Source organism: Candidatus Dactylopiibacterium carminicum (genome assembly GCF_014736495.1).
Classification (GTDB): domain Bacteria; phylum Pseudomonadota; class Gammaproteobacteria; order Burkholderiales; family Rhodocyclaceae; genus Uliginosibacterium; species Uliginosibacterium carminicum.
Genome location: NZ_MDUX01000023.1, coordinates 1 through 50,206, shown reverse-complemented (window position 1 = coordinate 50,206; position 50,206 = coordinate 1). Strand labels below are relative to the sequence as shown.

At 64.0% G+C, this 50,206-nt stretch carries 40 protein-coding genes; 27 read left to right on the top strand and 13 right to left on the bottom strand.

Annotation, left to right across the window (positions count from 1 at the left end; all coding sequences use genetic code 11):
- Nucleotides 1–108: 108 nt before the first annotated feature.
- Complete coding sequence (locus BGI27_RS08750; protein WP_095524490.1) at nt 109–381, bottom strand: oxidative damage protection protein; 273 nt, start codon at nt 379–381, stop codon at nt 109–111.
- 100 nt (nt 382–481) lie between these two features.
- Here BGI27_RS08750 and BGI27_RS18030 point away from each other — a divergent pair, with 100 nt between their 5' ends.
- The 6 genes from BGI27_RS18030 to BGI27_RS08725 all read left to right on the top strand — a co-directional run bounded on the left by BGI27_RS18030 (nt 482) and on the right by BGI27_RS08725 (nt 4,868).
- The gene (locus tag BGI27_RS18030; protein ID WP_223871706.1) at nt 482–802 is read left to right on the top strand and encodes an oligogalacturonate lyase family protein; all 321 of its coding nucleotides are present in this window, start codon (nt 482–484) and stop codon (nt 800–802) included.
- The gene (locus tag BGI27_RS08745; RefSeq protein WP_223871705.1) at nt 702–1,463 is read left to right on the top strand and encodes an oligogalacturonate lyase family protein; all 762 of its coding nucleotides are present in this window, start codon (nt 702–704) and stop codon (nt 1,461–1,463) included. The genes BGI27_RS18030 and BGI27_RS08745 overlap by 101 nt, the downstream gene beginning before the upstream one ends.
- A gap of 177 nt (nt 1,464–1,640) precedes the next feature.
- Nucleotides 1,641–2,177, top strand: coding sequence for an SGNH/GDSL hydrolase family protein (locus BGI27_RS08740; RefSeq protein ID WP_186815401.1), 537 nt, complete (start codon nt 1,641–1,643; stop codon nt 2,175–2,177).
- A complete protein-coding gene (locus BGI27_RS08735; protein WP_095524489.1) occupies nt 2,174–2,404 on the top strand; it encodes a hypothetical protein in 231 nt (76 codons plus the stop codon). Before BGI27_RS08740 ends, BGI27_RS08735 begins: the two co-directional genes overlap by 4 nt.
- Nucleotides 2,405–2,513: 109 nt before the next feature.
- Entirely contained in the window at nt 2,514–3,947 is a 1,434-nt protein-coding gene (sbcB, locus tag BGI27_RS08730) for an exodeoxyribonuclease I (protein ID WP_095524488.1), read from the top strand.
- Between the two features lie 123 nt (nt 3,948–4,070).
- Nucleotides 4,071–4,868, top strand: coding sequence for a DUF481 domain-containing protein (locus BGI27_RS08725; protein ID WP_095524487.1), 798 nt, complete (start codon nt 4,071–4,073; stop codon nt 4,866–4,868).
- On the opposite strand, the gene BGI27_RS08720 is transcribed toward BGI27_RS08725, so the two are convergent.
- Nucleotides 4,843–5,274 carry a reverse transcriptase-like protein gene (locus BGI27_RS08720; RefSeq protein WP_095524486.1) on the bottom strand — a complete coding sequence of 144 codons (432 nt, stop codon included), beginning with the start codon at nt 5,272–5,274 and terminating at the stop codon, nt 4,843–4,845. The two genes, BGI27_RS08725 and BGI27_RS08720, sit on opposite strands and share 26 nt — an antisense overlap.
- A 73-nt stretch (nt 5,275–5,347) precedes the next feature.
- On the opposite strand from BGI27_RS08720, the gene BGI27_RS08715 reads away from it, so the two are divergent.
- A complete protein-coding gene (locus tag BGI27_RS08715; RefSeq protein ID WP_095524485.1) occupies nt 5,348–5,836 on the top strand; it encodes a putative toxin-antitoxin system toxin component, PIN family in 489 nt (162 codons plus the stop codon).
- Nucleotides 5,837–6,111: 275 nt separating this feature from the next.
- On the opposite strand, the gene BGI27_RS08710 is transcribed toward BGI27_RS08715, so the two are convergent.
- A complete protein-coding gene (locus tag BGI27_RS08710) occupies nt 6,112–6,606 on the bottom strand; it encodes a flavin reductase family protein (RefSeq protein WP_095524484.1) in 495 nt (164 codons plus the stop codon).
- Between the two features lie 80 nt (nt 6,607–6,686).
- On the opposite strand from BGI27_RS08710, the gene mutY reads away from it, so the two are divergent.
- Entirely contained in the window at nt 6,687–7,739 is a 1,053-nt protein-coding gene (mutY, locus tag BGI27_RS08705; RefSeq protein ID WP_095524483.1) for an A/G-specific adenine glycosylase, read from the top strand.
- Nucleotides 7,740–7,748: 9 nt separating this feature from the next.
- On the opposite strand, the gene BGI27_RS08700 is transcribed toward mutY, so the two are convergent.
- Entirely contained in the window at nt 7,749–8,345 is a 597-nt protein-coding gene (locus BGI27_RS08700) for an LON peptidase substrate-binding domain-containing protein (protein WP_095524482.1), read from the bottom strand.
- Between the two features lie 100 nt (nt 8,346–8,445).
- Here BGI27_RS08700 and BGI27_RS08695 point away from each other — a divergent pair, with 100 nt between their 5' ends.
- Nucleotides 8,446–9,234: a class I SAM-dependent methyltransferase gene (locus tag BGI27_RS08695; RefSeq protein ID WP_170942990.1), complete on the top strand. Its 789-nt coding sequence runs from the start codon at nt 8,446–8,448 to the stop codon at nt 9,232–9,234.
- Between the two features lie 13 nt (nt 9,235–9,247).
- Complete coding sequence (locus BGI27_RS08690) at nt 9,248–9,850, top strand: P-loop NTPase family protein (RefSeq protein ID WP_095524481.1); 603 nt, start codon at nt 9,248–9,250, stop codon at nt 9,848–9,850.
- Between the two features lie 157 nt (nt 9,851–10,007).
- Here BGI27_RS08690 and BGI27_RS08685 read toward each other — a convergent pair whose 3' ends face one another.
- Nucleotides 10,008–10,661 carry a response regulator transcription factor gene (locus tag BGI27_RS08685; protein ID WP_095524480.1) on the bottom strand — a complete coding sequence of 218 codons (654 nt, stop codon included), beginning with the start codon at nt 10,659–10,661 and terminating at the stop codon, nt 10,008–10,010.
- A 222-nt stretch (nt 10,662–10,883) separates the two neighbouring features.
- On the opposite strand from BGI27_RS08685, the gene BGI27_RS08680 reads away from it, so the two are divergent.
- From BGI27_RS08680 to BGI27_RS08665, 4 genes are all read left to right on the top strand, one after another.
- The gene (locus BGI27_RS08680; protein WP_170942989.1) at nt 10,884–11,909 is read left to right on the top strand and encodes an ABC transporter substrate-binding protein; all 1,026 of its coding nucleotides are present in this window, start codon (nt 10,884–10,886) and stop codon (nt 11,907–11,909) included.
- Complete coding sequence (locus BGI27_RS08675; RefSeq protein WP_223871704.1) at nt 11,906–13,825, top strand: hybrid sensor histidine kinase/response regulator; 1,920 nt, start codon at nt 11,906–11,908, stop codon at nt 13,823–13,825. Before BGI27_RS08680 ends, BGI27_RS08675 begins: the two co-directional genes overlap by 4 nt.
- A gap of 93 nt (nt 13,826–13,918) precedes the next feature.
- Nucleotides 13,919–14,341 (top strand): PhaM family polyhydroxyalkanoate granule multifunctional regulatory protein, encoded by a 423-nt coding sequence (locus BGI27_RS08670; protein ID WP_095524478.1) that lies wholly within the window; start codon nt 13,919–13,921, stop codon nt 14,339–14,341.
- Between the two features lie 53 nt (nt 14,342–14,394).
- Nucleotides 14,395–15,426: an FIST signal transduction protein gene (locus BGI27_RS08665; protein WP_317984288.1), complete on the top strand. Its 1,032-nt coding sequence runs from the start codon at nt 14,395–14,397 to the stop codon at nt 15,424–15,426.
- Between the two features lie 45 nt (nt 15,427–15,471).
- On the opposite strand, the gene BGI27_RS08660 is transcribed toward BGI27_RS08665, so the two are convergent.
- The 4 genes from BGI27_RS08660 to BGI27_RS08645 all read right to left on the bottom strand — a co-directional run bounded on the left by BGI27_RS08660 (nt 15,472) and on the right by BGI27_RS08645 (nt 21,335).
- Nucleotides 15,472–16,569, bottom strand: a complete 1,098-nt coding sequence (locus tag BGI27_RS08660) for an NAD(P)H-binding protein (protein ID WP_095524476.1) — start codon at nt 16,567–16,569, stop codon at nt 15,472–15,474.
- Between the two features lie 117 nt (nt 16,570–16,686).
- Nucleotides 16,687–17,634 (bottom strand): xanthine dehydrogenase accessory protein XdhC, encoded by a 948-nt coding sequence (xdhC, locus tag BGI27_RS08655; RefSeq protein ID WP_095524475.1) that lies wholly within the window; start codon nt 17,632–17,634, stop codon nt 16,687–16,689.
- A gap of 210 nt (nt 17,635–17,844) precedes the next feature.
- A complete protein-coding gene (xdhB, locus tag BGI27_RS08650; RefSeq protein WP_095524474.1) occupies nt 17,845–20,127 on the bottom strand; it encodes a xanthine dehydrogenase molybdopterin binding subunit in 2,283 nt (760 codons plus the stop codon).
- On the bottom strand, nt 20,124–21,335 hold the full coding sequence (locus tag BGI27_RS08645) for a xanthine dehydrogenase small subunit (RefSeq protein ID WP_095524473.1): 1,212 nt from the start codon (nt 21,333–21,335) through the stop codon (nt 20,124–20,126). The genes xdhB and BGI27_RS08645 overlap by 4 nt, the downstream gene beginning before the upstream one ends.
- A 177-nt stretch (nt 21,336–21,512) precedes the next feature.
- Here BGI27_RS08645 and BGI27_RS08640 point away from each other — a divergent pair, with 177 nt between their 5' ends.
- Nucleotides 21,513–22,592, top strand: coding sequence for a BMP family ABC transporter substrate-binding protein (locus tag BGI27_RS08640; protein WP_095524472.1), 1,080 nt, complete (start codon nt 21,513–21,515; stop codon nt 22,590–22,592).
- Nucleotides 22,593–22,682: 90 nt separating this feature from the next.
- Nucleotides 22,683–23,696: an adenosine deaminase gene (locus BGI27_RS08635; protein ID WP_095524471.1), complete on the top strand. Its 1,014-nt coding sequence runs from the start codon at nt 22,683–22,685 to the stop codon at nt 23,694–23,696.
- Between the two features lie 120 nt (nt 23,697–23,816).
- Here the strand turns inward: BGI27_RS08635 and BGI27_RS08630 are convergent, their stop codons facing one another.
- Nucleotides 23,817–26,048, bottom strand: a complete 2,232-nt coding sequence (locus BGI27_RS08630) for a right-handed parallel beta-helix repeat-containing protein (protein WP_095524470.1) — start codon at nt 26,046–26,048, stop codon at nt 23,817–23,819.
- A 225-nt stretch (nt 26,049–26,273) separates the two neighbouring features.
- On the opposite strand from BGI27_RS08630, the gene BGI27_RS08625 reads away from it, so the two are divergent.
- The 4 genes from BGI27_RS08625 (at nt 26,274) to BGI27_RS08610 (ending at nt 32,131) form a co-directional block, all read left to right on the top strand.
- Nucleotides 26,274–26,936, top strand: coding sequence for a response regulator transcription factor (locus tag BGI27_RS08625; RefSeq protein ID WP_223871703.1), 663 nt, complete (start codon nt 26,274–26,276; stop codon nt 26,934–26,936).
- The gene (locus tag BGI27_RS08620) at nt 26,921–28,084 is read left to right on the top strand and encodes a sensor histidine kinase (protein WP_095524468.1); all 1,164 of its coding nucleotides are present in this window, start codon (nt 26,921–26,923) and stop codon (nt 28,082–28,084) included. Before BGI27_RS08625 ends, BGI27_RS08620 begins: the two co-directional genes overlap by 16 nt.
- A 296-nt stretch (nt 28,085–28,380) precedes the next feature.
- The gene (locus BGI27_RS08615; protein ID WP_170942988.1) at nt 28,381–30,960 is read left to right on the top strand and encodes an ATP-binding protein; all 2,580 of its coding nucleotides are present in this window, start codon (nt 28,381–28,383) and stop codon (nt 30,958–30,960) included.
- The gene (locus tag BGI27_RS08610; protein WP_170942987.1) at nt 30,935–32,131 is read left to right on the top strand and encodes an EAL domain-containing response regulator; all 1,197 of its coding nucleotides are present in this window, start codon (nt 30,935–30,937) and stop codon (nt 32,129–32,131) included. Before BGI27_RS08615 ends, BGI27_RS08610 begins: the two co-directional genes overlap by 26 nt.
- A gap of 13 nt (nt 32,132–32,144) precedes the next feature.
- Here the strand turns inward: BGI27_RS08610 and glmU are convergent, their stop codons facing one another.
- Complete coding sequence (glmU, locus tag BGI27_RS08605) at nt 32,145–33,509, bottom strand: bifunctional UDP-N-acetylglucosamine diphosphorylase/glucosamine-1-phosphate N-acetyltransferase GlmU (RefSeq protein ID WP_095524465.1); 1,365 nt, start codon at nt 33,507–33,509, stop codon at nt 32,145–32,147.
- A gap of 158 nt (nt 33,510–33,667) precedes the next feature.
- Between glmU and BGI27_RS08600 the strand changes: the two genes are divergently transcribed.
- The 5 genes from BGI27_RS08600 (at nt 33,668) to BGI27_RS18025 (ending at nt 38,790) form a co-directional block, all read left to right on the top strand.
- Complete coding sequence (locus tag BGI27_RS08600) at nt 33,668–35,086, top strand: bifunctional enoyl-CoA hydratase/phosphate acetyltransferase (protein WP_095524491.1); 1,419 nt, start codon at nt 33,668–33,670, stop codon at nt 35,084–35,086.
- 18 nt (nt 35,087–35,104) lie between these two features.
- Nucleotides 35,105–36,301 carry an acetate/propionate family kinase gene (locus tag BGI27_RS08595; RefSeq protein WP_095524464.1) on the top strand — a complete coding sequence of 399 codons (1,197 nt, stop codon included), beginning with the start codon at nt 35,105–35,107 and terminating at the stop codon, nt 36,299–36,301.
- Nucleotides 36,302–36,473: 172 nt separating this feature from the next.
- Nucleotides 36,474–36,770, top strand: coding sequence for a hypothetical protein (locus BGI27_RS08590; protein ID WP_095524463.1), 297 nt, complete (start codon nt 36,474–36,476; stop codon nt 36,768–36,770).
- 81 nt (nt 36,771–36,851) lie between these two features.
- Nucleotides 36,852–37,664, top strand: a complete 813-nt coding sequence (locus tag BGI27_RS08585) for a response regulator transcription factor (RefSeq protein ID WP_223871702.1) — start codon at nt 36,852–36,854, stop codon at nt 37,662–37,664.
- Nucleotides 37,570–38,790, top strand: coding sequence for an ATP-binding protein (locus tag BGI27_RS18025; protein ID WP_317984287.1), 1,221 nt, complete (start codon nt 37,570–37,572; stop codon nt 38,788–38,790). The genes BGI27_RS08585 and BGI27_RS18025 overlap by 95 nt, the downstream gene beginning before the upstream one ends.
- Nucleotides 38,791–38,826: 36 nt before the next feature.
- On the opposite strand, the gene BGI27_RS08575 is transcribed toward BGI27_RS18025, so the two are convergent.
- Nucleotides 38,827–41,376, bottom strand: a complete 2,550-nt coding sequence (locus BGI27_RS08575; protein WP_170942986.1) for a carbohydrate binding domain-containing protein — start codon at nt 41,374–41,376, stop codon at nt 38,827–38,829.
- A 170-nt stretch (nt 41,377–41,546) separates the two neighbouring features.
- Here BGI27_RS08575 and BGI27_RS08570 point away from each other — a divergent pair, with 170 nt between their 5' ends.
- A complete protein-coding gene (locus BGI27_RS08570) occupies nt 41,547–42,620 on the top strand; it encodes an efflux RND transporter periplasmic adaptor subunit (protein WP_095524460.1) in 1,074 nt (357 codons plus the stop codon).
- Between the two features lie 11 nt (nt 42,621–42,631).
- Complete coding sequence (locus BGI27_RS08565) at nt 42,632–45,724, top strand: efflux RND transporter permease subunit (RefSeq protein ID WP_095524459.1); 3,093 nt, start codon at nt 42,632–42,634, stop codon at nt 45,722–45,724.
- A gap of 2 nt (nt 45,725–45,726) precedes the next feature.
- Here BGI27_RS08565 and BGI27_RS08560 read toward each other — a convergent pair whose 3' ends face one another.
- Entirely contained in the window at nt 45,727–50,115 is a 4,389-nt protein-coding gene (locus BGI27_RS08560) for a C39 family peptidase (RefSeq protein WP_095524458.1), read from the bottom strand.
- Between the last annotated feature and the right edge of the window lie 91 nt (nt 50,116–50,206).

Below are 50,206 nucleotides of genomic sequence, written 5' to 3'. Positions count from 1 at the left end.
CATCCCAGAGGCCGCTTGGGCTACCCGAGCCGGTCCGAGGCTTAAAGATACAAGGACTGGGATGTGGCGCATTCGGAGGACTTGGCAATTCCCCACCCAGTTCTCGCTTTATGCTTGCGGCGGCACGTAGCCGGCGGCGGCATCCGCGCCACCACCGAAGAAATGGCGCTCCATCTGCTCGGCGAGATACTTGCGCGCGGCCGGGTCCATGAGATTCAGGCGGTTCTCGTTGATCAGCATGGTCTGATGCCTGATCCATTGCTGCCAGGCTTCCTTGGAGACGTTCTCCCAGATCTTGCGGCCGAGCTCGCCGGGCACCGGCGGCCGCTCCAGGCCTTCTGCCTCGACACCAAGCTTGATGCACTTGACCATTCGCGTCATGGGGAAATCCTCTGCGTTGCGGAGGGTCAATTGTAGAGGCAGGCGCCGGAAAGGGACAGCCGCGCTAGAATCCCGCCATCCATTCCGCAGGCAGCATCACATGGCCAAAGGCAGCCTCCGTCAGTTCGAGTATCGCGTCTTCCGGGATCCGGACACAGGCAGCCGCGTCACCCGCCTGACGCCGCCCGAGGTGGCCTGCCCGCGCAATTACTTCTATCAGAAGTGCTTCACCGCAGACGGCAGCCACCTGATGTTCGGTGCCGAGTTCGATGGCGATTTCAATCTCTGGCTGCTGGAGCTGGCGTGGCTCGGGTACCTGGGTGCCGAACTCCGCCTGTACCAAGCTCGCTGCCATCGAGACCTGGGCGACCGACGTGGTGGAGACCGCCAGCGGCTGGGAGCGCTTTCGCCTGCAATATGAGCGTCGGCCCCGTCAGCGCCTGCTCTCCATCGATATCGCCAGCGGCAAGGCGGCGGTGATCCATGAAGAACAGCGCTACATCGGTCACGCCATGTACCGGCCTTTCGACGATCACACCATGGGTTTCTGCCATGAAGGGCCGCATGATCTGGTCGACGCGCGTATCTGGCTGATCGACGAGGACGGACGCAACCTGCGGCGCGTGCGCGAACACGCACCGGGCGAAGCCTGCATGCATGAGTTCTGGGTGCCGGATGGCTCACGCCTGATGTGGGTGAGCTACGTGAAGGGTTCGCAGCAGCGCTTCATCTGGGCGGCGGATCCTGCCGGCGGGCGCAACGAGGTAATCATGCCGATGCCGCCCTGCGCCCATCTGATGAGCAATTTCAATGGCAGCCTGCTCGTCGGCGATGGCGCAGGCCAGCTCGGCGATGTGATCGACAAGGATGGTCACGCCTTCGAGCCTGATCCTTACATCCACCTCTTCGATCTGAAAACGCGCAGCCACCGCCCCGTTTGCCGGCACGACACCTCCTGGGCCGAATATCGCGGCAGCACCCAGACTACCCATCCTCACCCTTCCTTCACGCCAGACGAACGCCAAGTGCTGTTCTCCAGCGATCGGGACGGGAAGGTCGCACTCTATCTGGCCGACCTGTAACGCTGCACCGCAGCAAGACACCAAACCCTGCTGCGGACGGCATCGTCGCCAGCACAAGGCTGCAGCGCACAAGCAAAACCGCAATCCCTGTCAGGCAGGGCAGGTGGTACTCCCTCATGATACCGGTAACGTGTCGGAATAATACCGACAACGCGCTTACTCTGGAGGAGACAAACAATGAAAAAATGGTCAAGACTGCTCAGTGCGCTGGTGCTGGGTCTTTCCCTGAGCGCCTGTGGCGGCGGTAGCAGCGATGGTGATAGCGGTAGCTCATCGAGCAGCCCGTCATCCAGTTCCGCCAGCAGCTCGACAAGCAGCTCATCCAGCACCGGCTCGCAAACAAGCCTCACCCTGCACATGCTGGGTGACTCGACGATGACGACCTATACCGAGGACCGTCGCCCCCAGATGGGTTGGGGTGAGGCAACGCAACAGTTTTTCGACAGCAGTGTGAAAGTCCAGAACTGGGCCCTGGGCGGCCGCAGCTCGCGCAGCTTTTACAAGGAAGCTTCGCGCTGGCCAACCATCCTGCCGCAAATCGCCTCCGGCGATTACGTCATCATCCAATTCGGTCACAACGACCAGAAATACGGCAGTGACTACGCGGAGTACGGCACCTATGCCTATTGCTCCGACGGCAGCGGTGATGGAGAGGCCTGTACCGGCGCAACCGACACCGTTGATACCACGGTCGACAAGTCCGAACACTCGTGAAGGCGGATATCGAATATTCACTTGATGGTCAGACCTGGACCAAACTGAATACCACCTCGGATCTGTCGCGTGACACCTCACCGGTTCAATCCGAATACAACGTCACGATCTCGGTTGCCGCCGGCAGCACGCTCAAACTGCGGGTATATCCGTGGATGAACAACGCCGACAATGGCGGCAGGTATCTTGCGATATATGGTGTGAAGATCGCAGGCAAGGTCGAATAGGCTCTTCCTGATATCTGCACCGCATCTCAGGCCGGGCCAGCCCCGGCCTTTTTCATCTGCGAAGCGCAATCCCCGTCCCGTAGAATGGCGCCTCCCACAGGAGCCCGCCATGCCCGAGCAGACTTTCTACTGGCACGATTACGAGACCTTCGGTCGCGTGCCCCGGCGCGATCGCCCGGCGCAGTTCGCCGGTATCCGTACCGATGCCGATCTCAACGAAATCGGTGCGCCGCTGATGACCTACTGCCAGCCCTCACCGGATTACCTGCCCGATCCCGAGGCCTGCCTGCTCACCGGCATCCTGCCGCAGACCTGCCTTGAACAAGGTCTGCCCGAACACGCCTTCGCGGCGGCCATCGAGCATGAGCTGGCCGAGCCCGGCACCATCGGCGTCGGCTACAACAGCATCCGCTTCGACGATGAAGTCACCCGCCACCTCTTCTGGCGCAACCTGATCGATCCCTATGCGCGTGAATGGCAGAACGACTGCGGTCGTTGGGATCTGCTCGACGTGGTGCGCACCACCTGGGCGCTACGCCCGGAAGGCATCGAATGGCCCCGGCATGAGGATGGCCGCCCCTCCTTCAAGCTGGAACACCTCACCAGAGCCAATGGCCTCGCCCACGAAGCCGCGCACGATGCGCTCTCGGACGTACGCGCCACCATCGCACTGGCCCGCCTGATCCGCGAACACCAACCCCGACTGTGGGAGTTCTGCCTCAGGCTGCGCAAGAAAGACGCCGTATTGGCCGAGATCGACCCGCTCAACCCACGCCCCTGCCTGCATATCTCCGGCATGTATCCGGTCGAGCGCGGCTGCATGGGTATCGTCTGGCCGCTTGCACAACATCCGCACAACAAGAACGAAATCATCGTCTGGGATCTCGCCGCCGACCCGCAGGAACTCGCCGGGCTGGACGCCGACACCATCCGCCTGCGCCTCTTCACCCGTACCGAAGATCTGCCCGAAGGCATCACCCGCCTGCCTCTGAAGACCATACACATCAACAAATCCCCCATCGTGGTAAGCAAGCTCGGCATCCTCACACCCGAAGTGATCACACGCTGGCAGCTGGATATGACACAAATGGAGATCAATGCCGCGCGCGCCCAGGCACTGAATCTCAGCCCCCGGCTGTGGCAACAGGTCTATCGGCGCGAAGAGGCCGCTGCGCTCGTGGATGTGGACGAGGATCTCTATGGCGGCTTCGTCGGCAATGCCGACCGCCGTACGCTGAACCATCTGCGCAGTCTGGAGCCTGCTGCTTTGGCACAAAGCCGCGTGAGCTTCGAGGATTCGCGTCTGGAAGAATTGCTGTTCCGCTATCGCGCGCGCAACTTCCCCGAAAGCCTGAATGACCAGGAGCAGCTACGCTGGCACACGCACTGCGTGGCTTGCCAGCATGAGGATGGCGGCACGCGCAACCTGAACGCATTCTTTGAGTTGATCGACCGTCTGGGCGAAGAAGCCGATGAACGCGGCGAAGCCATCCTCGGCGCACTCTACGACTACGCCGAACAGATCGCGCTGCCGCCCGCCTGAGAGCCTGTTCAAAGTCTGTCGCGAGAGGCCGTCAGCGAAGGCGGAGACAACCGAACAACACATGAACCCGATCACGGCCTCGCAGTAAGATCATGCACAGCTTCCAAGCACTGACCATCTGCCATGACTCCGCCAAAGATCGCCCGCATACACGTGCTCGTACTTGCCGCCACGCTCTTCCCGCTCTGCAGCAATGCCGACGACCTGCCCGATCCTATCCGCGACGCCTCCTTCAACTCACTGGCCACGGCCCCCGAAACCGGTGAAGCAAGCGGCAAGTGGGGCGGCAATTTCGGTGCCGGGGTCACCATGCGTCGGGGCAGTTCCGCGAACACCCAGGGCAGCCTGAGCCTCGACGCGCTACGCGTCATGCGTGACAGCCGCCTGCTGGCCAATGCGCTGATGGTACGCAGCGCCAGCCGCGGCGAAGACCACGAAGACAACGCCAATGCCAGTCTGCGCGGCGAGCGCAACATCGATGCGAAGTGGTTCGGCTTTGCCGAACAGGGCTTCGAGCGTGACACTGCGCAGGCGCTGGACGCACGCTACACCACCAGTCTGGGGCTGGGTTGGCGCTTCCTCCACGGAGAGGAAACCGATCTGAACCTCTACTCAGGTCTGGCCTACAGCCAGGAACACAATCGCGAGGGCGGCAATGCGCGGGGGGTTGAAGCTTTGCTCGGATTGGAAGCCCGACACCAGTTCTCCGAAGGCGCCAGTTTCTCGCTACGCGCCGTCGCGGTACCAAACGCAGTCGGTCCGCGTGGTGCCCGTGTGGCCCTGCAGGGAGCGCTGAATACGCGCATCACCTCACGCCTGGGCCTACAGATCGCAGCGCTGCACAAGTATCGCGAAAACCCGCCGGACGACGCACAACAGAACGAACTGGTGCTGTTTACCGGCGTGACCGCCCGTTTCTAGGTTTCGCCGGCGCACGTGGCGGCAAACCCAATGCCGCGCGCGCCAATCCGTCCGCCTGCTGGTTACGATGCTGCGGCAGCCACTTGAGCTCCAGGCTGACGAACGCCCGCATCGCCTCGCGCAACTCGGCGAACAGCGGCGCCAGACGCACCACCACATCGCTATCGCTATGCACCACCAGTGCCCGGGCGCCGAGTGCCTTTGCATGTCGCAGCAGACTCAGCAAGGCGCGCGCCTCGGCTTCGTTGTTACAACCACTGCGGCCAGCAGCCTCGCTGAACTCGTGCCGGCGCTGATCCGGCGCCAGCAGCACGCCTCCCAGACCGATACGCCCCGGATTGGGCAGCGCACAGCCGTCACACCAGGCGAACCAGACTTCGCCCCCCGGAAAAGACTCGACAGACATCGACAACACGCACGGCAAAGCCGGCAGTATCCGCGCTCTGCCAGTCCACCTCAATGGCAAGTAAGATTCGCCCATGCAAATACCGCCCCTGCCCTTCGACCCCAAGCAGCCCCATCGCCTGGTTCTGGACACCAACGTGATCATGGCACTGTGGCATTTCACCGACCCTGCCCTGGCAGCTCTGCGCACGCATGTGGAAAACGCCCCCGCGGAACTACTCACGCGCGAGGACTGTCTGGGCGAGCTGCTGCGCGTGCTGGCCTACCCGCAGTTCGGCATCACGGAAGCGCGTCAGCAGCAACTGTTCGACGAATACCAGGCACGCAGCCTGTGTCTGCCCGATGCAGCGCCGGAGCTAATCGCCACCCTGCCACGCTGCCGCGATCGCGACGACCAGAAATTCCTCGCACTGGCCTGGCAAGGGGAAGCGCAAGCGCTGGTCACCCGCGACAAACAGGTGCTGGCCCTGGCGCGCAAACCCCCTTTTCGTGACTGCCTGCTGATCATCACGCCGGAACGGCTGCAAGCGGCGCTGGCAGCGCCGGACGCTATAGGCCAGTGATCTTCATCGCCGATGGCCCCAAGACGAACAGATCCCCTCGAAGCAATATTGCTCACTACAAACAATGTCGTCATTCCGGCGAACGTCGGAATCCAGTGTCTTCGGGCAGCCCGGTCTTCGCGGGGATGACGTCGGCTCAAAAGGATCGGCGCTTCACGCCTCAGGATAACGCCGTCACGCCAGTGACAAGCATGGGGACTTTTGCTGCCGGGCCGCCCCAAGGCAAAAGCGCCCCGGGGGGCAGCGCCGGAGCGTAGCGACAAGCGTGGGGGCCCTCATCCCCCTGCCAGCGTGCGATAAGCCCCGTTGAAATACAGCAAGGGCTCGCGTTCGCTGCGCTCGCAGCGCTCCACCTCACCGATGAAGATCTGGTGATCCCCGCCCGCAATGCGTTGCCGGTTGCGCACTTCGAACACCGCACAGCAGCCCGCCAGCAGCGGTGCGCCACCCAAGCCTGGCTCCCAGAGTACATCGGCAAAGCGGTCCGCCACCTTGCTCGCGAAGAGATTCGACAGCGCCTGCTGGTCTACCGCTAGCACGTTCACCGCGTAATACTCGCATTGTTCCAGCGCGGCACGCGCACCGCTGGAATTGCCCAGGCTCCACACGATCAACGGCGGGTCAAGCGATACCGAATTGAAGGAATTCACGGTCAACCCGATCAGGCTGCCATCGGATGCGCGTGCTGTGATCACGGTGATGCCGGTGGCGAACATGCCCAGGGTGCGGCGGAAGGTGGTGCTATCGAAAGCGAGGGCGGGGGTACTCATGCGACGGAACGGATTGCGCGAAGAGGGCGGATTATGGGTGACTTGGCGAAGACCGTCGACCATGGCAGGCTTGGGGGCATATGAGTGACTTCGCCTACCGCCTGATTGCCTGGCAACGCCGCCATGGCCGCCACGACCTGCCCTGGCAGGGCAGCCACGACCCCTATCGCGTCTGGCTCTCCGAGATCATGTTGCAGCAGACGCAGGTGGATACCGTGATCCCCTACTACCTGCGTTTTCTCGACCGTTTCCCCGACGTGACCAGCCTGGCTGGCGCGCAATCCGAAGCCGTCATGGCACTGTGGAGCGGCCTGGGTTACTACGCCCGTGCACGCAACCTGCATCGCGCTGCACAAGCCGTGGTGCAATTGCATGGTGGCGAGTTTCCGCGTAACGCCGCTGTGCTCGCGGAGCTGCCCGGCATCGGCCGCTCCACGGCGGCAGCCATCGCGGCATTCTGTTTCGGCGAACGCGCCGCGATTCTCGATGGCAACGTCAAACGCGTGTTGTGCCGGCATTTCGGCATCGAAGGCCATCCAGACCAGCCGGCCATCAATCGCCAGCTGTGGGCACTGGCCGAATCCCTGCTGCCAGCACACGATTGTGACGTCTATCCACAGGCGCAGATGGATCTCGGCGCTACGGTATGCACTCGTACGCGCCCGGCCTGTCTGCACTGCCCGGTAGCCGAGACCTGCCTCGCCCGACGCGAGGGACGCCAGGCTGAACTGCCCACGCCACGCGCCAGACGCAGCCTGCCACAACGCGAGTGGCAGGTGTTGCTGGTGCGTACGCCACAGGCCGTGCTGCTGGCGCAACGCCCGCCCATCGGCATCTGGGGCGGCTTGCTGTCATTACCGGAGATCGCACCGGGCGAAAGCGCCAGTGCAGCTGCTTTGCGCTATCTCGGGCTGGCAGGTGCGCAATGCAACGAGTTGCCTCCCTTGCGCCATACCTTCACACACTTCCAGCTCAATCTGCGCCCCTGGTTGCTGGAGCTGGCGGCACTGCCGAAGCAACTGGCCGACGCCGCAGGGCTGCGCTGGGTTGCGCTGGATACACTCGCTGACTGTGGCTTGCCCGCGCCAGTGCGCGTGCTGCTGGATGGTCTGGCACCGTTCCGGTTGCGCTGATCCGCGCGGTCAGCTTGGCTTGAGCAGCCCGCGCTCCTTGAGGAAGCTCTGTACGATCGACAGGCGCAACAGCGGGTCTTCCAGCTCCAGCAAACGCTGACGCGCCAGCGGCGGAATCGGCAGGATTTCCGCGTAACGGAAGCCGACCCAGTCGGCATCATCGAATGCGTGTGGCGGCGGAATCTTCTCGCCGGCATCAGCCACCACCATTTGCAGCAACGGCAGCAGCGGCTCGTATTCCACAGGCAACGCGGTGACTGCCGGTTCGTCGAACCAACGCACGATGCCCGTCACCAGCCCCTGCTTGTCGGCCATCTGTTCCAGCACATGGAAACGGCGCTGGCCACGCACGGTCAGGCCAAGCAGGTTGGGTACGCTCATGTCCCAATCGACAATGCGCGCCTCCACCCCCACCCCATGCACCAAGGCGGGTGCCCCCACCTCCTGACCGTCCGCGATCAGACAGATTCCAAACGTGGATTCGGCCTGCATGCAGCGCGCGATCATGTCGAGATAACGGGCCTCAAAAACATGCAATCCCATCCGACTCCGGGGAAACAACACGGCAGACAAGGGAAACAGGGGCAGACGCTGAAGCTCGGACATGAGAGACGGCGGAAAGGAATAACACCGGGACGGACAGGTCGGTGGATTGTACCCCGCACGATGCAGGTAAGATGGCGCATTCCAGCCCTCCCAAGCTTCCATGCGTCATCCACTGATCCTGGCGTTCCTGGCCCAGACCGGCGCAGCGCTCATGGCCTACAGCATCGCCCTGCTCGGAGTGCTTGGCCGTCCACCGACGCTATGGACACTGGCCATCGCCCAGGCAGTGCTCGCGGCGATCCTCTCGCGCTTGTTCAGCATGCCGCGCTGGTGGCAGTTCATCCATCTGGAATTCGTACCCGCCATCGTGCTTGCGCTGCAACTCGCGTTGCCACCGTGGCTGTATGCCGCCGGATTTCTGCTGCTGGCGCTGGTCTACTGGAGCAGCTTTCGCACCCGCGTGCCACTGTTCCTCTCTAACCGCATCACCGTGCACCGGCTCGCCGCCTGGCTGCCCGACACACCTAATCTGCGCGTACTGGATCTGGGCAGTGGCACCGGCAGTTTCGTGCGCAGGCTCGCACGTTTGCGCCCGGACTGGCAGATCGACGGCGCCGAGACAGCCCCTGCCCCCTGGCTGCTGTCCCGCTGGCTGGCGCACCGGCAACCGAATGCGCAGCTTGTCCGGCAGGATTTCTGGCAGCTGGACCTCGGCGATTACGACCTGATATACGCGTTCCTGTCACCCGCACCGATGACTGCACTGTGGCAAAAGGCTTCACGTGAGATGAAGCCGGGCGCACTGCTGATCAGCAACAGTTTTCCAGTACCGGGCCGTCAACCTGATGAGCTCGTCAGCGTGGGAGACCGGCGCGGCACGTGCCTGTTCTGCTACCGGGCACCCGCTGGAAACAGACGCAACCGGAAGAAAGACATCCATCGGAACTGAACGGGGAGAACACATGGCGGAAATCATCTGCGTGATCGGCACCAAGGGTGGCTCGGGCAAAACCACGGTCACCCATCTGCTGTGCCACGGCCTGAGCTTGCTGGGACACCGGGCCGCCTGCGTGATGACTGACGAATATCGCGAACCGCTACGCCCCGAGAACCGCCGCTATGTGATGGCCGATGCCCGCTCACCCGAGGTACGCGAAAAGGTCGTCGGCAAGCTGCGCGACCTACCAGGCTGGATCGGCGTGCTCGATGGCGGAGCCAACCGCACGGAAACGGATGTCGCGCTTTACGAACTGGCCGACCTCGTGCTGCTGCCCTTTCGAGACTCTGCCGAAGATATACGTGTGCTGACACACGACCTCGAACTCTTCCCGCGCGCCCTCGCCCTGCCCTCGCAGTGGCCGCAGAACCGCTGGCAGCGGGAAGCTGCGCAGAAATTGCTGGATGAACTGCCCGACAGCTTCCGTGAACGCATCCTCACCCCTGTGCCCGCCCTGTCGGCCTCGAAGCTGCTGCTGCAAACCAGGCCACCGGAAACGCTGCCCTCCGCGCTCAACAGCGCAGCGCGCGCCCTGGCAAAGGCAGCGCTGGAAATCCTGGAGGATTGAGGAAACGGACCGCACGGTACGCACCGCCCGCGGTCCCGCTCAGAGGATGGGAACAACAGCGAAGCCATCGAGACTCGTCAACGACAGGCTGTAGCTTCCGCTGTTTTCTTACCGCCGATCCGCAGTCCGGCGCCAGGCCGGAAGACCCGGCAAGGGATCAGGCACGCAGACCCTGGCGCCCCAGCACCACCAGCGCCTGGGCACGATTGGGTACCCCCAGCGCGCGCAGGATCGCCGAGCAATGCACCTTCACCGTGCCTTCGGCCAGTCCCAGCAGATCGGCAATCTCGCGATTGGTACGCCCTTCGACCATCAACTCCATCACGCGTGTCTGCGCCGTGGTGAGGCCATACTGCTCGGCCAGCGGCTCGACGCCACGTTTGCGGATCGGACGGGGAGCCACCGGCGCCGGCTGATGCAGGTCGGGTGTCACCACGTCGCCACGCAACACCGCCCGCAGCGCGGCAATCAGCTGCTCGGAAGACAGGGCCTTGGAGATGAAGCCGGCCGCCCCCGCTTTCAGCGCACGTTTGACCGACGCTTCATCGGACAGCGCCGAAATCACCACCACCGGAATGGTCGGAAAACGGTGTGCCAGTACGGAAAGCAGCGAGAAGCCACTCATGTCGGGCAGCATCAGATCGGTAAGCACCAGATCGAACTCTTGCCCGGCCTCCACCAGGGCCAGCGCTTCCGCCGCACTGGCTGCCTGGGCATGGAAACACGGCTGATCCAGCTGATCCAGCGCCCGCACCAATGCCTCGCGCACCAAGGCGTGGTCTTCAATGACCAGAACGCGGCAGGGATTCATGACAAAGAACTACCTTGAAAAGGGAAGAAAGAGTTCTTCGGAAATTGGTTCGACTTGGAATCTTACGCCTGCGAATTCGTGACATATTAATCATGTACTCACGTCTGCCCGATAGGGCAGGCCAGCCAGATAAATGTCCGGCACGGTGCTGCAAGCATGTCAGCATTATCTCCTTGGAATACTTCAGGGGTGTTCTGCGCGCCATATCGCAGCCCCTTTCTCATGACATCGACAGCCTGCTTCGGTAGCATCTCCTGGCTACCGCTCTCATCCACCACGCAGATGCGCTTCCCGCTCCTGTCGCCCGCATGCCTGACGCACGCCCTGCGGCCCAGCGGGTGGGGACGGCTTGCATGCCTGCTTGCATTCGGCCTGCTCTACACCGCGCCCTTTTTGGCCTTCGCCGAAACACGCGCACTGCTGATCCTCAGCGACACTTCGCCAGCCTACCAGGCTTTCGCCGAGGCTCTGGGCAGAAGCCTCGGGCGCGCCTCACCCGCTATCCGGCTGCAGATCCTGCCATTGAGCCAATACCGGGAACTGCCCCCACGCATAGAGGAGAGCGAATCCCTGATCATCACCGCCGGCACGCCAGCCGCCGAAGCCCTGGTCGAGCGCGGTACACGCGTGCCACGCCTGATGAGCCTGATCACACGTGCCAGCCATGCACGACTCGCTGGCAACCGCACGGGCGGCGTATATATCGACCAGCCACCGAGCCGCTATGTTGCGCTGGTCCGCGCGGCCCTGCCGCACTACGAACGCATCGGATTACTCGTGGGGCGAGACAGCGAGCAGACCGCAAACGCCATAGCCAGTACGGCACGTACACGGGGGTTGCAAGTACTGACTGCCGGAGTCCATCAGGAAAGCGACATCCACCCCGGACTGCGCGGTTTCTTTGAAGCGCCCACGGTATTGCTGGCCCTGCCGGATGACACGGTGTTCAACGCCCGTACCCTGCCCGGCATTCTGCTCGCCAGCTTCCGCTGGCACGCACCGACGGTCGGTTATTCCCCGGCCTACGTCAGCGCGGGTGCCGTGGTCGCGCTTTACTCCCCCGAACAGATCGCCGTGCAGACGGCCAGTCAGGTTCTTGCGATGCTGAGCGGCACACCGCCGGCCGCGCAGTATCCGCAGCAATACACGATTGGCGTCAACGCGCGCGTGGCGAGCTCGCTGGGGCTGCAGCTTGACGATGAAGCCAGCATCCGTGCACGTCTGGAGAAACTGGAGCGACAGCAGTGAAGATCGACCTCGACATCCGCGCCCGCGTACTCATCGCCGCCATCGTTCCGACACTGGTGCTGGGCATCTTGCTCACCGCCTTGCTGACCTTTTCCCGTCTGGGGGATCTGGAAGAGGCTCTCAACCAGCGGGGCCACGCTATCGCGCGCCAGCTCGCAGCCTCTGCCGAATATGGCCTGTTCTCTGGCAATCGCGAGGTATTGCAGCGCCTGACGGAGTCCGCGCTGGGCACCAGCGATCTGTACGGCGTGGCGATCCATGATCGCGACGGCAGCCTGATGGCGTCGGCGGGCCTGCAACAACACGCCGGCCAGCCGCTTCCCCAGGGCGATCAATCGATAGAAGGTGGCGGACAGCTGCTGCGCATCGCCGAGCCGGTGAAACTGTCGCAGAGCCTGGAGCAGGATCCTTACACGCTGACCGGCAATGTCAGTGTCCGGGAGCGCCCCCTGGGCGAAGTCGTGGTGCTGATCTCGCGCGAAACACTGGATAGCCGCAAGCTCAACCAGATCGGCACGGCAAGCATCACCCTGCTGCTGGTGCTGGGCGGCAGCATCGGCCTGGCCTTCGTGATGAGCAGTTCTGTAAGCCGACCTATCCAGCGCATTGCCGAAGCGATGGCTGCGATCGGACGCGGCGAACTAGCCTCGCGCGTGCCCGTGGAAGGGCGCGGCCTGCTGCGGCAGCTTGCCGAAGGCATCAATGACATGGCCGCCCGACTGACCGTGGCGCACAGCAGCCAAGAACAACGCATCTCCGCCGCCACCGTGCAACTGCGCGAGCGGACCGAGGAAGCCGAACGCGCCAATCACGCAAAATCCCGATTCCTCGCAGCAGCCAGCCATGACTTACGCCAGCCCATGCATGCGCTGGGGCTTTTCATTGCCGACCTCTCGCGCAAGGAACACAGCCCGGACACCCGCCAGCTCATCGAACGCATCGCCGCCTCGGCCGAGGCGATGGAAAACCTGCTCGACAGCCTGCTGGACATCTCCAAGCTCGATGCCGGCGTGGTCAGCTCCACACCGCGCCCCTTCGCGCTCGGCCCCATCCTTGAGCGCATCGGCAACGATTATGACCATGCCGCGCGCGAACGCGGCCTGCGCCTGCGCGTGCGTCCCACCCTGCTGTGGGTGCATAGCGACCCGCTGTTGCTCGAGCGCATCCTCATCAATCTCGTCAGCAACGCCCTGCGCTACACCCGACGCGGCGCCATCATGGTCACCGCCCGCAAACGCGGCGAGAACGTGCTGATCGAGGTTCGCGACAGCGGCGTCGGCATCGCGCCCGAGGAGCAATCGAACATCTTCCTGGAGTTCGTGCAGCTGGAAAATCCGGCACGCGACCGAAGTCGCGGCCTGGGTCTTGGCCTGGCCATCGTGCGCCGGCTGGCGGATCTGCTCTACCACCCGCTGACGCTGCGCTCCCAGCCCGGACGTGGCTCGGTGTTCGGCATCATGACGCCCATCGCGCCCGCCGAAACCGGTCCTGCGCTCAAACCGCTCACAGAGCAGGATTTCCTCGGCCGTGTCGTCACAGTGATCGACGACGACGTGCTGGCGCAGGAAAGTCTGGTCGGCCTGCTGCGCGCCTGGGGTTGCTTCGTGGTCGCCAGCGACAGCCTGCCCGGCCTCCTGGAAGCGCTCGAAGAACTGGAAGTGGAGCCTGAGGTGATCATCAGCGACTACCGTTTGCCCGGCGAATACACCGGGCTGGAGATCATCGCCAACCTGCGCCAACGCTTCGGTGCCGAGCTGCCAGCGCTGCTGCTCTCCGGCGATACCGGTCCCGACACCCTGCGCGAAGCCACCGCCCGGCACGTACCGCTGCTTCACAAACCGGTGCGGCCCGCCAAACTGCGCGCCGCCATGACCCACCTGCTGCAAAGCCAGATCAAGGTGAGCACCGACGCCTGATACGGCATCGGCAGATCATGGTCCGGCAACGGGACTCCGGGCGGCTCCCAGGGTTATGATCCCCCTGCCAGCCATACAGGGAGGGACATCACCATGAGCACAGATCAAGGCAGCACCGACGACGGCTTCGAATTCGTGCGCAAGATGTGGGGCAACATGGGCTTCGGCCTGCCCGGCATGGTCAGCCCGACCCTGGATGTCGACGAACTGGAGCGCCGCATCAAAGATCTCAAGGCCGTCGAAGGCTGGCTGAAGATGAATCTGGGCATGCTGCAGATGAGCATTCAGGGGCTGGAAGTCCAACGCTCCACGCTGGCCGCGATGCAGGCCATGAGCCGCTCGGGCGCGCAGGAGGGTGAGGCTGCAGCCAATCCCTTTGCCAATCCGGCCCTGTGGTCCTGGCCCTTCCCCTCTTCTGAAACACCTGGCGCGGAAGCGGCAGCCGCCGCACCCTCCGAGTCCGCCCAGGAATCACCTGCCAACACGAAACCTCCCCGAAAACCATCACGCAAATGACATCCCCCGGCTTCGCCAGCGCCTGAGCAACGGCCGGCAACTGGGAAGACGCCCTGCGTGGCGTACTTGCCGAACTGCCCCGCCTGCCTCGCGCCAACATTGGCTTTCTTTACGTTTCCGACCACTTCAGCGATGCGCTCGACCAGTTGCTGAGCCGCCTGCGCCAGCACACGGGGGTACTCGAATGGGTCGGCGCCAGCGGTGTAGGTGTGCTCGGCACGCGCGGTGCGGCGCTCGATGCTCCCGGCATTTCAGTGCTGCTCGGCGCTTTCCCCCTCGACAGCTTCCGCGTCTTCTCGGGTCGCAAACCGCTGCCGCGGGATTTCCCCGCCTACGCCGCGCTGGTGCACGCCGATCCGCTTACGCCGGACATGGCCGAGCTGGTGCGTGACATGGCACACAAAGTCCGCGGCGGCCGCCTGGCTGGTGGCGTCGCCTGTGCACGCACGCAAGCCTGGCAGATTGCGGACGGCACACTCATCGGCGGCCTCTCCGGTGTTGCCTTCGATGACCGCATCCAGACCCTGACAGGCATCAGCCAGGGCTGCCAGCCGCTGCCCGGTAGCTGGCGGGTTACCCGCGCGCAGGACAACCTGATCGAGCAGATCGACAGCCGCCCGGCCGTGGAAGTATTTCGCGAAGCTGCCGGCCCCGCGCTCGGCGCCGACCTGCGCCGCGCCGTCAGCACGCTGCTGGTAGGGCTTTCGGAGGACGATGCCGACCGCCGCCAGTTCACCGCCCGCCGCATCGTCGCGCTGGACGTACGCACCGGCCGCCTGGCCATCAACGACAGCGCCCAGTCCGGCCAGAGTCTGGTCTTCCTGCGCCGCGACGAAGCTGCAGCCCGCGCGGATCTCCTGCGCATGCTCACCGAACTGCGCAACGCCTGTCCGCGCCCGCCGCGCGGCGCGCTCTACGTCAGCTGTGCCAGCCGTGGCGGCATCATGTTCGAGCGCGATGACAGTGAGGTCGAGATGATCCGCGAGACCTTTGGCGATATTCCCCTGGCCGGTTTCTTTGCCGCCGGTGAAATCGCGGGTGACCGCCTCTACGGTCAGACCGGCTGCCTCACGGTATTCGTCTGAGCAGGATCACGCCGGGTTCATCGGCAGGTCGGGATAACACCCATCTCAAGGGCCGGTTTTCACTTCTGCCAGATGGACGCCGGCCTGCTTCAGATCTGCCATGAATCGCCCGGGAGCCACGAACAACGCCTGGCGGTGCAGCCCGGGCTTTCTGGGCTGTTCTACGTACTGCCTGAGACATGCGATGACAGGAAACGCCGTGAGCTCATAGGCGCTCGGGCAGGTCAGGCGGATCCTGATGCCTTCATGCTGACTGTGCCGAGCCAATTGGAGACATGCCCAGTCCTGGCGACCGCCAAAGGTTCTCACTCCCCAGACAAAGAAACGGGCAACCCTCGTGATGGCACGGGGAAACAGTTTCAGCATAAGCAGTGAGACCGGCATGACGATCCAGTCCATCACACGCCCGAAGCCGGCAATGAAGAAGCCAGCATTCCTGAGGGTCGGCACGATGTACGGCAGCTCGCGCATCTCGTCCATTCCCATCGGCACGCAGGCCCGGGCCCCCCGGCCGTCTCCGAAATCGAAGCTGCGCATGCCGCGCCAGTCGGAAACCCAGTTCCCGCCCTGAAGCCGGCCCATATCCATGACACCCAGTTCGCGAACGAAATCACAGCTCGCTTCAAGCGACATGATCCGCTCGCGCCAGTTCACACCAAAGGCACCATACACTTCAGCCGTATGCAGCCCGGGGCAACGCATTTCCGCATAGCGGACCAATGCCGCAGGCACTCCGGGGTGATAACCTCCATCGGTGATGTAGATCAGCCCAAGCGCTTCAATGCGGCCGCGACAAGCTTCGAGCAGACGTCTTTTCTCTGCCGAACATAGAAGGATGTCGAGACAATCCGTCCGGCTATCCAGCGCGGCATCGATGATCGACGGCAGATGATCGGCAGAGCCGACAGCAATCACGACCATATCCAGATTGCCGAACGCGGCAATCAGCGCCTGCCGGTCGCCCGCATCGGCGATGGCGATCTCTGGAGCCTGCGATGCAGGCTCGGCCAACTGACTTTGCAGCCTGCCCAACTTGGTCGCGTCGCGCCCGATGAGCACCACATCGGCAAATCCAGCCTTCAGGAGCGCTCCGGAAATTTCCCGCCCTGCCTGACCAGTAGCCCCTAGGATGCCAATCCGCATCACGACTCCTTTCCGCTCAGGTTGCTGAAATATCGGAAAGCGCCTGGAATCGGCAGATGCCCGGCTTCCCTTTCGCGATCAGCATAGCCCGATGGGAAGGGCAGCGGACCCGGTCGGCTATGCCGGAATGCTGATCTCGCGCAATTGCAGCACCTGTGTAGCCACTGCGATCGCGATGGCCTGCGGAGCCTTGTCGCGGATGCCGGTCACGCCGATCGGGCAGATCATGCGTTCGATCTGCCCGGGCGCGATGCCGCGCGCGGCGAGCTGCTGGCGGAAACGCGTACGCTTGCTCTGTGAGCCGATGAGGCCGAACCAGCGAAAATCATCACGGCGCAGGATGGCTTCGGCCAGGCGCAGATCCAGCGCATGTTCATGTGTGAGCACCACGTGCGCACTGTGGGCACTCGCCTGGGCCACCACTTCTTCCGGAGTCTCCATCACACAGCATTCGACACTGGCCGGTGCGCGCACCATCAACTCGGCACGCGGATCACACCAGCGCAGGCGCATCTCCAGCGGCGCCAGCAGATTCACCAGCGCGGCGCCGACATGGCCAGCGCCATAGACGCTGAGGCAGAAACGGGGGGGCTGCAAGGGCTGCCACAGACACCAGTCCGGCCCGTCCTCGGTCGCTGGAAGGTCCAGCCGACCTTCGCCCCGGCTTTCGGGCCAGCTCGACGCAGGTGCCCGCCCATCCAGCTGGCGCACCTGCGGCAGCCCCTCCCGATGACGCTGAGAGACCGCCTGCCAGACCGGCAACTGCCCGGCATGCAAGACTTCGAAGGCTAGCCAGACCACGCCGCCGCAGCACTGGCCAAGGCTGGCCGCCAGCGGATAGCGGCGTAGCAGCGGCTGGCAGGCCTCGGCTTGCAGCAGGAGGCGCGCTTCGGCAATGGCCTGCCATTCGAGATGGCCGCCACCGATGGTGTCCGCCGTGAAATCCTGTCCCACCAACATGGAAGCCCCGGGTTCGCGCGGCGCCGAACCGCGCACGCCGGCCACACTGACCAGCACCAGTGGACCGTTGGCGAGAAGCTCGGGGATTCGGGAGAGCCAGATCATCTAGTCGGGAGCGGTGAATTGGGAGTCAGAGTAGACAGTCTTTCCGGAAAACGTTTGTGATTCCTCACAGGCCACTGACTCCAGAATGCCAGAAGCACCTGAATTCCGGCTCGGGCAAAGCCCCGCCTGTCCTGAGCCTGCCGAAGGAGCGGAATGACGGCAGGTTCTCATGACGCCAACGTTTAGGGCGCAATCAACCACACCCAACTCTCATCCCAAACCTCCGATCGCCCGCAGAATTTCTTCCGGCGTCGCCGGCGCCTGCAGCGGCGCGTGCTCACCCCGCGCCGCCGTGCAGGCTTCGCGCAACGCGAAGAAGACAGCCAGCCCATGATTGAACGGCGGCTCGCCGACAGCCTTGCTGCGATGGATGGCATCCTCGGCATTGAGGTTGTCGTAGAGACGCACGTTAAACTCCGGCGGGCAGTCAGACGCGGCCGGGATCTTGTAGATGGAAGGCGCGTGCGTCATCAGGCGGCCGTCCTGGCGGAACACCAGTTCCTCACGTGTCACCCAACCCATGCCCTGGAGGAAGGCACCTTCGATCTGGCCGATGTCCAGCGCCGGATTCAACGAGCGGCCGGCATCGTGCAGGATGTCCGCGCGCAGTACACGATGCTCGCCAGTGAGCGTATCGATCACCACCTCGGCGCAGCAGGCGCCATAGGCGAAGTAGTAGAACGGACGCCCCTGCAGGGTCGTGGGGTCGTAATGGATCTTCGGTGTGGCGTAGAAGCCGGAATCCCATAGCTGGATGCGCGCGCGATAGGCGGCAGCCACCAGCGTGGTGAAATCCTCGCGCATGCCACCGGCCGCCACGCCTGCTTCCGTGAAATCCACGTCGCAGGGCTGCAGCGTGTGCCGCAACAGGAAGAAAGCCGCCAGCCGCTCGCGGATCTTGCGCGCCGCATCCTGCGCCGCCTTGCCATTGAGGTCAGTACCACTGGAGGCTGCCGTCGCCGAGGTGTTGGGCACGCGGCTGGTATCGGTAGCCGACAGACGCACCTTCGCCAACGGCACACCCAGTTCGAAGGCCACCACCTGCGCCACCTTGGTGTACAGGCCCTGGCCCATCTCGGTGCCGCCGTGCGTAACCAGCACCGAGCCATCGGCATACACGCAGACCTGCGCACCCGCCTGATTGAAATGCGTGGCGGTGAAGGAGATGCCGAACTTCACCGGCGTCAGCGCGATGCCACGCTTAAGCACCGGGCTTTCGGCGTTTAACCTGGCGATCGCGGCGCGGCGTGCGGCGTAGTCGCAATCGCGGGCCAGCTCGGTGACCAGCGCCGGGGCCACGTTGTCCTGCACCGGCATGGCGTAGTGCGTGGTGGTACGCACTTCCTCGCCGGGCAGACCGTAGAAATTGACCTGGCGTACCGTCAGCGGATCGAGCCCCAGATGATGGGCGATGTCATCGAGAATGTATTCGATGGCGAAGATGCCCTGCGGGCCACCGAAGCCCCGGAAGGCGGTGTTGGAGACGGTGTTGGTGCGGCAGCGCAGACTGCGGATAGCCACCGTGTCGAGGTAGTAGCAGTTGTTTAGGTGGAAGATGGCACGGTCATTCACCGGGCCGGAAAGATCGCAGGAAAAGCCGCAGCGCGAGGCCATGGTGATGGCCAGCCCCTGCAGGCGGCCGGCGTCATCGAAGCCGACTTTCCATTCGTAGCTGAAATCGTGACGCTTGCCGGTGATCATCATGTCATCGTCGCGATCCAGGCGCAGCTTCACGGCGCGGCCGGTCTTCCATGCTGCCAGCGCGGCCGCGCAGGCCACCTGCGCCGACTGCGACTCCTTGCCGCCGAAAGCGCCCCCCATGCGCCGGCATTCCACGCTGACCTGATGCGCGGCCCAGCCCAGCATCTGCGCCACGGCATGCTGCATCTCGGTGGGATGCTGGGTGGAACAATGCACATGGAGGCTGGCATCGTCACGTGGCGTGGCCAGCGCGATCTGACCTTCGAGATAGAAATGCTCCTGCCCGCCCAGCCGCGCTTGGCCGGACAGGCGATGCGGCGCCAACGCCAGGGCGAGTTCGGCTTCGCCACGGGCCACCTTCACCGGTGGCAACACCCAGGATTCGGCAACGATCGCCGCGTCGATGTCGAGGATCGCCGGCAGCGCTTCGTACTCGATGCGCGCCAGGCGCGCGGCACGGCGCGCCTCTTCATGGCTGTGCGCCAGCACCAGAAACACCGGCTGGCCCATGAAATGCACCAGTCCATCGGCCAGAATGGGATCGTCATGCGCGGGCGAAGGACTGCAATCGTTCAGGTGCGGCACATCCTGTGCGGTCAGCACGGCAGCCACGCCGGGCGCGGCCAGCACCGGCGCCAGATCCATCGAAAGGATGCGGCCATGGGCGACGGTGGCCAGCCCGAAGGCGGCGTGCAGGCAACCGGCCGGCACCGGCAAATCATCCACATAGCTGGCACGACCGGCCACATGCAGATGACCGCTTTCGTGGCGGTGAGACTGCCCCACGCTCATGCCGAAACCTCCTCGATACGCAGCCGGGGCTTGAGATTGGCCGGCTGGCTCACTTCCAGCCACAACCGGCGCAGCAGGTTGCGCGCCACTTGCAGACGATAGGCGGCGGAAGCGCGCATGTCGTCGATGGGCTGGTAATCCTCGTTCAATGCGGCCATCGCCGCCTCCATGGCGCGCAATTCCAGCGGCTGGCCCTGCAGGGCAGCCTCGGCCGCGAACGCACGGCGCGGCGTGGCCGCCATGCCGCCGAAGGCGAGGCGGACACTGGCGATGCGGCCGGCGTCATCAAGCTGCAGGCAGAAGCCGGCGCAGACGGCGGAAATATCCTGATCCTGCCGTTTGCTGACTTTCCAGGCGCGGAACACCCGGCCTGGCCGAAGCCTGGGCACCTTGATGGCGCATACGAACTCACCGGCTTCCTGTGCCGTCTTTTGGTACGCAAGGTAGAAGTCTTCCAGCGGCATCTCGCGCACGCGTTCGCCCTGCTGCAGCACGATGCGGCTGCCCAGTGCGATCAACGCCGGCATCGAATCCCCGATGGGCGAGCCATTGGCAACGTTGCCGCCCAGCGTGCCGGCATTGCGCACCGGCTGCGAGGCGAAGCGCCCGGCCAGCTCCTGCCACTGGGGCTCATCGGCGCACAAGGCCTGAAAGGCATCGGTGAGGGTCAATCCCGCCCCAAGCGTGATCCATTCATGATCCACTTTGGTGCATTGCAGCTCCCGCACGGCGCCCAGATAGATCACATCGCCAAGGTCGCGCAACTGCTTGGTGACCCACAGACCAATGTCGGTACCGCCCGCGAGCAGGCGTGCCTGCTCTTCGTAATCGGCCCACAGGCTCATGGCAAAACCCGGCGTGCAGAAGCCGCATTGCGAGCCATGCAGATCGACCAGCGCCTGCTGTACCGGATGCAGGCCGTGCTGGCCTGCCAGATCCTCGACGGTGAACAGCGCCTTGCCATCCAGCGTGGGCAGCAAGGCGATGCAGGCATTGATGGCGCGCAGGCGCAGCCCCTGAGCATGTGCTTCGTCCAGCGTGGCAACCACCACGGTGCAGGCGCCGCAATCGCCTTCGCCACAGCCTTCCTTGGTGCCGGTGCTGCCCTGCTGCTCGCGCAGCCATTGCAACACTGTGCGCGTGGCGGGCTGATCCTTCACGCGGATCACTTCGCCGCGGAACCAGAACCGGATCTCGTCTCTTGTCATGTGTTCTCTCCAGGGTATCCATGCATTGTTAGCACTTCACATGCCGGGAGCCATGTGTATCGTGCGATAGCCGGAATCACCCCTGCGGGGTCGACAGCGGTATTTCCGCTGTGCATGCTGGAACTGGCTTGAAGCCTGCTTGTATCCTTACGCACCTTTTTCCGTTGGAGAGTCCAGATGACCCTGTTTTCCCGCTTCCTGCGCTGTCTGCCAGCGCTCCTGCTGACCCTCGCCGGGGCAGCCCACGCCCAGGGCGAGCCTCTCAAGGCCGGCTTCATCTACATCGGTCCGACCGGTGACCATGGCTGGACCTACGCCCACGACCAGGGTCGCAAGGCCATGGAAGCGAAGTTCGCCGGCAAGGTTTCCACCACCTTTGTCGAGAACGTGCCCGAAACGGCCGACGCCGAGCGCGTGATCCGCGATCTGGCCACCAAGGGCCACAAGATCATCTTCGCCACCTCCTTCGGCTACATGAACGCCATGGAGAAGGTTTCCCGCCAGTTCCCGAAGACGGTGTTCATGCACGCCACCGGCTACAAGACGGGCAAGAACTTCGGCATCTACGACGTGCGCACCTATGAAGGCGCCTACATGCTCGGCGTGGTCGCCGGCAAGATGAGCAAGAGCGGCAAGCTCGGCGTAGTCGGCTCCATCGCCATCCCCGAAGTCGTACGCAACATCAACGCCTTCACCCTCGGCGCACGCAGCGTGAATCCGAACGCCACCACCCGCGTGATCTGGGTGAACAACTGGTTCGATCCGGGCAAGGAGCGCGAAGCTGCACTGGCGCTGATCTCGCAGGGCGCCGACGTGTTGATGCAGAACACCGACTCGCCGGCCGTGGTGCAAACCGCGCAGGAAAAAGGCGTGTACGCCTTCGGCTGGGACTCCGACATGAGCAAGTTCGGCGGCAAGGCACAGCTGGCTGCCTCGATGCTGCACTGGGAAACCATCTACGGCCCCGAGATCCAGAAGGTGATCGATGGCACCTGGAAGACCGTCGACCTCTGGTACGGCGTCAAGGAAGGTGCCGTGGACATCGACAACTTCGGCCCGGATACCCCGGCTGACGTGAAGAAGCTGGCGCTGGAACGCCGCGATGCCATCAAGGCGGGCAAGCTGCATCCCTTCACCGGTCCGCTGAAGGACAACAGCGGCAAGGAAATGCTGGCTGCCGGCAAGGTGATGGCTGACGTCGACCTGCGCAAGATGAACGTCTACGTTGAAGGCGTCGAAGGCTCCGTGCCGAAGTAAGCCCTCATCCCCGGCACCCGTACGGGTGCCGGAATCGATTCGCGGGGCGCTCGGCGCCCCGTTTTCATTTCAATCGACAACCAGAACATCATGCCGACCCCGCTCGAACTCGCCCTCACCGCCCCCAAGGCCGAACTGCACCTGCACATCGAAGGCACGCTGGAACCTGAACTCGCCTTCGCACTCGCGCAGCGCAACAACATCCGCCTGCCCTACGACGGCATCGCAGCCCTGCGCGAGGCCTACGATTTTTCCGATCTGCAGAGTTTTCTCGACCTCTACTATGCCTGCGCCGACGTGCTGCGTACCGAGGCTGATTTCCGCGACCTGATGTTGGCCTACCTGCGCCGCGCACGCGAAGACAACGTGGTCCATGCCGAGGTCTTCTTCGATCCGCAGACACACACCGCGCGCGGCATCCCGTTCGCAACCGTGCTGCGCGGCCTGAAGGCCGGTGCGGAGACGGCGCATGCCGAATGGGGCATGAGCACGCAGCTGATCCTGTGCTTCCTGCGCCACCTGCCGGAAGAAGATGCGCTCGCCACGCTGGCGCAAGCCCTGCCCTTCATCGACGAGATCGATGGCTTCGGCCTGGACTCTTCGGAGCTGGGCCACCCGCCGGCCAAGTTCGAACGCGTGTTCGCCAGGTGCCGCGCACTGGGCAAGCCGGTGGTGGCCCATGCCGGTGAAGAGGGGCCACCGGCCTACATCATCGAGGCACTGGATCTGCTCAAGGTGGATCGCATCGACCACGGTGTACGTGCCACCGAAGATGCCGCGCTGATGCAGCGCCTGGCGCGCGATCAGATCCCGCTGACGGTGTGCCCGCTCTCCAATGTGCGCCTGCGCGTGTTCGAGGATATGCGCCAGCACACCCTGCCGCAGTTGCTGGCCCAGAATCTGTGTGCCACCCTCAACAGCGACGACCCGGCCTACTTCGATGGCTACATGGGCGACAACATCCGCGCCGTGCAGGCCGCCTTCGATTTCAACACCACCACCTGGCACACACTGCTGGCCAACGCCTTCCGCGCGAGCTTCGTGCCGGCCGGGCGCAAGGCCACCTGGATCGCCGCGCTGGACACGCATTTCGCGAAGGCCTGAGCAGCAGCCCCTGGAGGCGCTGTTCAAAAAAAGGGCCGCGAAAGCGGCCCGAAATTTCTCAGAGGAAGTTACTACACCAACCGGATGCCACCGCGCAGCGGCATCCGGAAAGGCTCTTGCTCAACGGCGCTGCAGGAACCCGGCGGGATCGGGAGAACCGTCCGCCTTGCGACCGATCATGGCCGGCACCTGCACGGAAACGAAATCCTGCGCCATGACGGCGGACGCGCGTCCGTCGATGAAGGCATTGCCCTTGCCGATCACACCGACCACCTCATCGTCGTAGGTGTCCTTGTAATCGCTGCGCAACGACAGGTTGCCACTGAAGCTGCCCTGGGTTTCCGGGCCGCCATAGGGGCTGGGGCGGAAAATGTAGTTGAAGCGCGTGTTGTTGAAGGAAACGTTGTTGCTCACAGTCAGCGCGCCCGGATTGAAGTTGTCGGTAAAGCCATCCAGGCTGTTGTTGAAGGCCACGCTGTTGCGGATCGTATGCGCCACCGGCTGCCCTTCGCCACCGAGCTTGAAGCCGTTGGCGCCGTTGTTCCAGGCGTAGCTGTTCTCGATGGTGACCACGCCGTTGGCGCCATCCTCGATCTTGTTGAAGAGATCCCAGCCATCATCAGCGTTGTCATACGAGAGGCAGCCGCGGAACACGTTGCCATCTCCCACGCCCAGCTTGGCGGCGAAGCCATCGGCGTTGATCGCCGAGCGGTCACGGTTGCTGTGCGAAGTGCTGTTGAGCACCAGATTGTGCGAAGGCCACAACGCGCGCTCCTTGGGCAGGGCCGAGATTTGCAGGCCGGTATCTTCGTTGCCATAGGTAAGCGCGTTCTCGATCACGTTATGGCTGCCGGAGATGCGAAACTGCGCGCCCGAAACCTCGATACCCTTGATGTTCCAATAGTTCGCATCCAGCGCGACCTTGCCGGCGAACACCGCGCCAGGTCGCACCAACAGCGTCTTGCGTGCCTTCTCACTGCCGCTGACGGCGATGCTCAGGGTGGTGGCCGGATATTTACCGGGCAGTACGGTAAGCGTACCGCCGGGCGCCAGCAGCTCCAGCGCGGTATTGATGTCCAACGGGCTGCGCTCGGTGCCGTTGGCGGTGGCCACCCCCTCGGGCGCGACAAACAGCTTCGTGGCATCGGCCACGGTTGCGCGCGCCACCTGCTGCGTGGCCGTGCTCGATCCGCCATCCGCGCTCGCGAACACCAGCTCGAAACGGGTGTTGTCGGCAGTCAGGCGCGTGGGCTGGCTGATGATGTCACCGGCCTTCACCGCCAGATCGGTTGCAATCGGCTTGCCGTCCTGACGGATCGCCAGCTTGCCGTCCCGGCTGGCACGCGCCTGGACCAGATAGTCAGCGCCGACGTTGCGGGCCGGCGAGGCAACTTCGAGGCGCAGCGATTCGGCCTTCGGCACGAAACGCGGTGCATCCACGGTCTTGGCCTCGCTGAGGCTCAGCCGGATGTTGCGTGCGCTGATGCGCGCATTGCGCGCGGCGTAGAGGCCTACGTACTGATAGCGAGAATCGATGACCTGGACGATGTTCGCATTGGCGCCAGCCACTTTCATGGTGCGCGCGTTCTTGCCATCGACATCGGCGTAACCGACGACGAAACCGTCGTCGGTACGTTCCAGCGACATGCGGAAAGTCGCAGGGGCCTTCAGGCCGGCATCGGCACCGATGAAATCAGCCTTCGGCACGATGGCACCGGTGTTGCCCCAAGGGTATTCCACCCCATCGCGATACACGGTGCGCAACGCAAAGCGCTCTTCGTTGTTCTTCACCGTCTGCAACACTGCATTGGCCACAATGTTGGACGCAGCGGGAAACTCTTCATACCCGGGCTCCAACGGCTCGCGGCGCGGTTGACCGATCACGTCGCGCACCATCAGGCCGGCACTTTCCTGGCCATTGGTGGCCGCCTTGGCGCCCTTGACGATCACTTCCGGCCCGAACTGCTCGACGGTGATATCCGCCTCCAGACGGAAATTGCGATCCGTCGGTATCCGCGTGTAGTAGAAGGTCAGCCCGTCATGCGTGTTGGCGAGCTTGCCACCACGGCTCTCGAGGGTCACCGCAGAGGCAATGCTGGCAGCCTCGCCCGGCCGCAGCGGCGTCTGCCGCCCCTCGAGCCAGACGTTGTTGACCCCAACCTTCTCCGGCAGGATCGTCGAGGGGAAATTCAGATCGGTGGATTGGCCGAAGGCAAGGGCGCACCAAGTGCTGCCATCCATGACGGAATCCTGCTCGCAGGCGCTGGCCGAGCGGCTGGCCTTCAGATCGCCAAAGCCGCTGCAGGCGGAAAGCGCGCCGGCCATCAGGATGACGGGAAGCCGATAAGACATGCGATGAATCCTCCAAGTTGTTATGCGCGGGATGACCAGAATGCTGTCTGGCGCGCCCGGATTCGCCAAGCGAATCCAGAGATGGTAGGAACCCAATGTGGAGATTGCATGGAGAGTCGCCTTGCATCAGGCATACGCCGGGCCGGCCGTATAATCCGCCCATCTGCATCCTCAACCGGCTGACCATCCGTGCCCAGCGAGAGCTCCTTTCCCGCAGCGCCGCTCGTGCTCGTCGTCGAGGACGAAACCGGGCTCGCCGACATCCTCTGCGCCTATCTCGAACGCGACGGCCTGCGCGCGTTGCGGGCCGCCGACGGTGCGGGCGCGCGCAAACATCTCGCTGCCACGCCGCCGGACATCGTGCTGCTCGACATTCGCCTGCCCGGCGAGGATGGTATCGAGCTGCTGCGTGCAATCCGCCAGGCAGGGGATACACCTGTGATCATGACCACCGCGCTGGCCGACGACATGGACAAGATGCACAGCCTGCATCTCGGCGCGGATGACTACGTGGTGAAGCCTTACAACCCGGCCGAAGTGGTTGCCCGGGTGCGCGCTGTGCTGCGTCGCACCTACCGCCCGGGTATGCCGGAGGCGCAGGCACCGCTGCGGGTCGGCCGGCTGGAGATCGACACCACGGCATGGCGCGCCGGCATTCTGGACGAACGCGGCGAGTCCCAGCCGCTGACCCTGACGCTGACCGAATTCCGCCTGCTCGCCTGCCTGGCACGCAATCCACGCCAGTGCTTTTCGCGCGACCGGCTGTTCGAGGACCGCGTGATCGATTCGCATCTCAGCAAACTGCGCCGCAAGCTGCAGGACGCCGGCTGCGGCGAGCTGATAGAAACCGTACGTGGCGTCGGATACCGCCTGTGGCCAGACGCTTAGACCGCATCTGGGTCCGCTTCGGACTGGGCATCGCCTGCACGGTGCTGGTCACCGTGGCCGTGCTTGGCGGCACCATATTTACCTATGGCCATCTGCAGTTCGCACGCTTCTACAAGGCGCTGCCTGCCGAGGCCCGGGGCGAACTGGAAATCCTGCGCGCACAGGGTCAGGTCTGGACGCCGCGCATCGCAGCGATCTATACCCAGTACCGCCCGGAAGACACCCCCTGGGACGTCGATGCGCTGACCATCCTCGTCGGCCTACTGGCCTGCCTGCCGGTGGGGCTGATCTCCGGCTTTTGGATCTCGCGCATGGTCACCCGGCCGATCAGTGCCATCGCCGGGACCGCCGGCCGCGTCGCACTGGGAGACTTCACCGCGCGAGCCCAGGTGCCGCGCAGTTCGGGCGAGCTGACCGAACTCGCGCAGGACTTCAACAAGATGGTGCAGGCACTGGAATCGCTGGAGCGCGAGCGCAAATCCACCCTGGCTGCGCTTTCACACGAACTGCGCACGCCACTGGCGGTACAACAGGCTCGCCTGCACGCCCTGTGCGACGGCGTCATCGTGGCGGACGAAACCGAATTCCGTCGCTTGCTAGACCAGTCGCAGCACCTCAGCCGGCTGGTCAACGATCTGCACATGCTTTCTGTTGCTGACGCCGGCCGGCTCTCACTGCAACGCGTGCCGCTGAACCTCGCGGCGCTGGCGCAGGACTGCCTGCACGACCATGCCAGCCGGCTTGCAGAACAGGGCATGCACGCCGAGCTGGTGACCCAAGGTACGGTGCCGCATATCCTGGCCGATGCCGACCGCATGCGTCAGGTACTCAATAACCTCGTTGAAAATGCCATCCGCTATGCCCATGACGGCGGCTGGCTACAGATCACCCTTGCCGCCACGCAGGAAGAAGTGCGGCTGACTGTCAGCGATGCCGGCAAGCATGCCGCCGCCCGGGTCGACGAACGCATCTTCGAACGCTTCGCGCGGCTGGAAGGCTCACGCAACAGAGCCACCGGCGGCAGCGGCCTGGGGCTCTCGATCGTGCAAACGCTGGTCGAACTGCATGGTGGCAAGGTCGGCGTGGCGCCTTCCATACGGGGTGGCACCTGCTTCACCGTATGCCTTCCGCTGATTCCGCGGGACTGATCCACGCCTCCACGCACTACCGGGCATACGCTGGATATCGTATGCATTCGCGACTAGCCTTCGGACAACGGACGCGATGCGCGCGCACCCGAGCCCTTGTGGCTCACCGATCCCCCGTCCAGCATCCAGCGTCCAGATGCGGGCGTTTTCCCCATACCGGTCTGGCCACCCCCGGAGTCAGAGCACTCCGTCAGTCTGGTATGTCTTGCGAATTGGCGATTCGCGGGAACTGGCGTCCAGATGAAGCAGGCTCGTGTCCCAGCCCAGGCACGGAATTCATGGAGACCGGTGGTGCAATGACGCCCTTCCTGGCCAAAGTGTGGCGAAGCCGCAGATTCGCATTCCTGGGCCTGAGCGCGATGCTGCTCACGATGCTGCCCGCGCTGCTGCTGGTGCAGACCGAGCTCCAGACCATCCATTCCGCCGAACGCGAGGTGGCCGGCCTGAAGCCTGCGGGGGACACCTTGCGGCTGGTCCAGCTCTCGCAACGACACCGCGCTCTGTCGAATCTGGTGCTGGCCGGACAGAGCTCCCAGCTCGAAGCCTGGCATACCACGCGCAGCGAGCTCATCCAAGCCACGGCGGACGTCGTCATCTCGGTAGCGCAACTGCGGGACGAACATCTGAGCGTGCAGGCCAGCGCGCTGGCCGAGCAATCACGTGCGCTGGCAGACAGCGTCAGCCGCATGAGCATCAGTCGGGAAGACAGTCTGCAGCAGCATTCCGCACTGGTGAACCGCGCGCTCGCGCTGGTCGATGACATCGCCAACACCACCGGCATCAGCTTGCACCGGCAGACCGCCGGTCACTTCCTGCAAAGCGCCGTGCTGCAGTTCCTGCCGGCCGCCACCGAAGCGCTCGGCCAGCTGCGGGTCCACGGCTCGCTGATCCTGGCAGACAGAAAGACCACGGCAGTGGAACGCAACAACCTGGCAAACCTAGTGGGCGTGCTGCAGGCCACCCTCCAGCATGCCAGCAAGGCGCTGGTGCTGGCCCAGGCGGCCGAACCGAGACTTGCCAGCAAGCTCGCCACCGGTGTTGACGCCGCATTCTCAGCCAGCGCTTCGATCACGCAGTTGGTCGACCAGGAACTGCTCAGGACTTCGACACCGATCTATCCCTCTGATCAGTACTTCGCAATCGTGACGCGCGCCATCGATACCCAGTTCGCCCTCATCGGCACCGCATTCCAAGCGCTGGAAGAGGAACTGGAGTACAGCGTACGCCGCTCGCGCACGAAACTCGCCGGCATCGCCGCAGGACTGGCTGTCCTGTTTGCACTGATGACAGGCGCAGCACTGCTGATGTTCCGCAGCGAAGCTGCCCGCAGCATCAGTGACGCTCGTTTCAGCGCCATCCTGGATGCCGCACCGGACGCTGTTCTGGTCACAGACCAACGAGGGCAGGTGATCGCGGCAAATCTGGCCGCAGAGCGCATCTTCGGGTATTCCCACGCCGAGCTCATCGGCCTTGCCGGCGACAGACTGGTCGCCATGAACCCCGAAGAGGCCAAGAAACAGCTCAAAACCGTATTCTCGCACCCGCGCCTGGCCGTCACGCGTACGCATCAGTTCGACGCGCAACGCAAGGACAACAGCATTTTTCCGGCAGAAACCGCACGCAGCGCTCAGATCACCGAAGAGGACGCCTACATGGTCAGCATCGTGCGCGATGTCAGCGAGCGGCGCAGCCTTGAGCTGCAACTTGCCCAAAGCCAGAAGATGGAGGCCATCGGCCAGCTCACGGGTGGAATCGCCCACGATTTCAACAACCTGCTTGGGGTAATCGTCGGCAATCTGGATCTGCTCGAACGCCAGCTGGCCGACAAACCTGAAGGACTGCGACGTGTGAACACCGCACAGCGCGCAGCCCTGCGAGGCGCCGACCTGACGCGCCGGCTGCTGGTGTTCTCACGCCGCCAGCATCTGGAGCCGGTTTCCATCCATCTGGCCGACGCCATCACCAACCTCACCGAAATGGCTTCGCGCATCCTCGGCCCGGAGATCAGCATCCGTGCCGAACTAGACCCGGCCTTGCCACCGGTCTATGCCGACGCCTCGGCGCTGGAATCCACGTTGCTCAATCTTGCCATCAATTCCCGCGATGCCATGCCGGATGGCGGCACGTTGCTGTTCACCGCCACACCGGTCACCATCGATACGGGCTACCCAGCCGTCCAGAACGGCGAGCTCAAGGCCGGCCACTACGTCATCCTGCGTGTGGCTGACACCGGCCGCGGCATCCCACGCGAGCTGCTCGACAGGGTGTTCGAGCCCTTCTTCACCATCAAGGAGCGTGGCAAGGGCACGGGGCTGGGCTTATCCATGGTGTATGGCTTCACCAAGCAAAGTGGCGGCTCGGTGAAGATCTACAGCGAGGAAAATATCGGCACCACCGTCTCGCTGATGCTGCCGGTCGCCGAACGCCTTGGCGCGCAGGCCAGCCAGGCAGCTACAGCCAGCACGCATACGGCAGCCGAAGGCGCCGTCGCCCTGGTGGTGGATGACGAGGCGGACCTGCTCGAAATCGCCAGCACCTACCTGCAGGAACTGGGCTATCAGGTCTTCCAGGCGCCGAATGCCGTCAGTGCGCTGACGCTGCTGGAGCAGATCCCGCACCTGGATCTGCTGCTGACCGACGTCATCATGCCCGGCGACCTCAATGGCGTACGCCTGGCCGCCCGCGTAAAGGCGCTGCGACCTTCGGTGCACGTGGTGTTTACCTCGGGCTTCCCCTCGCAGGCACTGGCCGAGCGCAGCGGCACGCGCGTCGATGGCCCGCTGCTCAGCAAGCCCTACGTCAGGGGCGAATTCGTTGCCATCCTCGAGCGAGTCTTCGGCGAGCGTGCAAATGAACCCACAGACCTTTCCCGATAGGTTGCAGGGCAAGGTCCTCGTCATTGATGACGAGCCGGACATCGGCGAGCTGATCTGCGCCGCAGCAGAGGGAATCGGGCTGAACTGCACGGCCACCGCCTCGCCCGAAGTATTTCTCGCTAGCCTGAAAAACGACATCGACGTGGTGATGATGGATCTGCGCATGCCCGGCACCGATGGTGTGGAGCTGCTGCGCAAACTTGCCGCCAATGGCTGCCAGGCCAAAGTCGTGCTGATCAGCGGCATCGATCGCAAGGTACTGCGCTCAGCGGAGGAACTGACCGTCTCGCTGGGGCTGGACGCCGCCGGTTACCTGCAGAAGCCTTTCCGCATCAACGATGTGGAACAGCTGCTGCGTCATGTCTGCAGCCATCCGCACAGCACGCGCCGCAAACCGCCCGAGGAAATCCCGGTCACGGAAGCCGAGCTACGCCACGCCATCGAGTTCGATGAGTTCACGGTGCATTACCAGCCACAGATCGATCTTGGCAGCGGCCGTTGCGTTGGTTGTGAAGCGCTTGTCCGCCTGATGCATCCGACACGCGGCATCGTCTATCCAGACATGTTCATCGTCACCGCCGAACAGCTCAACCTGATCGATTCGCTGACCACGCTGGTCACCCGCCGCGCCATGCGCGAATACGCCCAGCTCGCCAGCGAGCAAGCCTATTCCCTGTCGATCAACTTCTCGGCCTGCTCCCTGACCGATCTGAAACTGCCCGAACAACTCGCCAGGCAGGCCGATGAGTACGACTTCCCGCTTTCGCGTCTGGTCATGGAAATCACCGAGACCGGGCTCATCAGCGAACTCGGCAAGGCCCTGGACATTCTCACGCGCCTGCGCATGAAGGGCGTAGGCCTGTCCATCGACGATTTCGGCACCGGCTACTCCTCAATGGCGCAAATCCAGCGTATCCCCGCCACCGAACTGAAGATCGACCGAATATTCGTGGTACAGATGCTCGACGACGACACTGCGCGCGCCGTGGTGGACAAGACCATTTCACTGGGCCACGCCCTGGACATGCATATCGTCGCCGAAGGGGTTGAGAGCGGAGCCCACGGAGCCGAGCTGGATCGGCTTGGCTGCGACTACGCCCAGGGCTATCACTTCGGCCACCCCATGCTTTTCGCCCAGCTGTGCGACTGGCTGGCGCGCAACGGCGAATGATCGCCGCCGGAACTCAGGCCTTGGGTTTCTTCACCGGCCGTTGCCAGCCCGTAATGCTGAGCTGACGCGTGCGTGACAGCGTCAGGGCCTCGACCGGTGCATCCTGGGTCAACGTCGTACCGGCACCGAGGGTGGCGCCCGCACCAACCGTCACCGGGGCCACCAGCTGGCAATCGGACCCGATGAAAGCATCGTCGCCGATCACCGTGCGGTGCTTGTTGGCACCGTCGTAATTACAGGTGATCACGCCAGCACCGATGTTCACACGGCTGCCCACCGTAGCGTCCCCCACGTAGGCCAGATGGTTGGCCTTGGAATGCGCGGCCACCTGTGCGTTCTTGAGTTCGACGAAGTTCCCCACGTGCACATCCTCGGCCAACACCGTGCCCGGACGCAGACGCGCATACGGACCGAGTACGCCGCCAGCACCGATCTCGGCACCGTCGAAATGGCAGAAAGGCTTGATCTCCGTGCCCTCGCCCACACGCACATCCCGAAGCACACTATGCGCACCGACCTTCACACCATCTGCCAGCGTCACGCGGCCTTCGAACACGCAGCCGACATCGATCTCCACATCGCGCCCGCAAACCAGTTCGCCACGGATGTCGATACGCGTCGGATCTCGCAGCGTGACGCCCGCCTCCAGCAGCTCACGCGCCAGATTGGCCTGATGCACGCGCTCCAGCTCGGCGAGCTGGGCCTTGTTGTTCACGCCCAGCACCTCCCAGGCCTGCGCCGGTTGACGTGCCACGACCTCCACGCCATCGCCCACTGCCATGCCGATCACATCGGTGAGGTAGTACTCGCCCTGGGCATTGTCGTTGCGCAGCCGCGCCAGCCAGTCGCACAACAGGTGAGCTGGCGCGCAGAGGATGCCGGTATTCACTTCACGGATCGCTTTCTGCCCGGCATCGGCATCTTTCTCTTCAACGATGGCCAGTACCTTGCCGGCCGCATCACGCAAGATGCGGCCATAGCCTGCGGGCTCATCCAGCGTCACGGTGAGCAAGGCCACACGCGAATCGCCCGCTGCGTTCAGCAGCTCGCGCAGTGTCTGCGTACGGATCAGCGGCACATCGCCATACAGCACCAGCACAGAGCCTTCCCCCGCCAGAGCGGGCATTGCCTGCTGCACGGCATGGCCGGTACCAAGCTGTTGTGTCTGCTCAGCCCACCGGAGATCGGGCGCATCCAGCGCGGCACGCACCTGATCGCCGCCATGGCCATACACCACGCACAGGGCCTGCGGCGCGAGTGCGCGCGAGGTCTGCAGCACATGGCCGAGCAGGCTCTGCCCGGCCAATGGCTGCAACACCTTGGGCAGGCGCGAATTCATGCGTTTGCCTTGGCCGGCGGCCAGAATCACGATCTGCATGGTCTGTTCCGAAAGAGGATTTGCCGAAGCGCGGATTCTACCCGCCCGAGCGGGCAGACATGGTTTTGCCGCAGTGCCGCAAGATTTCCGGTGTTTTGATGATCGTCACCAAAGGGGCAGGTTTCGATAGCTACCATTCATACTTGAGGACCGGATTCATGGATATCACCAATCCCCCGCTCGACACGCTGGAAAACCTCACCTTCGACGAGATCAGGGTGGGCGACACCGCCACGCTGTCGCGTACCGTACATCGCGAAGACATCCAGCTGTTCGCCCTGGTATCGGGCGACGTGAACCCTACGCATCTGGACTCCCACTACGCACGTGAAAGCCAGACCGGCAAGGTCACGGCCCATGGCATGCTCTCCGCCGCCATGATCTCGGCGTTGCTGGGCAACCAGTTTCCCGGGCCGGGCACGGTCTATGTGGCGCAGAGCCTGCGCTTCAAGTCGCTGGTGCATATCGACGACACCCTCACCGTACGGTTGATCTGCACCGAAAAACTGCCGGAGCAGAAACATCTGGTGATCGCCTGCGTGGTGACCAACCAGGATGATGTGCTGGTCGCCGAGGGCGAAGCCGTGGTAGCCGCCCCCATCGAGAAGATCCGCCGTCCGCGCGCCGCGCTGCCGGAAGTCACCGTGACCGACCGTCAGCAACGCTACGAGGATGTGCTGGCCCTGGCTGCCGCCTTGCCGCCGATCCGCGTGGCGGTAGCCCATCCCTGCGATGCCGAATCCCTCAAGGGAGCGCTGCAAGCCAAGCGCGAAGGCCTGATCATCCCGGTGCTGGTGGGGCCGGAAACCCGCATCCGCGCCACGGCCGAACAGATCGGCGAAAGCCTGGAAGGCTGCCGCCTGGTCGACACCGAACACAGCGTGCAATCCGCCGAAACCGCCGTGGCGCTGGTGCGCGCCGGCGAGGTCGAGGCGCTGATGAAGGGCAGCCTGCACACCGACGAGCTGATGAGCCAGGTGGTGCACAAGACCACAGGCATCCGTACCGGGCGACGCATCAGCCACTGCTTCGTCGCTGACGTGCCGCGCTATCCGCGCACCCTGCTGATCACCGATGCGGCCATCAACATCCAGCCGGAGCTGGCCGACATGGTCGATATTGTGCAGAACGCCATCGATCTGGCCCACGCCATCAACATCCCGCTACCGCGCGTAGCCCTGCTCTCGGCCGTGGAAACGGTGAATCCAAAGATCCCGTCGACGCAGATCGCCGCGTCGCTGTGCAAGATGGCAGACCGTGGACAAATCAAGGGGGGCTTGCTTGATGGCCCCCTTGCCTTCGACAATGCGGTCTCGGCATTCGCCGCGCGCACCAAGGGCATCACTTCCGAAGTGGCCGGCCGGGCGGACATCCTCGTGGTGCCCGACCTGGAATCCGGCAACATGCTCGCCAAGCAACTCGAATACCTCGCCGGTGGCCTGCTCACCGGTGTCGTCCTGGGCGCCCGCGTGCCCATCGTGCTGACCAGTCGCGCAGACCGGGCCGAAACCCGTTCCGCGTCCTGTGCCATCGTCAAGCGTCTCGTAGCCCACCGCAATCAAGCGGCCACACCGTAAATCGGAGAAATACCCAGCATGAAATCCCTCCTCATCATCAACGCCGGCTCCTCCAGCCTCAAATTCGCAGTGTTCAACCTGCCGCTGGTCAAGGACGCTCCCTCCGTCTTCCGTGGTCAGATCGACGGCATCGGCGCCAACACCCAGTTCGTCGCCAAGGACATCGATGGCAAGACCCTGCTCGACACCATCATCAAGTCGCCCGAAGGCACGCCGCTGGAAGCCCAGCAGGAACTCGCGCTGACCACGCTGCTCGACTGGATCGAGGCGCAGAAGGTCGAACTGGCCGCCGTCGGCCACCGCGTGCTGCATGGTGGTGAGCAGTACAGCGCCCCGGTGGTGGTCACCCCCGAGGTGTTCAAGGTGCTCGAAACCTTCATCCCGCTGGGCCCGCTGCACCAGCCGCACAACCTGCGCCCGATCCGCGTGCTCGCCGCCAAGTATCCGAGCCTGCCGCAAGTGGCCTGTTTCGACACCGCCTTCCACCGCACCCAGCCGCTGGAAGCCCAGACTTACGCCATCCCGCGCAAGATCACCGCCGAAGGCGTGAAGCGCTACGGCTTCCACGGTTCCTCCTACGATTACATCGCCCGCCAGCTGCCCGAAGTGATCGGCGCAGAAAAGGCCAAGGGTGCCGTGATCATCGCTCACATGGGCAATGGTGCCTCCATGGCCGCGCTGCGCGACGGCAAGTGCGTGGCCACCTCGATGGGCTTCACCGCCATCGAAGGCCTGATGATGGGTACCCGTACCGGCTCGATCGACCCGGGCGTGCTGCTGTACATGATGGAAACCCACGGCTACGGCCCGAAGGAAATCTCCAACTTCCTGTACAAGGAATCGGGCCTGCTGGGCGTTTCCGGCATCAGCCAGGACATGCGTACCCTGGAAGCCTCCGATGCACCGGAAGCCAAGGAAGCGCTGGAACTCTTCTGTTACCGCGCAGCCCGCGAAATCGGCTCGCTGATGATGGCTGCCGGCGGCCTTGACGCCCTGGTGTTCACCGGCGGTATCGGCGAAAACTCGCAGTTCGTCCGCAACAAGGTGATCGGCTACCTGGAATGGTTCGGTGCCAAGATCGATCCGGAACTGAACAAGGTTTGCGGCAAGGCGCACACCATCCATAGCGCCGACTCCAAGCTGGCCGTGGCCGTGATCCCCACCAATGAAGAGTGGATGATCGCTCACCACGCCGTGACCCTGCTCGGCCTGTAAGCCAGCCTGGTCATTCGACGATGACGCCAGTCTCCGCAAGGAGGCTGGCGTTTTTTCTTGCCCCTCGCAAAGGCACAGGGTCTTAAGTTTCGCCTAAGTCTGCTTCGTTACAGTGCAGGACATGGACTCCGCACACCGGAGTCCTTCCCCCGACAAATAAAAGGAGTACATCATGAAGAAGCAGCTTTCCATCGTCGCCGGCGTTCTGGGTCTGGTCATCGCCTCCACTGCCGCACAGGCCGCAGTTACGACCAAGCAGGTCGACAACATCCAGCCGGGCAGTACGAAGGCCCAGGTAATTGCCCAGCTCGGCAAAGCTGACTGGAATCCGACCTGGTTCAACGGCAAGAGCTCATTGGTGTATTCACTGAGTGATGAATACAATCCTGCCGTCCGCGCGTATGTCGATCTGGACCAGAATCAGAAGGTCGTCAGCGTCGGACTATATGACGAACAGAACAATGACTAACCCAGCATCTGCCGACTGAAAGATCAAGGTGGAGACAACCGAGCTTGTCTCTACCTTTTCGTTGTGGACCAAGGTAGCCCCATGCGCTTGCTGCTCGTTGAAGATGACCTGATGATCGGCGAATCGGTCCTGGATCTTCTGCGGGCCGAAGCCTACGCCGTCGACTGGGTCCGTACCGGTACCACCGCCGAAGCCGCCATGGCTGCGGAAAGCTACGACCTGGTACTGCTGGATCTCGGCTTGCCCGGCAAGGACGGGCTTGAAGTGCTGCGCGGCATGCGGGCACGCAAGCAACGTGTGCCCGTACTGGTGGCGACCGCACGCGATGCGGTCTCGCAACGCGTGGAAGGGCTGGACAACGGCGCGGACGACTACATCGTCAAGCCATACGACCTGGACGAACTGCTGGCCCGCATCCGGGCACTGCTGCGGCGCAGCGCCGGGCGTGCCGAACCGGTCTACGAATACCAGAACGTCAGCATCAATCCCGCGACCCGGGAAGTGGCCGTCGACGGCCAGGCCGTGCTGCTCTCGCATCGCGAGTGGGCCATCCTGGAAGCGCTGCTCGCCCGCCCCGGCCTGATCCTTTCGCGCGCCCAGCTGGAGGAAAAACTGTTTAGCTGGAAGGACGACATCAGCAGCAACGCCGTCGAAGTCTATATCCATGGCCCGCGCCCGTTCGATCCGCAACCGCCTGCTTCTCATCGTCGGCATCGGCGTACTGCTCGCCACGGCCATCCAGTCCCTGGTGGTCTACAAGGTGGCGCTTTCCGAGGTCGACACCGTCTCGGATTTCCACATGCTGGAAATGGCGCACGCGGTCTTGCGCGCAGGCTCTCCGGCCATGACCCAGGTCGTGATGGTGCCGACGCTCGGAAAGCTACCGACGAATGAGGAGAACTGCTTCACCCTGCACGTGGAACGCAAGACGGACTTCGGCAACGAAACCGAGCCTTTCCGGTCCCGCAAGACCTACGCCAACCAGCAACAACAGGACCGTGCCCTGCGCGTGCTCACGGTGGATACGCCGCGTGCACGGGTCACCGTCTCCCACGACATGGCCGTCCGCGCCCAGACCGCACGCCGCCTGGCCTTCAACACCATCCTGCCGGTCATCGCCGTGGCCCCCTTGCTGCTGCTATGCGTGGGCTGGGGCGTCTCGCATGCCCTGCGCCCCATGGGCCGGATCCGCCGCGAGATCGGCGAGCGCGCTGCGGCGGACCTGCGACCGCTGAGCACGGAAGGTGTGCCGGAGGAAGCCCTGCCCTTCGTACGCGAGATCAACACCTTGTTCTCCCGCATCACGACGGAATTCGAAGCCCGCCAAAATTTCGTGGCCGACGTGGCGCATGAATTGCGCTCGCCGCTGGCCGCTTTGAAGCTGCAGGTCGAGCTCCTGTGCCGGAGCCGGACTCCGGAATCACAGGCCCTGGCACATGGACGGGTGATGGCGGGGATCGCCCGGGCCACCCGGCTGGTCGAGCAGTTGCTGACGCTGGCGCGCGAAGGCGCCTCACAACAAGCCATGACGGCCGTGCCGCTGCCTCAGATAGCCCGCCTGGCCATCTCCGACACCCTCGCCGCCGCCACCGCGCGCGACATCGATCTGGGCGCAGCACTGCAGGACGGACTCCCGGAAAGCAGCTTCACCGTTTCGGGCAATGCCGAAGCGCTGCGCACACTGTTACGCAACCTGCTCGACAACGCCGTGAAGTACACACCGACCGGCGGGGTTGTGACGATTTCCCTGCAACGCGAGGCCGCATCGATCCTGCTGACCGTCGAGGACAGCGGGCCCGGCATTCCCGCGGCGCAGCAGGAGCGGTTCTTCGAACGCTTCCAACGCGGCAGCAACGACACGGCTGGCAGCGGTCTGGGCCTGGCGATCGTGCGTGCCATCGCCGAGCGCCACGGCATCGGGCTGCGACTGGATACGTCCACGCTCGGCGGTCTCGCGGTCTTGCTCCGCTTCCCGTGCCTGCCTGCCGGCGATACGGCGGCCGGCCAACAGGCGGAATAGGTGGAATAGGCGGCCACGCGCTATCGCGGGCCGCGTTCAGCGCATTTCAATCTCATACCAGAGCGTGCGATATCGTTCGCCAAGCGCCAGCGTGGCCCGATCCATCCCCTGCACCGGAATTTCCTGGCGGCGCTCGCCACGCTCATCCAGCGCCCAGGCGCGTACGCGGCGGGCGGGCAACGGCAGGGTCACGCGGGCGGCAATGCCTTCCACCAGGGTTGGCGCGCCGCCGAAATAGCGACCGACGGTGGTCTTCTCCGCATCCAGCCAGCGCTGTCCGGTGTTCTCCACCTGCCCCAGCGCGCTGACCAACACGCGGCCGGCACTGCTGAAATCCCGGCCCTCGAGCAAGGTCAGCAGCAGTACGCCCCAATCGTTGCGCGCTGCCAGCAGCTCCAGTTCGACGCCGCCGAGCGAACGCTTCCGGCCCAGACGCGCACCGATCAGCCCCTTGCTGCGCGGGCTGTCGAGCACCACGGCGCGTCCGCCGACGCCTGCGATCCCCCATTCCAGTTCGCCGGTCTCACTTCTCACCGGCAGTGGCAGCGCGACGCCCGCTGGCGTACCAAGGCTGACCGGGCGCAGCAGGGTTTCGTTGCGCACGGCACCGATCTGCTCGGCGCTGGGCATACGCGCGGCTTCGCGCAACAGATCGATCCAGCGGGACGTCGGCGGCAATGCCGTTTCCGCAGACTTGCCCGCGGCAATGTCACCGCGCCGGAACAAAGCCGCAGCCCCCAGCAGGCTGGCCATCTTGACCGGGTTGGCGTGGCTATCGAAAAAGCGGTCGATGGCCGCCGAATCCCACTTGCGGTCATGTGCGCCGAAGCTGTAGAGGAAGAGCCCGTCCCAGTCCTGCAGCGCACCGTAGGCCGCCGCCAGCGGCAGCGCCTCGCCCTGGTAATGGCTGGGCGCGGAATGGTTGTATTCGGTCACGATGAAAGGCTTGCCGGGATAACGGCGCAAGGCGAGATCGGCCAGGGTGCCCGCACCATCGATACCTGCCATCGGTGAATTGGCGATATGCCAGTTGTCGATGTCCCAGGGTTTGCCGGGAAAACGCGGATGCTGCCAGTAGGCATGGCCATCCACCACATCCAGCGCAGCCTGAATGGGTGCCGGGCTGTAGCTTGCCTGGGTGCCCACGATCAATGGCCGGGCGCCCAGATCCTCCTGCAGGAAGCGCTGGAAGCCACGCCAGTACGCGGCTTCCGTATCCCACAGGAACTGCACCCAGTCACGCTGGCCGGCCGGCGTACGGCTCATCAGGCTGGCAGCGGTGGCAATCTCCACCGTACCGCCCTCCAGGTTCTCGTGCCGCCTCAACCCCAGCAGCCCGCCAGGCCGCAGACTGACCTCGCGCAGCGCCAGCCGGCCAGCGGACAGCCCCAGACCGCCGAAAGTGAGGCGGGCCACGTCCTCATCCTCTACCGGCGCGAAGGTGAAGCTGTAGTCCTGCCACGCCCTGTCGACAGCCACCTGCTGCTGCCAAAGATGCTTCCAGGGTGCTCTCGCCTGCATGGCCTGCAGGCTGAGCTTCAGCGGTCCGCCCTCAGCACGTGCCTGGAAGCGCAGCGTGTAGGGCTGACCCGCCCTGAAGACAAGACGGTTCTGATGCAGCTGGGTGTGCCAGTTCTCACGCCCCGGAGCCTGCAACTCCAGTTGCAGGCCGCCATCGGCTGCCGTCAAGCTGGCGCGGGCACCGCCGACGAGCTGCAGATTCCAGCCAGCCTCGCCCCCTTTCACATTCAAGGCCTCGCTCAGCAACCCGGCCCCGGGCGCTTCTTCCCTCACGCCCCAGGCGGTACGCAATGCGGCGGTATCGCGGTACCTCGCACGCAGCCAGGTCTGCCACTGGTGCTGCAACTCGCCCCGGAAAGGCTCGGTGATGTCGTTGAGCTCGCCCACTCGCCATTCGCGCAGCAGGCCGTTCTCGTTGTTGATCTCGATGAATGCGACAGCCGGCTCCTCCGCGTAGCGTGTGCCGGTATAAGGATTGCGGTGCAGCAGCAGATCGCGGGCATAGTCCTGCTGCTGCGCAATCATCGGCGGAAAGAAGTTATCGACGCCCTTCCAGTATTTCGGCTGGTTTTCTCCCCAGGGGGTGAAACCGGGATAGCGGCGGCCCACATGCAGGTTGATGTCGCTGTAGATGCCTTCACGCTTGAGCGCGGCGACGAAGTAATCGAAGCGATCGAGCGTTGCCGCATCCAGCGTGCGCATGTCCTTCTGCAGCAGGCCGTTGGGCGCGGGCTGCGAATCCATGTGGTGGAAACGCACGATGTTGATGCCAAAGCGCGCCATCCGCGCTGCCAGCTTGTCCGCCGTGGCACGATCCGGCGCCACCGAGCCGAAGACGATGTTTACCCCGAGGAAGCGGATCCGCGCGTCACCCACGCAGAGATGGCCATCGCAGACCCGCACGAAACCCTCACGCCCTGCCGGTTTCGGATTCCAGGCGGCAAGATTCGTGAGATTGGCACTGGCGTCATCCCAGGGCATCACGAAGGGAAACAAGGGCTCGCTATGCGCAGCCGGCATCAGCAACAGCAAGCACAACAACGACATGCGCAGGGCAGGCTTCATCGCGCGCTCCATCAGGGAAATGACCTGGGAATGCCACGCAGTATGCGCCCTGGCCGCCCATCGCTGCAGCAGCGTACGGCTTTGCTCCGCCATGCGGGAAAGCCATGACATTGCTTTACATCTGCGGCAAGATCGCGCTCCTGCTCCCTCCGCATCATGGAAGTCCCCTCATGCCTGCACTGCGCCGCCTCACCTGCCTGTTCCTGCTCGCTCCCCTGCTCGCACTCGCACAACCGGCCGCGCCCGTGAACCGTGCGGCATTGACGGTGACCGCCGCCAGCCCGCGCAATGTGGAATGGCCCGAACTGCTGACTGCCAACGGCAGCATCGCCGCCTGGCAGGACGCCAGCGTGGGCACCGAAATCGGCGGCCTGCGGCTGGTGGAGGTGGCGGTGAATGTGGGAGACCGCGTCCGGCGAGGCCAGGTACTGGCGCGCATGCAGCGCGACACCGTGGAAGCCGAGCTGGCGCAGGCCAGGGCGAATCTCACCGAGGCCGAGGCATCTCTTACAGAAGCGCGCGCCAATGCGGATCGCGCACGCAAGATCGAGAACAGCGGCGCCTTCAGCGCCCAGCAGGTGGATCGCTACCTGACCGGTGAAGCCACCGCCGCCGCACGGGTGGAAGTGATGAAGGCCGCCTTGAAGGCTGCCACGCTACGCCAGGCACAGACCGAGATCCGTGCCCCGGACGACGGCACCATCTCGGCCCGCAGTGCCACGCTGGGCGCCGTGCTGCAGGCCGGCGAGGAGCTGTTCCGCTTGATCCGCCAGGATCGCCTGGAATGGCGCGCCGAGGTGCCTGCCACGGCACTGACGCGGCTGCACCCGGGCCAGCAGGCGCAGGTCTTCGTCGCCGGCAGCGAGGCACCCATTCCGGCGCGACTGCGCGTGATCGGCCCCACCGTGGATGCGCAGACACGCAACGCGCTGGTGTACGCCGACCTCGGCGCGCGTGGCGAGGCACGCCCGGGCATGTTCGCACGCGGCGAGATCGCGCTGGGAACCACGCGCGTGCTGGCGCTGCCGCAAGGCGCAGTGCTGCTGCGGGATGGCTTTGCCTATGTCTTCCAGCTCGACGACGCGCAGCGCGTGACGCAACGCAAGGTCACCCTGGGGCGCCGCGTGGGCGATGAGGTGGCGATCCTCGAAGGCCTTGCTGCCAACGTACGCGTGGTGGCCACCGGCGTGGCCTTCCTGGCCGATGGCGACCAGGTCCGCCTGGCCCCCGCCGCCGCCCGCTGAGAGGCCGCACCATGAATGTCTCTGCCTGGTCCATCCGCAATCCGATCCCGGCCATCCTGCTGTTCCTACTGCTCACGCTGACCGGTCTGATGGCCTTCAAGGCCAGCCGCATCCAGAACATGCCGGACATCGACCTGCCCATGGTCGTCATCACCGCCACGCTGCCCGGCGCAGCGCCCGCGCAGATGGAAACCGAGATCGCACGCAAGATGGAAAATGCGCTCGCCACCATCCAGGGCGTGAAGCACATCTACACCACGGTGCAGGACGGCGTGGCCTCGATCACCACCGAATTCCGTCTGGAAAAACCGACCCAGGAAGCCACCGACGACGTGCGTGACGCCATCTCGCGCATCCGCTCCGACCTGCCCAGTGACATGCGCGATCCGGTGATCTCGCGCGCCAACCTCGCCGGCACGCCCATCCTCACCTACACCGTGGCGTCGCCGCGCATGGACGACGAAGCCCTGTCCTGGTTCGTCGACAACGAGGTGGCGCGCGCACTGCTGGCGGTAAAGGGCGTGGGCGCGGTCAATCGCGTCGGCGGTGCCACGCGCGAAGTACGCGTGGAGCTGGACCCGGACCGCATGCTGGCGCTGGGCGTCACCGCAGCCGAGATCTCGCGCCAGCTGCGCCAGGTGCAGCAGGAAGCCTCCGGCGGTCGCGCCGATCTGGGCGGAGCCGAGCAATCGGTGCGCACCATCGCCACCGTGGATTCCGCCGCCACGCTGGCGGCCATCGAGGTGCCGCTGAGCGATGGCCGCCGCGTGCGGCTGGACGAGGTCGCCCGGGTGGCAGACACCGTGGCCGAGCAACGCAGCCAGGCGCTGCTGGACGGGCACCCAGTGGTCGCCTTCGAAGTGGTGCGCAGCAAGGGCGCCAGCGAAGTGGATGTCATGAACGGCGTACGCGCCGCCCTCGACAACATGCGCAGCCGGCATCCGGACATCACCGTCACCGAAGCCTTCAACTTCGTCTATCCGGTGGTGGACAACTACGACAGCTCCATGCACCTGATGTATGAAGGCGCCTTCCTCGCCGTGCTGGTGGTGTGGTTCTTCCTGCGCAACTGGCGCGCCACCTTCGTCGCCGCCACCGCGTTGCCGCTATCCATCATCCCCACCTTCGGGCTGATGTACCTGTTCGATTTCTCCATCAACGGCGTCACGCTGCTGGCACTGTCTCTGGTGGTGGGCATCCTCGTCGATGACGCCATCGTCGAGATCGAAAACATCATCCGCCACCTGCGCATGGGCAAGACGCCCTATCAGGCTGCCATGGAAGCCGCCGACGAGATCGGGCTGGCCGTGATTGCCACCACCTTCACGCTGATCGCGGTATTCCTGCCCACCGCCTTCATGACCGGCATCGTCGGCCGTTTCTTCGTGCAGTTCGGCTGGACGGCCGCCATCGCCGTGTTCTTCTCGCTGGTCGTGGCGCGCATGCTCACGCCGATGATGGCCGCCTACCTGCTCAAGCCCAACACGCGCGGCCACGAAGAAGCACGCTGGGAACGCGGCTACATGCGCCTGGCGCGCTGGTGCCTGCAGCACCGCCTGATTGCCAGCGCGATTGCCACGGTGTTCTTCTTCGGCGTGCTGATCGGCATCACGCCACTACTGCCCACCGGCTTCTTCCCGCCGGACGACCTGCCGCAGACCCAGGTGAACCTCACCCTGCCGCCGGGCAGCACCTTCACGCAGACGCGCGCATTGGTCGATCAGGCCGAAACCATCGTGCGTGCGCATCCCGAAGTACGCTCGATCTACACCGCCATCGGCGGCGGCGCCTCAGGCTCGGACCCTTTCGCGCCGCAAGGCGCGGCCGAGGTGCGCAAAGCCTCGCTGACGCTCAACCTCAGCAAGCGCCACGAGCGGCGCGGGCTGAGCAAGCAGGACATCGAAGCCACCTTCCGCCGGCAACTCGAAGCCCTGCCCGGCGTACGCGTGAAAGTCGGCCTCGGTGGCGCCAGCGAGAAGTACGTACTGGCCCTCAGTGGCGATGACGGCGACACCCTGCTCGCCCATGCCCGCCTGGTGGAGCGCGAGATGCGCGGCATCCCCGGCATCGGCAACATCACCTCCTCGGCCAGCCTGGTGCGCCCGGAACTGGTGATCCGCCCGGATTTCGCCCGCGCCGCCGACCTCGGCGTAAGCGCCGCCGCCATTGCCGACACGCTGCGTGTGGCCACCGCCGGCGATTACGACCAGTCGCTCGCCAAGCTCAACCTCGCCCAGCGTCAGGTACCCGTGGTGGTGAAGCTGCGCGACGACGCCCGGCGCGATTTCGAGCTCCTCAGCCGCCTCTACGTGCCTGGCAGCCGCGGTCCGGTGATGCTCGCCAACGTGGCTGACATCGAGATCGCCAGCGGCCCGGCGCAGATCGACCGCTACGACCGCCGCCGCAACGTGAATATCGAGATCGAGCTCAACGGCGTGCCGCTGGGCGTGGTGGAAACCGAAGTGCAGCGCCTGCCCAGCGTGCAGGATCTGCCCCCTGGCGTCACCCAGGCCGCCATCGGCGATGCCGAGGCGATGGGCGAGCTGTTCTCGGGCTTCGCGCTCGCCATGGGCACCGGCGTGTTCTGCATCTACATCGTGCTGGTGCTGCTGTTCAAGGATTTCGTGCAGCCGGTGACCATCCTCGCCGCACTCGTGCTGTCGGTGCCGGGCGCCATCCTGGCTCTCTTCATCACGCGCAGTGCGCTCTCGATGCCGGCCATGATCGGCATGATCATGCTCATGGGCATCGCCACCAAGAATTCCATCCTGCTCGTCGAATACGCCATCATGGCACGCCGCGATCGCGGCATGAACCGGCTGGAAGCCCTGCTCGACGCCTGCCACAAGCGCGCCCGCCCGATCGTGATGACCACCGTGGCAATGGGCGCGGGCATGCTGCCGATCGCCCTAGGCATGGGCTCGGACCCCAGCTTCCGGGCACCGATGGCCATCGTGGTGATCGGCGGCCTGCTCACCTCCACCTTCCTCAGCCTGCTGGTGATCCCGGTGCTGTTCACCTACGTCGATGACGCCCGTCTCGCCGCGTTGCGCCTGATCCTTCGCCGACAACACACAGGCACAGAAAAGCATGGCCCCCTTTGAGGCTATCCACCCATCAACGCCAACCATAGAAATGGCGTAGCCCAACGGGGTGCGGTCTGCCAGGCCAGGCGGCGCCCCAGTACACGTGCCAATTGACGCAGCATCGGCAATCCGCGCTTATCGGCGCGGATGCTCTGAAAAACCCTTATCGCGTGAAAGAAGCGACGCTCACTGACGGCTGTGTGATATCCCTCCAGCAGCGTCAGGACAGGCTTCATCCAACTTTCACGCTCCCATTCGTGCAGCCCGGCCAGTGCCTGTTCCAATTCGGCATGCCTCCCTGCTGCAGCGTGCGCAACCAGCTCCCATAAGCGGGCGTCCTGATCGCAAGGGTCACGGTTCAAAACACGCCGGGCCACGTCATTGACCGCCGAGAAATTCCCCTCTGTTCCATACGCCAGCGCCAGACTGCCAAGAGCCCAGTTCGGCGCCCCGGGGCGATCCTGCCAATCCGCCATCCAGGCGATCACCGGTTTGTACTCGTTGAAACATTGCATGGCATAGCTAACCTGGCCCCAGGTGCTGTCCTTCGCATGCAACAAGCTACGGTAGTTTTTAAGCAAGGCCTTGAACAACGGACGATCCCGACGGGTTCCGGCATGATCGATCAACGCCATGCACAGAGGTTCCCCTTTGTCTGAGCGCAGCAATTCGTCATATCTGCCCAGGAACTCGCGAAGAGAAAGCTTTGCACGTTGCTCGGCAACCCACTCCACCGCCGGCTCCCAGGCGCAGCGCCCATTGCGCAGACAGCGTTCAACGATGATCGGAACCATCTCTGACCAGTGTTGCCTATGGACCGCCGTTAACGCATCACGCGTAGGCTGATGGTCATAGCCGGCAACTTCCAGCGTTCTTTCCAGCCAAAGACCTGCTCGCCGCTGATCTTTGAGGCGGCAGGCTGCCCGCGTGGCATTCGCGGCCAATATAGTCAATTGACGAAGCGGCCACACAATTTCAGCAGCTTCCACTGCAGCTTCGGGGGGATTGCCTTCCAGCAGTGCAGCATCGGAAATCTGTAGTGCTGCAAATGCATAGGCAGGATCTATCTCCAACGCCCGCCGCAATATCGTCAAGGCCTCGCTGTATTGCCGGGCCTTGATGAGGGCATGCCCAAGATAGCCATGCGCCGGCGCGGCATTCGGCATGATGCGCAACATCTCACGCGCGGCGTCGACATAAGCTTGATGGTTATCATCGGTATCGAACCAGTCGGCCAACTGGCTCCAGCTCGCGTAATCATCGGGCTCATCCGCCAATAACGCACGTAACTCCACCAGCGCGGCGGTCTTGTCTTCTTCACGCCGGGCCCGTGCGGCCCACAGGCGCAATTCCGCCGGCACACCGGTCGACCAGGTCTGGGCTGCCAGCAGGCCAGCAATCTCCGCTCCGCGCTTCAACCGCAGCAAACGTTCGCAACGTGCAGCCCAGGCCGCCGTCAGCTGTGGGTCCAGCGCAAGAGCCTGCTCGGCGGCGGCCAGCGCGGCAGCGTCATCCTCACTTTGCTGGGCGCGCACCATCCAGGCCCAGGGGTCTCCAGGCCGACGCTGTTCGACCTCATGGACCAAAGCCTCAAAATCCTCCAGGCGACCACGCGCTACACACAACCGCCTTGCACAGGACCATACCCAATTGGCGCGAGGGTCCAGCTTTAGCGAAGCGGTCACAGTCTCGAAGCCCGAGGCGTACTCACCACGTTGCTCCAGCAGCCATGCCAACAGGCCATGCAGATCGGCATCCTCGGGAGCGCGAGACAAAGCATGGCGCAACACACGCTCTCCCTCCTCCCACCCCCGCCCTTCCTCCTGCACGAGGTCGACAAACAGACGTACCGCGCGATTCCAGGCGGGATTCAGGGTCAGTGCCCGCGCCACATGGTTGCGCGCGTCATCACGACGCCCCAGCAATTTGAGAGCCTCGGCGGCTTCCACGTACAGACGTGGCAGCATGGAGAAGCGAGCCAACGCGTCCTCAAGGACGGGCAGCGCCTCATCCGCACGCCCCATGCGTATCAGGTGCGAGCCCAACGCCACCCACGCATGCCAGAGATCGCCCCGCAGGGCATGAGCCTCGCGCAGCACGACGAGTATCTCTTCAGGCGGGAGGTGATACTGGGCGCTTTCCTGGAAGGCGAGCAAACCATCTCCGATGGTGACCTGACGTATCAGCTCGGCACGTACCAGATCTATCGCGTTTTGAGCCTGTACGGCATCCGGTGCCGTTCGGATGAGATGCTGCAGGGCATAGTCATAGTCCACGTTCAGACGCACGGCTTGCTGCAGATGCGGCAAAGCAGCGGCATAGCCCTGTTCGCGCAGCAGGACAAAGCCCATCACACCGTGGGTTTCAGCTTGCTGCGGCGCACGCGTGATCGCGGCGGCAGCGTAACGCCGTGCTTCCTCGTAACGCTGCTGGCGGGTCAGCTGGGTTGCCAGCTCACGCAGAACCCATACATCGCCCGGGTGCGTCTCAGCCATATGGCGCAGTTGCCGTTCGATGAATTCCGCCTCATCCGGCAACCAGTCGTAATACAAGCGGTGCAAACCATAATGGCGTGGATGCGCGGTACAGGCCTCCTTCAGCCAGGCTACGGCGGCAGCTCGGCCCTGCTGACGGGCCAGCAAGCTGGCAATGTTGCGATGATGGCGCAGATTCAACGGCTCCAGCGCGCTCGCCTCACGTGCATGCGCCAACGCGGCTTCGGTATCGCCCCGCGCATCGCACAGCAGGCTGGTGACCCGCAACCAGTTGGTGCGCCTCAAGGGCGAAGCGCAACTCTCCAGCAAAGCGGCTGCGTTTTCCAGATCACCGTTGCGCAGGAATACTTCTGCCACATAGGCAGCCAGTTCGCTATCTTGAGGATGCAGGCCCACGGCCTCAGTGAGCACATTCCGCGCTTCATCGGCACGCTCCAGCAGATCGAGCTGTTCGAACAGGGTCAGCAGCGAGGCGGGAGCCTTTTGCCCGAGACGCCGGGCACGTGTACGCAGAAAAACCAGTCCGGCCTCTGTTTCACCCAGAAAATAACAGGCCCGGAAATAGGAAACGGCCCGATCTTCATCGGTTTCGTTGAGCGTGGATGCGAAGCGATAGACCGGCAAGGCTTCGCGTGTCTGCCCGGACTGCCAGATGAGCGTAGCCCATTGCGACCACACCCGTGAATTGTTGCCGGCGTACCGCAATGCACGCCGCGTGACTCCCAGGGCCCGCGGCAGACGTCGGCCGTCTTCGGCAAGCCTATCCGCATAGGAGGCGAGTATCTGTGGATCTGCCCAGGTGCGGCTGGCAAGCTGCCCCAACCATTCCAGGTGTGCCGCCCGCCCACCGACAGCCCAGAGCGACGCGGCCTTGGAAAGCTGCAGATTCGCGTCATCGGGAAAACACTCCAGCAATTGCTCGGTATGGCGCAGGATTTCGGGCTCATTACCGTCATACATCGCCAAAGTACGTGCCCCTTGCAAGGAAAGCCTGTGCTGGGGTGCTTCCGTCTGCAATTGGCCGAGCGCAGTCAACGCAGCATTCCGATCATGCTTGCTCAATGCGCTCAGCAACGCACGGTACAACGCCCACTCCGCAGCATCCGGCAATACGATCCCTTGCACACGCCAGGCTTCCGCGACAGGCAGCACCAGCATGCCGCGCGGACCGCTGGCCCGGTGCTGAGCAAACAAGGCCTCAACATCGAACTCGGTATATGCCGACTGGAAAGGATCGCGGATCAGCAGGGATTTGCGCAGACGGTCGTAGCCGATCACTGCCTGCAGATGCCCACCGCCGGTATGCACGGTGGTCAATGTGAACGGTACGCCCGCATCGAGCAACGCACAGGCACTAGACCAATCGACACTGAACTCGGTCGCCAGAAAACCATGCTCGATTGCCCAATGCCATTCCGACGTATCCGGAGTTCCGTCGTAACAGATGGCTTCGGCGATCTCGAGGTGATCGGCCTCGCAACCCCAATAGCCCGCCAGCGCAGCAAGCGTTGCAGGGGCACAGGTATTCCAATGCTGACGTATGAAACCGACCGGCAACATCACGCGATGTGCCTCTAGCCCCTGACTGATACGCTCTGCAAGGTTGCGATAGAACACGCTGTCCTGCACCTGTTCCGCTTCAGAGCGCGCACGCGCCAGCTCACCCTTACCTATCGCGATATCGGCACGACGTGCAGCCCATGTACGTCGTACCCATTTATCGGCTCTGGGCTGCAGGGCCTCAACTCGATCGATGATGGCTGCGCAGGCGTCATACTCTCCCTGCTCGTAGCACAGCTCGAAGAGCTGCATGCCGAACCCGGCGCATTCACTGTCTGAAAACGCCTCCTGCAACAGCACACGTGCTTCGTCCTTGCGTTTCAGCAGGCACAGCAGGGAGGCACGCTGCTGCAACGCAGATCGGTAGTTCGGCCGCAAGACCAGGGCGTGTGAATCGCCCCGGGTTTCCTAGACAGCCCCGAGCTTCATGAAATACTGTTTTTCA

What these genes read in the sequence shown, in the direction of transcription:
- BGI27_RS08615 (WP_170942988.1), top strand. Translation starts at nt 28,381, where the DNA reads ATGACGCCCTTCCTGGCCAAAGTGTGGCGAAGCCGCAGATTCGCATTC.
- BGI27_RS18030 (WP_223871706.1), top strand. Translation starts at nt 482, where the DNA reads ATGGCCAAAGGCAGCCTCCGTCAGTTCGAGTATCGCGTCTTCCGGGAT.
- BGI27_RS08685 (WP_095524480.1), bottom strand. Translation starts at nt 10,661, where the DNA reads ATGAATCCCTGCCGCGTTCTGGTCATTGAAGACCACGCCTTGGTGCGC.
- BGI27_RS08680 (WP_170942989.1), top strand. Translation starts at nt 10,884, where the DNA reads ATGACATCGACAGCCTGCTTCGGTAGCATCTCCTGGCTACCGCTCTCA.
- BGI27_RS08585 (WP_223871702.1), top strand. Translation starts at nt 36,852, where the DNA reads ATGCGCTTGCTGCTCGTTGAAGATGACCTGATGATCGGCGAATCGGTC.
- BGI27_RS08740 (WP_186815401.1), top strand. Translation starts at nt 1,641, where the DNA reads ATGAAAAAATGGTCAAGACTGCTCAGTGCGCTGGTGCTGGGTCTTTCC.
- BGI27_RS08570 (WP_095524460.1), top strand. Translation starts at nt 41,547, where the DNA reads ATGCCTGCACTGCGCCGCCTCACCTGCCTGTTCCTGCTCGCTCCCCTG.
- BGI27_RS08645 (WP_095524473.1), bottom strand. Translation starts at nt 21,335, where the DNA reads ATGACAAGAGACGAGATCCGGTTCTGGTTCCGCGGCGAAGTGATCCGC.
- BGI27_RS08715 (WP_095524485.1), top strand. Translation starts at nt 5,348, where the DNA reads ATGCAAATACCGCCCCTGCCCTTCGACCCCAAGCAGCCCCATCGCCTG.
- BGI27_RS08725 (WP_095524487.1), top strand. Translation starts at nt 4,071, where the DNA reads ATGACTCCGCCAAAGATCGCCCGCATACACGTGCTCGTACTTGCCGCC.
- mutY (WP_095524483.1), top strand. Translation starts at nt 6,687, where the DNA reads ATGAGTGACTTCGCCTACCGCCTGATTGCCTGGCAACGCCGCCATGGC.
- BGI27_RS08695 (WP_170942990.1), top strand. Translation starts at nt 8,446, where the DNA reads ATGCGTCATCCACTGATCCTGGCGTTCCTGGCCCAGACCGGCGCAGCG.
- xdhB (WP_095524474.1), bottom strand. Translation starts at nt 20,127, where the DNA reads ATGAGCGTGGGGCAGTCTCACCGCCACGAAAGCGGTCATCTGCATGTG.
- BGI27_RS08750 (WP_095524490.1), bottom strand. Translation starts at nt 381, where the DNA reads ATGACGCGAATGGTCAAGTGCATCAAGCTTGGTGTCGAGGCAGAAGGC.
- BGI27_RS08690 (WP_095524481.1), top strand. Translation starts at nt 9,248, where the DNA reads ATGGCGGAAATCATCTGCGTGATCGGCACCAAGGGTGGCTCGGGCAAA.
- BGI27_RS08635 (WP_095524471.1), top strand. Translation starts at nt 22,683, where the DNA reads ATGCCGACCCCGCTCGAACTCGCCCTCACCGCCCCCAAGGCCGAACTG.
- xdhC (WP_095524475.1), bottom strand. Translation starts at nt 17,634, where the DNA reads ATGATCTGGCTCTCCCGAATCCCCGAGCTTCTCGCCAACGGTCCACTG.
- BGI27_RS18025 (WP_317984287.1), top strand. Translation starts at nt 37,570, where the DNA reads ATGCTGGAAATGGCGCACGCGGTCTTGCGCGCAGGCTCTCCGGCCATG.
- glmU (WP_095524465.1), bottom strand. Translation starts at nt 33,509, where the DNA reads ATGCAGATCGTGATTCTGGCCGCCGGCCAAGGCAAACGCATGAATTCG.
- BGI27_RS08660 (WP_095524476.1), bottom strand. Translation starts at nt 16,569, where the DNA reads ATGCGGATTGGCATCCTAGGGGCTACTGGTCAGGCAGGGCGGGAAATT.
- BGI27_RS08565 (WP_095524459.1), top strand. Translation starts at nt 42,632, where the DNA reads ATGAATGTCTCTGCCTGGTCCATCCGCAATCCGATCCCGGCCATCCTG.
- BGI27_RS08700 (WP_095524482.1), bottom strand. Translation starts at nt 8,345, where the DNA reads ATGTCCGAGCTTCAGCGTCTGCCCCTGTTTCCCTTGTCTGCCGTGTTG.
- BGI27_RS08720 (WP_095524486.1), bottom strand. Translation starts at nt 5,274, where the DNA reads ATGTCTGTCGAGTCTTTTCCGGGGGGCGAAGTCTGGTTCGCCTGGTGT.
- BGI27_RS08710 (WP_095524484.1), bottom strand. Translation starts at nt 6,606, where the DNA reads ATGAGTACCCCCGCCCTCGCTTTCGATAGCACCACCTTCCGCCGCACC.
- BGI27_RS08575 (WP_170942986.1), bottom strand. Translation starts at nt 41,376, where the DNA reads ATGAAGCCTGCCCTGCGCATGTCGTTGTTGTGCTTGCTGTTGCTGATG.
- BGI27_RS08630 (WP_095524470.1), bottom strand. Translation starts at nt 26,048, where the DNA reads ATGTCTTATCGGCTTCCCGTCATCCTGATGGCCGGCGCGCTTTCCGCC.
- BGI27_RS08590 (WP_095524463.1), top strand. Translation starts at nt 36,474, where the DNA reads ATGAAGAAGCAGCTTTCCATCGTCGCCGGCGTTCTGGGTCTGGTCATC.
- BGI27_RS08640 (WP_095524472.1), top strand. Translation starts at nt 21,513, where the DNA reads ATGACCCTGTTTTCCCGCTTCCTGCGCTGTCTGCCAGCGCTCCTGCTG.
- BGI27_RS08600 (WP_095524491.1), top strand. Translation starts at nt 33,668, where the DNA reads ATGGATATCACCAATCCCCCGCTCGACACGCTGGAAAACCTCACCTTC.
- BGI27_RS08610 (WP_170942987.1), top strand. Translation starts at nt 30,935, where the DNA reads ATGAACCCACAGACCTTTCCCGATAGGTTGCAGGGCAAGGTCCTCGTC.
- BGI27_RS08670 (WP_095524478.1), top strand. Translation starts at nt 13,919, where the DNA reads ATGAGCACAGATCAAGGCAGCACCGACGACGGCTTCGAATTCGTGCGC.
- sbcB (WP_095524488.1), top strand. Translation starts at nt 2,514, where the DNA reads ATGCCCGAGCAGACTTTCTACTGGCACGATTACGAGACCTTCGGTCGC.
- BGI27_RS08595 (WP_095524464.1), top strand. Translation starts at nt 35,105, where the DNA reads ATGAAATCCCTCCTCATCATCAACGCCGGCTCCTCCAGCCTCAAATTC.